This is a genomic window from Sphingomonas endophytica (assembly GCF_001476895.1).
Taxonomy (GTDB): domain Bacteria; phylum Pseudomonadota; class Alphaproteobacteria; order Sphingomonadales; family Sphingomonadaceae; genus Sphingomonas; species Sphingomonas endophytica_A.
Map to the genome: position 1 here is coordinate 1 of NZ_LDTB01000001.1, position 55,166 is coordinate 55,166.

Annotated in this window: 53 protein-coding genes and 4 tRNA genes (1 of these 57 running past the window's edge); 25 read left to right on the forward strand and 32 right to left on the reverse strand. The window is 66.4% G+C overall.

The features are described 5' to 3' along the window. The 4 genes from NS334_RS00005 to NS334_RS00020 all read right to left on the reverse strand — a co-directional run. A partial coding sequence (locus NS334_RS00005; RefSeq protein WP_193752957.1) for an acyl-CoA thioesterase occupies positions 1-489 on the reverse strand: 489 nt, incomplete at its 3' end. Further along, positions 486-1,613, reverse strand: a complete 1,128-nt coding sequence (locus tag NS334_RS00010) for an acyl-CoA dehydrogenase family protein (RefSeq protein ID WP_058753933.1) — start codon at positions 1,611-1,613, stop codon at positions 486-488. The genes NS334_RS00005 and NS334_RS00010, both read right to left, overlap by 4 nt. 151 nt (positions 1,614-1,764) lie before the next feature. Continuing rightward, on the reverse strand, positions 1,765-2,946 hold the full coding sequence (locus tag NS334_RS00015) for an acyl-CoA dehydrogenase family protein (RefSeq protein ID WP_058753934.1): 1,182 nt from the start codon (positions 2,944-2,946) through the stop codon (positions 1,765-1,767). After that, positions 2,943-4,991 carry a 3-hydroxyacyl-CoA dehydrogenase NAD-binding domain-containing protein gene (locus NS334_RS00020; protein ID WP_058754092.1) on the reverse strand — a complete coding sequence of 683 codons (2,049 nt, stop codon included), beginning with the start codon at positions 4,989-4,991 and terminating at the stop codon, positions 2,943-2,945. Before NS334_RS00020 ends, NS334_RS00015 begins: the two co-directional genes overlap by 4 nt. Before the next feature lie 241 nt (positions 4,992-5,232). On the opposite strand from NS334_RS00020, the gene NS334_RS00025 reads away from it, so the two are divergent. The 4 genes from NS334_RS00025 (at position 5,233) to NS334_RS00040 (ending at position 7,502) form a co-directional block, all read left to right on the forward strand. Further along, positions 5,233-5,967, forward strand: coding sequence for a Crp/Fnr family transcriptional regulator (locus NS334_RS00025; protein ID WP_058753935.1), 735 nt, complete (start codon positions 5,233-5,235; stop codon positions 5,965-5,967). Positions 5,968-6,016: 49 nt separating this feature from the next. Further along, the gene (locus tag NS334_RS00030) at positions 6,017-7,207 is read left to right on the forward strand and encodes an AI-2E family transporter (protein WP_083500139.1); all 1,191 of its coding nucleotides are present in this window, start codon (positions 6,017-6,019) and stop codon (positions 7,205-7,207) included. A 46-nt stretch (positions 7,208-7,253) separates the two neighbouring features. Continuing rightward, positions 7,254-7,330: transfer RNA gene (locus tag NS334_RS00035), tRNA-Asp, on the forward strand. 95 nt (positions 7,331-7,425) lie between these two features. Then, positions 7,426-7,502: transfer RNA gene (locus NS334_RS00040), tRNA-Asp, on the forward strand. A gap of 17 nt (positions 7,503-7,519) precedes the next feature. Here NS334_RS00040 and NS334_RS00045 read toward each other — a convergent pair. The 4 genes from NS334_RS00045 to NS334_RS00060 form a co-directional block, all read right to left on the reverse strand. After that, complete coding sequence (locus NS334_RS00045; protein ID WP_058753936.1) at positions 7,520-7,726, reverse strand: DUF2842 domain-containing protein; 207 nt, start codon at positions 7,724-7,726, stop codon at positions 7,520-7,522. Next, on the reverse strand, positions 7,723-8,265 hold the full coding sequence (locus NS334_RS00050; RefSeq protein ID WP_058753937.1) for a 5-formyltetrahydrofolate cyclo-ligase: 543 nt from the start codon (positions 8,263-8,265) through the stop codon (positions 7,723-7,725). The genes NS334_RS00045 and NS334_RS00050 overlap by 4 nt, the downstream gene beginning before the upstream one ends. A gap of 186 nt (positions 8,266-8,451) precedes the next feature. Continuing rightward, positions 8,452-8,757, reverse strand: a complete 306-nt coding sequence (locus tag NS334_RS00055) for a cell division protein ZapA (RefSeq protein ID WP_058753938.1) — start codon at positions 8,755-8,757, stop codon at positions 8,452-8,454. Further along, on the reverse strand, positions 8,757-8,945 hold the full coding sequence (locus tag NS334_RS00060; RefSeq protein ID WP_058753939.1) for a hypothetical protein: 189 nt from the start codon (positions 8,943-8,945) through the stop codon (positions 8,757-8,759). Before NS334_RS00060 ends, NS334_RS00055 begins: the two co-directional genes overlap by 1 nt. 145 nt (positions 8,946-9,090) lie before the next feature. On the opposite strand from NS334_RS00060, the gene gap reads away from it, so the two are divergent. The 3 genes from gap (at position 9,091) to NS334_RS00075 (ending at position 11,823) form a co-directional block, all read left to right on the forward strand. After that, positions 9,091-10,092: a type I glyceraldehyde-3-phosphate dehydrogenase gene (gene gap, locus NS334_RS00065; RefSeq protein ID WP_058754094.1), complete on the forward strand. Its 1,002-nt coding sequence runs from the start codon at positions 9,091-9,093 to the stop codon at positions 10,090-10,092. 85 nt (positions 10,093-10,177) lie between these two features. Beyond that, positions 10,178-10,636 (forward strand): MOSC domain-containing protein, encoded by a 459-nt coding sequence (locus NS334_RS00070; RefSeq protein ID WP_058753940.1) that lies wholly within the window; start codon positions 10,178-10,180, stop codon positions 10,634-10,636. After that, on the forward strand, positions 10,633-11,823 hold the full coding sequence (locus tag NS334_RS00075) for a phosphoglycerate kinase (RefSeq protein WP_058753941.1): 1,191 nt from the start codon (positions 10,633-10,635) through the stop codon (positions 11,821-11,823). The genes NS334_RS00070 and NS334_RS00075 overlap by 4 nt, the downstream gene beginning before the upstream one ends. 128 nt (positions 11,824-11,951) lie before the next feature. On the opposite strand, the gene NS334_RS00080 is transcribed toward NS334_RS00075, so the two are convergent. Then, entirely contained in the window at positions 11,952-12,614 is a 663-nt protein-coding gene (locus tag NS334_RS00080) for an RBBP9/YdeN family alpha/beta hydrolase (RefSeq protein ID WP_058753942.1), read from the reverse strand. A 208-nt stretch (positions 12,615-12,822) separates the two neighbouring features. Between NS334_RS00080 and NS334_RS00085 the strand changes: the two genes are divergently transcribed. The 5 genes from NS334_RS00085 (at position 12,823) to NS334_RS00105 (ending at position 15,838) form a co-directional block, all read left to right on the forward strand. Next, positions 12,823-13,566 carry a TlyA family RNA methyltransferase gene (locus tag NS334_RS00085; RefSeq protein WP_241491755.1) on the forward strand — a complete coding sequence of 248 codons (744 nt, stop codon included), beginning with the start codon at positions 12,823-12,825 and terminating at the stop codon, positions 13,564-13,566. 67 nt (positions 13,567-13,633) lie between these two features. Continuing rightward, the gene (locus tag NS334_RS00090) at positions 13,634-14,188 is read left to right on the forward strand and encodes a TspO/MBR family protein (RefSeq protein WP_241491756.1); all 555 of its coding nucleotides are present in this window, start codon (positions 13,634-13,636) and stop codon (positions 14,186-14,188) included. A gap of 29 nt (positions 14,189-14,217) precedes the next feature. Further along, a complete protein-coding gene (locus tag NS334_RS00095) occupies positions 14,218-14,478 on the forward strand; it encodes an accessory factor UbiK family protein (RefSeq protein ID WP_058753944.1) in 261 nt (86 codons plus the stop codon). A 58-nt stretch (positions 14,479-14,536) separates the two neighbouring features. After that, complete coding sequence (locus tag NS334_RS00100; RefSeq protein WP_058754096.1) at positions 14,537-15,049, forward strand: YbjN domain-containing protein; 513 nt, start codon at positions 14,537-14,539, stop codon at positions 15,047-15,049. A gap of 3 nt (positions 15,050-15,052) precedes the next feature. Beyond that, positions 15,053-15,838 carry a pyrroline-5-carboxylate reductase family protein gene (locus tag NS334_RS00105; RefSeq protein WP_058753945.1) on the forward strand — a complete coding sequence of 262 codons (786 nt, stop codon included), beginning with the start codon at positions 15,053-15,055 and terminating at the stop codon, positions 15,836-15,838. Positions 15,839-15,842: 4 nt separating this feature from the next. On the opposite strand, the gene NS334_RS00110 is transcribed toward NS334_RS00105, so the two are convergent. Beyond that, complete coding sequence (locus NS334_RS00110) at positions 15,843-16,349, reverse strand: MarR family transcriptional regulator (protein WP_058753946.1); 507 nt, start codon at positions 16,347-16,349, stop codon at positions 15,843-15,845. Positions 16,350-16,424: 75 nt separating this feature from the next. Between NS334_RS00110 and NS334_RS00115 the strand changes: the two genes are divergently transcribed. The 4 genes from NS334_RS00115 (at position 16,425) to NS334_RS00130 (ending at position 19,221) form a co-directional block, all read left to right on the forward strand. Then, positions 16,425-17,504: a branched-chain amino acid aminotransferase gene (locus tag NS334_RS00115; protein WP_241491757.1), complete on the forward strand. Its 1,080-nt coding sequence runs from the start codon at positions 16,425-16,427 to the stop codon at positions 17,502-17,504. 36 nt (positions 17,505-17,540) lie between these two features. Then, positions 17,541-17,615: transfer RNA gene (locus tag NS334_RS00120), tRNA-Gln, on the forward strand. Positions 17,616-17,756: 141 nt separating this feature from the next. Next, positions 17,757-18,581: a BglII/BstYI family type II restriction endonuclease gene (locus tag NS334_RS17505; RefSeq protein WP_083500140.1), complete on the forward strand. Its 825-nt coding sequence runs from the start codon at positions 17,757-17,759 to the stop codon at positions 18,579-18,581. Beyond that, a complete protein-coding gene (locus tag NS334_RS00130; protein ID WP_058753949.1) occupies positions 18,571-19,221 on the forward strand; it encodes an MT-A70 family methyltransferase in 651 nt (216 codons plus the stop codon). Before NS334_RS17505 ends, NS334_RS00130 begins: the two co-directional genes overlap by 11 nt. 537 nt (positions 19,222-19,758) lie before the next feature. Here NS334_RS00130 and NS334_RS00135 read toward each other — a convergent pair. The 6 genes from NS334_RS00135 to NS334_RS00150 form a co-directional block, all read right to left on the reverse strand. Then, complete coding sequence (locus NS334_RS00135) at positions 19,759-20,334, reverse strand: recombinase family protein (protein ID WP_058753950.1); 576 nt, start codon at positions 20,332-20,334, stop codon at positions 19,759-19,761. Positions 20,335-20,871: 537 nt separating this feature from the next. Continuing rightward, the gene (locus NS334_RS00140) at positions 20,872-21,360 is read right to left on the reverse strand and encodes a virion core protein, T7 gp14 family (RefSeq protein WP_058753951.1); all 489 of its coding nucleotides are present in this window, start codon (positions 21,358-21,360) and stop codon (positions 20,872-20,874) included. Next, positions 21,361-21,513, reverse strand: coding sequence for a hypothetical protein (locus tag NS334_RS18470; protein ID WP_193752958.1), 153 nt, complete (start codon positions 21,511-21,513; stop codon positions 21,361-21,363). A gap of 716 nt (positions 21,514-22,229) precedes the next feature. Then, positions 22,230-22,418: a hypothetical protein gene (locus NS334_RS18060; protein ID WP_153002520.1), complete on the reverse strand. Its 189-nt coding sequence runs from the start codon at positions 22,416-22,418 to the stop codon at positions 22,230-22,232. Positions 22,419-22,774: 356 nt separating this feature from the next. Next, positions 22,775-23,473: a hypothetical protein gene (locus NS334_RS00145; RefSeq protein WP_058753952.1), complete on the reverse strand. Its 699-nt coding sequence runs from the start codon at positions 23,471-23,473 to the stop codon at positions 22,775-22,777. A 527-nt stretch (positions 23,474-24,000) separates the two neighbouring features. Next, entirely contained in the window at positions 24,001-25,428 is a 1,428-nt protein-coding gene (locus tag NS334_RS00150; protein ID WP_058753953.1) for a tyrosine-type recombinase/integrase, read from the reverse strand. Positions 25,429-25,843: 415 nt separating this feature from the next. Between NS334_RS00150 and NS334_RS00155 the strand changes: the two genes are divergently transcribed. Beyond that, the gene (locus NS334_RS00155) at positions 25,844-26,038 is read left to right on the forward strand and encodes a hypothetical protein (RefSeq protein ID WP_058753954.1); all 195 of its coding nucleotides are present in this window, start codon (positions 25,844-25,846) and stop codon (positions 26,036-26,038) included. 442 nt (positions 26,039-26,480) lie between these two features. Here NS334_RS00155 and NS334_RS00160 read toward each other — a convergent pair whose 3' ends face one another. From NS334_RS00160 to NS334_RS00180, 5 genes are all read right to left on the reverse strand, one after another. Further along, a complete protein-coding gene (locus NS334_RS00160; protein WP_058753955.1) occupies positions 26,481-27,875 on the reverse strand; it encodes a coniferyl aldehyde dehydrogenase in 1,395 nt (464 codons plus the stop codon). Between the two features lie 16 nt (positions 27,876-27,891). Next, positions 27,892-28,569 (reverse strand): TetR/AcrR family transcriptional regulator, encoded by a 678-nt coding sequence (locus tag NS334_RS00165; RefSeq protein ID WP_058753956.1) that lies wholly within the window; start codon positions 28,567-28,569, stop codon positions 27,892-27,894. Between the two features lie 81 nt (positions 28,570-28,650). Beyond that, entirely contained in the window at positions 28,651-31,701 is a 3,051-nt protein-coding gene (locus NS334_RS00170; protein WP_058753957.1) for a bifunctional cytochrome P450/NADPH--P450 reductase, read from the reverse strand. A gap of 39 nt (positions 31,702-31,740) precedes the next feature. Further along, positions 31,741-32,388, reverse strand: a complete 648-nt coding sequence (locus NS334_RS00175) for a class II aldolase/adducin family protein (protein WP_058753958.1) — start codon at positions 32,386-32,388, stop codon at positions 31,741-31,743. Next, entirely contained in the window at positions 32,385-33,194 is an 810-nt protein-coding gene (locus NS334_RS00180; RefSeq protein WP_083500143.1) for a triose-phosphate isomerase, read from the reverse strand. Before NS334_RS00180 ends, NS334_RS00175 begins: the two co-directional genes overlap by 4 nt. An 81-nt stretch (positions 33,195-33,275) precedes the next feature. Between NS334_RS00180 and NS334_RS00185 the strand changes: the two genes are divergently transcribed. The 3 genes from NS334_RS00185 to NS334_RS00195 all read left to right on the forward strand — a co-directional run bounded on the left by NS334_RS00185 (position 33,276) and on the right by NS334_RS00195 (position 37,052). Continuing rightward, a complete protein-coding gene (locus NS334_RS00185) occupies positions 33,276-34,541 on the forward strand; it encodes an aminotransferase class III-fold pyridoxal phosphate-dependent enzyme (RefSeq protein WP_058753960.1) in 1,266 nt (421 codons plus the stop codon). Between the two features lie 5 nt (positions 34,542-34,546). Then, positions 34,547-35,488, forward strand: a complete 942-nt coding sequence (locus tag NS334_RS00190; protein ID WP_058754097.1) for a carbohydrate kinase family protein — start codon at positions 34,547-34,549, stop codon at positions 35,486-35,488. An 85-nt stretch (positions 35,489-35,573) separates the two neighbouring features. Beyond that, complete coding sequence (locus tag NS334_RS00195; protein ID WP_206542620.1) at positions 35,574-37,052, forward strand: N,N-dimethylformamidase beta subunit family domain-containing protein; 1,479 nt, start codon at positions 35,574-35,576, stop codon at positions 37,050-37,052. A gap of 70 nt (positions 37,053-37,122) precedes the next feature. On the opposite strand, the gene NS334_RS00200 is transcribed toward NS334_RS00195, so the two are convergent. From NS334_RS00200 to NS334_RS00210, 3 genes are read right to left on the reverse strand one after another with little or no spacing between them, the layout of a single operon-like run. Further along, positions 37,123-38,250: an MFS transporter gene (locus tag NS334_RS00200; RefSeq protein ID WP_058753962.1), complete on the reverse strand. Its 1,128-nt coding sequence runs from the start codon at positions 38,248-38,250 to the stop codon at positions 37,123-37,125. Beyond that, complete coding sequence (locus NS334_RS00205) at positions 38,247-39,686, reverse strand: MFS transporter (RefSeq protein ID WP_058753963.1); 1,440 nt, start codon at positions 39,684-39,686, stop codon at positions 38,247-38,249. Before NS334_RS00205 ends, NS334_RS00200 begins: the two co-directional genes overlap by 4 nt. A gap of 54 nt (positions 39,687-39,740) precedes the next feature. Then, entirely contained in the window at positions 39,741-42,029 is a 2,289-nt protein-coding gene (locus NS334_RS00210) for a TonB-dependent receptor (protein WP_083500144.1), read from the reverse strand. 157 nt (positions 42,030-42,186) lie between these two features. Between NS334_RS00210 and NS334_RS00215 the strand changes: the two genes are divergently transcribed. Beyond that, entirely contained in the window at positions 42,187-43,182 is a 996-nt protein-coding gene (locus NS334_RS00215; RefSeq protein WP_058753965.1) for an alpha/beta hydrolase fold domain-containing protein, read from the forward strand. A gap of 114 nt (positions 43,183-43,296) precedes the next feature. Here the strand turns inward: NS334_RS00215 and NS334_RS00220 are convergent, their stop codons facing one another. From NS334_RS00220 to NS334_RS00230, 3 genes are read right to left on the reverse strand one after another with little or no spacing between them, the layout of a single operon-like run. Next, positions 43,297-44,751 (reverse strand): TolC family protein, encoded by a 1,455-nt coding sequence (locus tag NS334_RS00220; protein WP_206542621.1) that lies wholly within the window; start codon positions 44,749-44,751, stop codon positions 43,297-43,299. After that, positions 44,748-45,824, reverse strand: coding sequence for an efflux RND transporter periplasmic adaptor subunit (locus tag NS334_RS00225; protein WP_058754099.1), 1,077 nt, complete (start codon positions 45,822-45,824; stop codon positions 44,748-44,750). Before NS334_RS00225 ends, NS334_RS00220 begins: the two co-directional genes overlap by 4 nt. Further along, complete coding sequence (locus NS334_RS00230) at positions 45,808-47,493, reverse strand: ABC transporter transmembrane domain-containing protein (RefSeq protein ID WP_058754100.1); 1,686 nt, start codon at positions 47,491-47,493, stop codon at positions 45,808-45,810. Before NS334_RS00230 ends, NS334_RS00225 begins: the two co-directional genes overlap by 17 nt. Positions 47,494-47,675: 182 nt before the next feature. On the opposite strand from NS334_RS00230, the gene NS334_RS00235 reads away from it, so the two are divergent. Next, positions 47,676-48,581: a LysR family transcriptional regulator gene (locus NS334_RS00235; protein WP_058753966.1), complete on the forward strand. Its 906-nt coding sequence runs from the start codon at positions 47,676-47,678 to the stop codon at positions 48,579-48,581. Between the two features lie 367 nt (positions 48,582-48,948). Here the strand turns inward: NS334_RS00235 and NS334_RS00240 are convergent. From NS334_RS00240 to cysS, 4 genes are all read right to left on the reverse strand, one after another. Beyond that, positions 48,949-49,023 (reverse strand) — tRNA-Glu (locus NS334_RS00240). Between the two features lie 110 nt (positions 49,024-49,133). Then, positions 49,134-50,504: a class II 3-deoxy-7-phosphoheptulonate synthase gene (locus tag NS334_RS00245; protein WP_058753967.1), complete on the reverse strand. Its 1,371-nt coding sequence runs from the start codon at positions 50,502-50,504 to the stop codon at positions 49,134-49,136. A gap of 69 nt (positions 50,505-50,573) precedes the next feature. Next, complete coding sequence (locus NS334_RS00250; protein WP_058753968.1) at positions 50,574-51,353, reverse strand: SDR family oxidoreductase; 780 nt, start codon at positions 51,351-51,353, stop codon at positions 50,574-50,576. A gap of 15 nt (positions 51,354-51,368) precedes the next feature. Further along, positions 51,369-52,799: a cysteine--tRNA ligase gene (cysS, locus tag NS334_RS00255; protein WP_058753969.1), complete on the reverse strand. Its 1,431-nt coding sequence runs from the start codon at positions 52,797-52,799 to the stop codon at positions 51,369-51,371. Between the two features lie 121 nt (positions 52,800-52,920). Between cysS and NS334_RS00260 the strand changes: the two genes are divergently transcribed. The 3 genes from NS334_RS00260 to NS334_RS00270 all read left to right on the forward strand — a co-directional run bounded on the left by NS334_RS00260 (position 52,921) and on the right by NS334_RS00270 (position 54,711). Continuing rightward, positions 52,921-53,748, forward strand: a complete 828-nt coding sequence (locus NS334_RS00260; RefSeq protein ID WP_058753970.1) for a carbon-nitrogen hydrolase family protein — start codon at positions 52,921-52,923, stop codon at positions 53,746-53,748. A gap of 101 nt (positions 53,749-53,849) precedes the next feature. Beyond that, positions 53,850-54,056 carry a 30S ribosomal protein S21 gene (gene rpsU, locus NS334_RS00265; protein ID WP_007404630.1) on the forward strand — a complete coding sequence of 69 codons (207 nt, stop codon included), beginning with the start codon at positions 53,850-53,852 and terminating at the stop codon, positions 54,054-54,056. Positions 54,057-54,165: 109 nt separating this feature from the next. Then, the gene (locus tag NS334_RS00270; RefSeq protein WP_058753971.1) at positions 54,166-54,711 is read left to right on the forward strand and encodes an FKBP-type peptidyl-prolyl cis-trans isomerase; all 546 of its coding nucleotides are present in this window, start codon (positions 54,166-54,168) and stop codon (positions 54,709-54,711) included. 385 nt (positions 54,712-55,096) lie between these two features. Here NS334_RS00270 and NS334_RS00275 read toward each other — a convergent pair whose 3' ends face one another. Further along, on the reverse strand, positions 55,097-55,166 hold the final stretch of the coding sequence (locus NS334_RS00275) for a hypothetical protein (protein WP_058753972.1). Its footprint extends 176 nt past the window's final position; the window shows 70 of its 246 coding nt (coding positions 177-246); its start codon lies off the right edge, out of view; the stop codon is at positions 55,097-55,099.

Below are 55,166 nucleotides of genomic sequence, written 5' to 3' on the forward strand. Positions count from 1 at the left end.
GCGCGGTCGCAGCAATTGTTGTCGAAGCCGCTCGGGAATGCGATCCGCGACCGCGCGACGTAATGCTATCTCGCTCGACAGCGCGTCGGGCGGTGGTACGTCAGGCATGACGTCCTGATGGACGAACCCTTCCTCGAGCAACTGGAACGACGCCGCCATGTTCAGGATCGGCTGCCCGCGCTGCATCGCGATCACCCGCCGCGTCGCGAAGCTGCGCCCTTCGAAATCGCGCACCACGCGATAGATGATCGGATGCTCCTCCGATCCCGCGCGCATGAAATAGGCGTGGAGCGAATGCGCGACCTTACCCTCGGCCGCTGCCGAGCGTTGTGCCGCCTGCAACGCCTGTGCGATCACCTGCCCGCCGAACACACGCCCCACACCGTCGGTCGAGCGCCGGCCACGATACAGATCGGTGTCGATCTCCTCGACGTCGAGCAGGTCGACCAGATCGGCGACCAAGGCCGCTGGCGTCGGAGCGTCGCTCAATATCCCGCCTCGCGCGCGAGCCGATCGGCGTGGAAATGCGTGTCGCCGAACATCTCGGCCAAGACCCGTGCGCGCTTCATGAAGAAGCCGATATCATATTCGTCGGTCATCCCGATCCCGCCATGCATCTGCACACCTTCCTGCACCGCCAGCGTCGTCGCAAGCCCGGTCATCGCTTTTGCCACCGAAACCGCCGCGTCCGCGTCCGCATCGCCGGCGTCGAGCAACTGCTGCGCCTTCAGGACCGCTGCACGCGCGACCTCCATTTCGGCATAGAGATGCGCGGCACGATGCTGAAGCGCCTGGAAGCTGCCGATCGTCACCCCGAACTGCTTACGCTGTTGCAGATAGCCGATCGTCATGTCCATGGCTCCACCGCCGACGCCGAGCAACTCCGCCGCCGCGCCGGTGCGGACGGCGCGCAGCATCCGGTCGAGCGGCGCACGCCCGCCATCGACATCGCCGATCACGGCGTCGGCATCGACGGTGACGCCATCGAGGCTCAGTCGTGCCGCGATGCTGGAATCGGCGAGCCGCTCCGGCCCGACCGTCAGTCCGGGGGCGTCGGCGGGCACCGCGAACAGGGTGATGCCGTCCGCATCATCGGCGCCCCCGGCGGTCCGGGCTGCGACGATCAGCAGATCGGCGACGTGGCCGTGGGTCACGAACTGCTTCGTACCGCTCAGACGAAAGCCGTTGCCGGCGCGTTCCGCCCGCATCCCGACCGTCGCACGATGCTTTGGCCCTTCGTCGATCGCCAGCGCGGCAACGCTGTCCCCTGCCAGAATGCCGGGATACCAGCGCTCCGCCTGCGCGCTTCCTTCCAAAGCCGCGACCGCGCCGACCGCCGTGGTCAGGAACGGGGAGGCGGACAGGTTACGCCCGATCTCCTCCAGCACCACGCCGGCTTCGACATGACCGAGGCCCAGGCCGCCGGCCGGTTCGCCGATCAGGATGCCGGTAAAGCCCATCTCCGCGAACTGCTTCCACAATCCGCGATCGAAGCCGGCCGGATCCTTGGCATCGCGAAGTCGTCGCAGGTGCGCGACGGGTGCATGTTCGTTGACGAACGCGCGCGCGGAATCACGCAACATGGTCTGTTCATCGTTCAGGAAAAGCGGCATCGTGGTTTCTCCGTCGCGCCGCGAAGGCTGGGGGGCATGTCCGCAGCGTTTGTCGCGGCATCGGGTACAGCCCGGTCGGTCGCCCTCGCGGTGTCATCGCTTCATCAGGCAGCGGTCGGCCCCTGCCGTCGCAGGGGCGATTGTGGCGCCGTCATCCCGGCAATTCCAAGATCCGCTTCGCGACGATGTTGAGCTGGATCTCGCTGGTACCGCCCTCGATCGAATTGGCCTTGGTGCGTAACCAGGTGCGCGCGGGGCGGCCGCCGCCCGATCGCTCGCTCTCCCATTCCAGCGCGTCCGATCCGCCCGCCGCCATCATCAATTCGTGGCGCGTCTTGTTCAACTCGGTGCCGTAATATTTCATCATGCTCGGCTGCGCGGGATGCGTTCGCCCGGCTTTCAATTCGTCGATGAACCGCTCGCTCTGCGCCGCGAAGGCACGCGAGCGCACCTCGAACAACGCGATCTGCGCGCGCAGCAGCGGGTCGGCCAGCCGGCCATCGGCATCCACGCCAACCGCCGCCAGCGCGCCGTCGATCAACGGATTGCCGCCGGTGTTGGCCAGCCCCATGCCGGAGATCATCTCGCGCTCGTGCCCGAGCAGATACTTGGCGACGTCCCATCCCTTGTTCAGCGTACCGACAAGGTTCTCCTTCGGCACCTTCACATTGTCGAAGAACGTCTCGCAGAAGGGCGAATAGCCGCTGATCAGCAGGATCGGCTTCGTCGAGACACCGGGTGAGGTCATGTCAAACAGCACGAAGCTGATTCCGCCCTGCTTGCTGCTCCGGTCGGTGCGCACGAGGCAGAAGATCCAGTCGGCCTGATCGGCGTAGCTGGTCCACACCTTCTGCCCATTGACCACGAAATGGTCGCCGGCATCCTCTGCGCTGGTCGCCAGGCTGGCGAGATCGGAACCGGCGTTCGGCTCAGAATAGCCCTGGCACCAGCGGATCTCGCCGCGTGCGATCTTTGGCAGATGCTCGCGCTTCTGGTCCTCGTTGCCGTATTTCAGCAGCGCTGGCCCGAGCATCGAGATGCCGAAGCTGTTCAGCGGGTTGCGGGCCCGAAGGCGTGTCATTTCCTCGCGCAGCACCTTCGTCTCGGCCGGGCTGAGTCCACCGCCGCCATATTCGGCCGGCCAGTCGGGTACGGTCCAGCCGCGAGTGCCCATGCGGTCCAGCCACGTCTTCTGCGGCTCGGTCAGCGCGCTTTGATTGCGTCCGCCCCACACGATATCCTTGTCGGAGCGGATCGGCTCGCGCATCTCCGGCGGACAGTTTTTCTCCAGCCAGGCGCGCGTCTCCAGGCGAAAGGCGTCGAGGTCGCTCACTTCAACGCCTCCCCGTTGCCGGCGGCGGCCTTCAGGCTGCGCGCGACGGGGAAGCCGTACCGCTCCAGTCCGGCGACCACCTTGTCCAGCCCCTCGGTCTGCGCCCAGAACATCGGTCCGCCGCGATAGACCGGCCAGCCATAGCCGTAGATCCACACCACATCGATGTCGGACGCGCGTTGCGCCATTCCTTCCTCCAGGATCAGCGCGCCTTCATTGACCATCGTGTAGAGCGTCCGTGCGACGATCTCCCCGTCGCTGATCGCGCGCGGCTTTGTGCCGGCGCTGGTGCGGAAACCGTCGATGATCTCGGCGACGCGGGGTGAGGGGGTCGGGCGGCGCTTGTCGTCATAATCGTAGAAGCCTGCGCCCTTCTTCTGGCCCCAGCGCCCCTCGGCGGCGAGTGCGTCGCGGATATTTTCGATGCGGGTCGGGTCGCGATGCCAGCCGATGTCGACCCCGGCGAGGTCGGCCATCTGGAACGGTCCCATCGGCATCCCGAACGCGACATGGACGCGATCGATCTGTTCGGGCGTGGCGCCTTCCAGCAGCAGCTTGTTCGCCTCCACCTGGCGCGGCATCAGCATTCGGTTGCCGATGAAGCCATGGCAGACGCCCGCGACCACCGCGACCTTCCTGATCCTCTTGGCGAGCGCCATGACCGTCGCCAGTACGTCCGGCGCCGTCTTTGCTCCGCGCACGACCTCCAGCAACTTCATCACGTTGGCGGGGGAGAAGAAATGCATCCCCAGCACGTCCTGCGGGCGCTGCGTGCAGGCGGCGATCTCGTCCACGTTCAGGTAGCTGGTGTTGCTGGCCAGGATCGCACCGGGCTTCACGATGGCGTCGAGCTTGCCGAACAGCTCTTTCTTGACGCTCATGTCCTCGTACACGGCCTCTATGACGAGGTCGCAATCGGCGAGCGCATCGAGCGACAGCGACGGGGTCAGCAGTGCCATTGCCTTGTCAGGTGCGTCGGCGGGAATGCGGCCCTTGGCGGCGCTCGCCTCGTAATTGCGGCGCATGACGCCGGTGCCGCGCTCCAGCGCTTCCTGCTGCATCTCGACGATCGTGACGGGGACGCCCGCCGAAAGGAAGTTCATCGCGATCCCGCCGCCCATCGTGCCCGCGCCGATCACGCCGACCTTGGCGATCGGCCGAAGCGGTGTCGCGGGATCGACGCCGTCGATCTTCGCGGCCTGCCGCTCGGCGAAGAAGATGTGGCGCTGCGCGGCGGACTGGGTGCCTGTCATCAGCTTCATGAACTCGTCACGCTCGAACGCGAGACCGTCGGCGAACGACCGCTCGGCGGCGGCGGCGACGCAGGCGATGCATGCCTCCGGCGCGTCGAAGCCGCTCAGCTTGCGGCGATGTTCGGCACGGAACACCGCGATCGCTGCCGCGTCGGCTTCGACATGCCGGTCACGCACGCGCGGGATCGGACGCTTGCCAGCGATCTCACGCGCGAACGCGATCGCGTCTGCTTCCAGCGTATTCTCGCCCGCCAGTCGATCGATCAGGCCGGCGTCCTTCGCCTTCTGTGCGGAGACCGGGTTGCCGAGCACGATCATCTCGAGCGCGATCCCGGTGCCGACCAGCCGCGGCAGACGCTGCGTTCCGCCCGCGCCAGGGAGCAGGCCCAGCTTCACCTCCGGCGTACCCAGTTTCGCAGAGGGAACCGCGATCCGATAGTGGCAGCCCAGCGCCATTTCGCATCCGCCCCCCAGCGCGCTGCCGTGGATCGCGGCGACGACCGGCGTGGGGCTGGCCTCGATCATGTTGACCAGATCGGGGAGCGGCACGCCGCGCAACGGCTTGCCGAACTCGCTGATGTCGGCACCCGCGAAGAAGGTGCGGCCATCGCACCGCACGACCATCGCGGCGATGCTTGAGTCCGCCACCCCTTCCTTGATCGCGGCTTCCAGGCCGTCACGCACCGCCGCTCCCAGCGCGTTCACCGGCGGCGAATCCGCAACGATGACCAGCACGTCGCCGTGCCGCGCGGTCCGGACCGGACCCGATTGTTGGATGCTCTGCGACGTCATGATCGAGGTGTCTCCCATGGCCTGCAACGGTTTTGCGCGGCATACCGTAACTTCTAATCTCCGTCGATGTATCGTGGTTTGCCGGAGCAGTGCAACTGTCCTGTTGCAAACCGCGCCGACCAAGCGGCTATCCACCGCGGCGTGGCCGCGCCCGCAGCGCAAGTCCTGGACTTGTTACGGGAGCGTTCCGCGACCTCGACCGTTGAACCGCCAGACGGTCATATCGGGGACGTGACGATCGATGCGGGTGACGAAGGATTTTCTGCGTGGTCGCGGGCGTGAGGCGATGACCGACGCCGAGAAGGACGTGCTGGAAAGTGCGGTGGAGCGGATCGAGGAGCTCCCCGCGCGGACGATCGTCGTTCGCCGCGGCGAGCCGGTGACGTTCAGCACGTTGCTGCTGGATGGAACGATGTGCCGATACATGGATGCGCGAGACGGCTTCCGACAGCTTGTCGCGTTGCAGGTGACGGGCGATTTCGTCGATCTGCACGGCTATCCGCTGCGGCGGCTGGACCACGATGTCGGTACGCTGACCGATACACGCGTCGCGATCATCCCGCACCAGCGTATCGACCGGATCTTGATTGAGTTTCCGCACCTGACGCGGCTGCTATGGCGGTCGACATTACTGGACGCCGCATTGCACCGTGAGTGGATCTTCCGCATCGGCCGTCTCGATGCGGCCGGACGACTCGCGCACTTCCTGCTGGAAACCTACCACCGGCTGCGCGTGGTGGGGCGGGCGGATGGCGGGTCATTCGACTTCGCGCTGACGCAGCAGGATCTGGGCGAGGCGCTGGGGCTGACCAGCGTGCACGTCAACCGCATGTTGCGGCGCCTGCGCGAGGGCGGGCTCGCGGAGTTCTCGCGCGGGACCGTGCGGATACTGGACCACGATCGGCTGGCGCGAATTGGCGAGTTCGATCCCGATTACCTCTATCTGGAGGAAGGGCCCTGGTACGGACGTGACTGATATGCGAAGTCGCTTGGCCGCGCCGGAAAAAAGGCCTTAGGTGGCGGATATGGCCGATCTTCCTCCCGCCGCCGGTTCCGCGATCCCGGCAACCGCCATACCAGCGAACGATCCACCGCTGCGCCGTGATCGGCTGCTCGCCGGGCTGACGCTGACCGCTGGCCTGGGGCTGATGCTGGGGTTGCCGTTCGCGCTGCAGTCGGGTGCGGAATTCTTCATGCCGACGGCGATCGCGCTGGTCGTGTCGCTGGCACTGATACCGCTGCTGGAATGGCTGGAGCGGCGGCGGCTGCCGTCGGCGATCGCGGCGCTGTTCTGCGTTGTTTTGTTCCTGATCGTGGCGAATGTGGCGCTGGCGGCGATCGTGGTGCCGGCCACTGAGTTCTTTCGACTGCTGCCGCGCCGGATCCACAGGATTCAGGCGAATCTCGCGCCGATCCTCGATCTCTACTCAAGCCTTGAGCGCTACGCCAACCGCACGCTGCGCCAGATCGCGACCACGCCGGTTCGTCCGTCGCCGACCGCCGCGGTCGCGCCGCCAAGCTCGATCGTGGAACTGGCCGCCACTTCCGCGCCGGCTGTGATCGTCCAGACCTTCTATGCGATCCTGGTCGCCTTCTTCTTCCTTTCCGGCTGGACACGGATGCGCGAGAAGATGATTACCGGCCGCGCGAGCTTCGGCGGGGCCATGACGACCGCCCGCGTGCTGCAGGAGATGGTCGACGCGGTGTCTTCCTACCTGTTCACGATCACCGCGATCAACATCGCGCTGGGCGCGATCGTGGCTGGTGCGTTGCACCTGCTGGGCATGCCGTTCCCGCTGATGTGGGGCGGGATCGTCGCCTTGTTGAACTATGTGCCCTATTTCGGGCCGGTCGTGGCGGCGCTGTTGCTGGCGATCGGCGGATTGATGACCTTCTCCGACGTTTGGACCGCGTTGTCGGCACCCGCGATCATGTATGGTGCGCATCTGATAGAGGCGAATGTTATCACCCCGCTGATCGTCGGGCATCGGCTGACCATCAACCCGGTGATGATCCTCATCTCGATCAGCTTCTGGGGGTGGGTCTGGGGGACGGCGGGCGCGTTGTTGGCGGTCCCGATCCTCATCATCGTCCAGACGATCCTCTCGGCGGCGGGGCGTCCCGATATTGCGGGCTTCCTGTTCGAGGACGGCATGTTGATGCGTGGAACGGGGGAGCGGCAGTTCCCTGCTGAAAAAGTACCGGATAGCCGTTGACAGGGTGGGACGCGCCGCCTAGTTGGCGCGCCTCACGCTTCTACAAGCGGGTGTAGCTCAGTTGGTTAGAGCGCCGGCCTGTCACGCCGGAGGTCGCGGGTTCGAGCCCCGTCACTCGCGCCATCCCTTGGGATGGCATCGTCAGCAGCGGGTTCCGGCAGGAAACGTGCACGGATCCGGACCCATCGTCCGGATGGTCGCGGGACTGCCGATGGAATGCGGGTGTAGCTCAGTTGGTTAGAGCGCCGGCCTGTCACGCCGGAGGTCGCGGGTTCGAGCCCCGTCACTCGCGCCATTCCTTTCAGATCGCGATTATCGCCAGCGGCCGGTTTCCATCCAGCGCAGCAGCGGCTTGAGCGGCGCGATCCAGATGATCCCGGTCAACAGATAGAAGCCGAGTTGTATCAGCGCATGCCAGCGCCCGACGAAGCCCGATAACGAGGCGACGCCCACGCACCAGATGAGAATCAGCAACAGGATCGCGAGCATGCCCGCCGGCTTGCGCCATGAAGGTGTCATGCGGTGATCCAATCGCAGTCGGTGGCGATCGCGTCCAGCGGCGCGTCCCACGGGTCGGTCGGGATCGTGTCGAGCATCTGGGCGCTCCACGCCACGCCGATGCGGCGGGCGGCGGGGAAGGCGGCGAAGGCGCGGTCATAATGGCCGGCGCCCTGCCCGAGTCGGTTCAGTCGGCGATCGAACGCCACCAGCGGCGTCAGCACGATGTCGGGCGCAACCTCGACGACGGCATCGCCGGGTTGCCGTAAGCCGAACGGACCAGCCACCAGCGTTGCGTCCTGCTCCCAGTGCAGGAAGCGCAAGGGTGTCGCGCGATCGACGACATGCGGGAGGGCCAGCGTGCATCCTGCATCGCGTGCGGCCTGTTCAAGGGGCCCGGGATCGGCCTCGGCACCGATCGGCACGTAGCTGGCGACGACGAGGCCGGACGACAGCAGGGCGACGAAGCGCGCATCGACGCGGATCGGCGGATGCGGTGCGGCGACAAAGGCCGCGCGTGCGGCACGTGCGATCGCGCGAAGGGCGGTCTTGTCGGTCATGTCAGGTGAAAGGGGCGGGTGGCGGGACCGCCGTGGCCGTTTGCCGGAATATCCACTGACGCTCGGTACGTCAGGTGGGGATCATGTGCGTCGGGCCAGGACCCGGGCAGGGACAACCCCCATGGATGATGAATAGCCTCAGGGATGTTTCGAGGCTCGTACCGGGCAGAACCCGCCGCCACTGATCTAGGCGCTCGGCAGCGTTTGCTCAAGGGCCGCGGCGATCGATTCGAGTCGTTCGGACAGCGCATCGAGCGCGACGCCTTCGGGTGTTTCGGGAGGCGGCGCCTCACGAGCGTCAATCAGCGCGTCGGCGACCATCAACGCCGCCAGCAACATGGCGCGTTGCGTTCCCCCGCCGCCGGCCGCGCGGCGGGCGGTGTCCCAACGTTCGTCGATCAGTGCGGCGGCCTGCATCAGCCGCGGCTCGCCGCCGTCGCGACAGGCGAGATCGTAGGTCATGTCGCCGATGGTGAGCGTGACGAGCGCCATCAGCGGTCCCCCTCGCCGGCCGGTTCGTTGGCGATGATCGCGTCCAGCGCGGCGACGGCCTGTGCCATGGTCGCTTTCAGCGTGGCACAGCGGCGCTCCAGCAGCGCATCGGCGGCGTGGCGCGCGGCGATCGCCTGTTCGACGCGGGTTATGGCGGCGTCCAGCCGGGCGATCGCGGGATTGTCCATGGCCAAGCCGATAGGATCGCACGCGCGCCACGACAAGGGGATTGCGGGAGCCGGACGCGGCAGAAGGATGCAGCGGGGCGGTTGACGGTTCGTCCCGTACCGCTCAAATGCCGCCGCATCTGTGCTGAACGGCGAGGGATTGACGATGACGAAGGTGGCGATCAACGGCTTCGGGCGCATCGGCAGACTGGTGGCGCGCGCGCTGCTGGAACGCGGAAGCGAGCTGGAACTCGTGGCGATCAACGATCTGGCTGACACCAAGTCGAACGCCTGGCTGTTCAGCCGCGACAGCGTGCATGGCAAGTATGCGGGCACGGTCGAGGCGGACGGACAGGATATGGTGATCGACGGCAAGCGCATCCGCGTCACCGCCGAGCGCGATCCGGCCAACCTGCCGCACAAGGAACTCGGCGTCGACATCGTGCTTGAGTGCACCGGCTTCTTCACCGACCGCGCCAGCGCGCAGAAGCACATCGATGCCGGTGCGAAGAAGGTGCTGATCTCCGCGCCGGCCAAGGGCGTCGACATCACCGTCGTATATGGGGTAAACAACGACAAGCTGGAAGCCGCTCACACGATCGTGTCGAACGCTTCGTGCACCACCAATTGCCTGGCGCCGGTCGCCAAGGTACTGAACGATGCGATCGGGATCGAGCGTGGGCTGATGACCACGATCCACGCCTACACCAACGATCAGAAGATCCTCGATCAGATCCATCCGGACCTGCGCCGTGCACGCGCCGCCGCGATGAACATCATCCCGACGACGACCGGCGCGGCGCGCGCGGTGGGCGAGGTGCTGCCGGAGTTGAAGGGCAAGCTGGACGGATCGGCCGTGCGCGTGCCGGTGCCGGATGGCAGCCTGGTCGACCTGACCTTCACGCCGGGCCGCGACACGACCAAGGAAGAGGTCAACGCGCTGCTGAAGGCGGCGGCGGAAGGACCGATGAAGGGCGTGCTGCATTTCTCGGACGAGCCGCTGGTGTCGATCGACATCGTCCACACGCCCTATTCGTCGACGGTCGACAGCTTGGAAACCGCAGTCATCGACGGCAAGCTCGTGCGTGTCGTCAGCTGGTACGACAATGAATGGGGCTTCTCGAACCGGATGGTCGACACCGCCTCGGCGATGGCGAAGCTGGGGTGAGGCCACTCCTGTCATGCCGGCGAATGCTTGAATCTCCCGGCTACGGAGAGACCCCGGCATTCGCCGGGGCGACGGGTTCGGCGCGATGACCGGCGTGTTGCTGGGCATCGCGCGCCATCCGCGGTCGCGCGCGCCAGTGGAACTGGTCGAGCGTGTCGAGGTGACGCTCGACGGCGGCATCCATGGCGATTTTCGTGGGGCGATGCGCGGCAAGCCGTACAAGCGCCAGATAACGTTGATCGAGCGCGGTGACTGGGACGCGGCGATGGCCGAAGTCGGGCATCGCATCGCGTGGCAGGAGCGCCGCGCGAACCTGTTGGTCGATGGTATCGACCTTCCGCAAGTGCCCGGGACCTTGGTAAAAATCGGCGGCTCGCTGATGCTGGAGATTACCCGTGAGTGCGATCCGTGCGAGCGCATGGAGGCGCTGGCCGAGGGGTTGCGCGCCGCGATGACTCCGGACTGGCGCGGCGGTGCGTGCGCCATGGTGATACAAGGCGGCTGGATTGCCGTCGGTGATGAGATCAGGATCGAGGAATCATGAGCAAGTCCTTTCGAACGCTCGACGATATCGGTGATGTCACCGGCAAGCGCGTGCTGGTGCGCGAGGATCTGAACGTGCCGCTACACGATGGTCAGGTCAGCGATGACACAAGGCTGCGCGCCACGGTCGCGACGGTCGGCGAACTGGCCGACAAGGGCGCGATCGTTCTGGTGCTCGCGCATTTCGGTCGGCCGAAGGGCGTACCCTCGCCGGAGCTATCGCTATCGCAGATCGTGAAGCCATATCAAGCGGTGCTGGGTCGTCCCGTCCGCTACGTCGATTGGGAAGGCGCGGCCGACGCTGTAGGGACGTTGCAGCCGGGCTATATCGCGCTACTGGAGAACACGCGCTTCTTCGGTGGCGAGGAGAAGAACGATCCGTCGGTGGTTCAGCGGTTCGCGGCGCTGGGCGACCTGTACGTCAATGATGCCTTCTCCGCCGCGCACCGGGCGCATGCCTCGACCGAGGGGCTGGCGCATGTGCTGCCCGCGTTTGCCGGTCGCGCGATGGAGGCGGAGCTGGACGCGCTGGAAAAGGCGCTCGGCTCTCCCGAGCATCCGGTCGCGGCGGTGGTCGGCGGCGCGAAGGTGTCGACGAAGCTCGACGTGCTCAAGCATCTCGTCACGCGCGTCGATCACCTCATTATCGGCGGCGGGATGGCGAACACGTTTCTCGCAGCGCGTGGTGTCGATGTCGGCAAGAGCCTGTGCGAGCACGACCTGACCGGCACCGCCGAAGAGATCTTCGACGCCGCCGACAAGGCGGGCTGCACCGTTCATCTGCCGTACGATGTCGTGGTGGCCAAGGAGTTTAAGGCGAACCCGCCGACGCGCACCGTCAACGTGCACGAAGTCGCGGCCGACGAGATGATCCTCGACATCGGCCCGGCGGCTACCGAGTCGCTCGGCGATGTGCTGAAGAATTGCCGTACGCTGGTGTGGAACGGTCCGCTGGGCGCGTTCGAAACGCCGCCGTTCGACACGGCCACGGTCGCGCTGGCGCGCACCGCGGCTGCGCTGACCAAGGAAGGCAGCCTCGTATCGGTCGCAGGGGGGGGCGACACGGTCGCTGCGCTGAATCAGGCGGGTGTCGGTGAGTCCTTCACGTTTGTGTCAACCGCCGGCGGTGCGTTCCTGGAGTGGATGGAAGGACGCGAATTGCCCGGCGTCGCAGCGCTACAACGCTGATCGGCCGGCCGTAGGACGCATATCGACGTTCAGCGTTGCGGCGGCCATTTCCGATCGACCAGGTCGCCGACGTCGTCGTCCACGGATCAACTCCTGGGCGACGACATCGGCCGGCTCCTCGATCCACGCTAGGCGTGCGCGCGATGGTCGCCGGGCTTTGCCCGCGCGAGGATGGCGCGTGCATCGCCGGGCGTGCGAACCTCGCCATGCGGCCCACCGGCCGCCGCGATGACCCGCTCCAGCATCTCCAGGCCCTCGGGCCAATGACCCAGCCCACTGGCGGCGTTGATATGGCCGTGCGCGCCATAATCGACGAAGTGGCTGCCCCAATCGACGGCAAGGCTATGCGCCCGATCGACGGTGATCCAAGGATCGTCGGTCGACGCGACGAGGATCGATGGGAAGGGCAAGGCAAGCTTCGGCGCCGGCGCGAAGGGCGCCAGCTCACTCGCGACATTCACGCGATCGACATCCGCCGGCGCAACCAGCAACGCGCCCGCGACCGGCCATCCATAAGGCTGCGGACTCATCGACGCCCACCACGCGATGGCGAGGCAGCCGAGGCTGTGGCCTACCAGAATAACCGGCGCGCGCGCAGCGGCGACCGCCTGATCGATCTTGGTCACCCAGGCGTTGCGGTGTGGGCGATCCCACATGCCGAGCTCGATCCGCGCCGTGTCGGGGCGGCTGCGTTCCCACAGGCTCTGCCAGTGCGCCGGGCCGGATCCGCCCAGGCCCGGGACGGTCAGCACGCTCGGCTGAATAGACAGGTCGTAATTGGCATGTCCCATGACGTACCCTCCTGTTCCCGGCGTGGCGCCGGGGCGAGGCCGCGGCCCGGTCTAGGGGTCGGGCGCGCCGCGGCCTCGACCATTCCAATAATCCCTATTAACCCGATGGGCAATCGTGCGCTGCAGCAATAGGTTCGAGAGGTGGCAGGGGTGCGACGAGGCGTTGAGCGGCTTGCCCTGTCGATCACGGCGCGCGATAGCGCGCGACATGTCCGCTTCCTCAAAGCAACGGGTCGACCAGATGCTCGTCGATCGCGGTCTCGCTGAGTCGCGTACCCGCGCGCAGGCGCTGGTGATGGCCGGGCTGGTGTTCGCGGGCGAGCGCAAGGTCGAGAAGGCTGGCCAGCCGCTTCCTGCCGATACGCGGCTGGAGGTGCGCGGGCGCGATCATCCCTGGGTGTCGCGGGGCGGGATCAAGCTGGCGCATGGACTCGATCACTTCGGCTGGGACGTGACGGATGCGGTGGCGATCGATGTCGGTTCATCGACGGGCGGCTTCACTGATGTGCTGCTCGCACGCGGTGCGGCACGGGTCTATGCCGTGGACAGCGGCACCAACCAGCTGGCGTGGAAATTGCGACAGGATGACCGCGTCGTGGTCCATGAGCAGACCAGCGCGCGTATCCTGACCGCGGCGCACATTCCCGAGCCGATCGATCTGGTCGTGTGCGACGCGAGCTTCATCGGGCTGGCCAAGGTGCTGGACGTGCCGCTCGGCTTCGTCCGGCCCGCCGGGCGGGCGCTGGCCCTCATCAAGCCGCAATTCGAAGCCGGGCGATCCGAGGTGGGGAAGGGCGGGGTGGTGCGCGATCCGGCGATCCGCGATCGTGTCTGTCGCGAGATAACGGACTGGTTCGAGCGTGAGGGCTGGCGCGTCGAAGGTGTGGTCGAGAGTCCGATCACCGGGCCCGAAGGGAATGTCGAATTCCTGATCGCCGCGCATCGATCATGAAACCGTCGCGCGCATCCGCGCTTTGCGTCATGTAGCAATCAGTCTTTCAGGGTAAGGGGGGATCAGCTTGGGCGAACTGGCATCGAAGGAGCAGTTGCGGATGTCGTTCATCCGCTGGGCCGCGGTCGCGGTACCAGGGGTCCTGTTGCTCGGCTTCTTGTCGGGGCGAACGGTGCCGTCCGGTGAGGAGAACGGCTGGTATGCCGCTCTCATCAAGCCCGACTTCACGCCGCCGGGCTGGGCGTTCCCGGTCGTCTGGTCGACGCTGTACATCATGCTGGGACTGGCATTCGCGCTGGTGCTGAGCGCGCGCGGCGCGCGATTGCGTGGGCTGGGCATTGCGCTGTTCGTTGCGCAGCTGGCCGGCAATCTCGCCTGGACGCCGCTGTTCTTCGGGGCGCACCGCGTCGGCGCGGCGTTCCTGCTGATCGTGGCGATTCTTGGACTGTCCGTTCTGACCACGATCGTCTTCGGCCAGATCCGGCGTGTCGCGGCATGGTTGATGGTGCCGTACATGGCATGGCTGTGTCTGGCCGGCGCGCTCAATTGGGAGATCGGCCGGCTGAACCCGGATGCGGAACGACTTGTGCAACAGCCTGCCGCGTCCCAGATGGTTCGCTGAAACGCTTAATCTCATAGGAAGACACGCTTATGCAATCCGAGAATCATCTGTTCGGTGACGTCGCCAAGCTGTTCAACGGTGCCGCCGGCACGCTGGCCGGCATGGGTCGGGAAGCGGAGGCCAATGCGCGTGCGCGTGCGCGTGAATGGATCGGCGGGCTCGACTTCATCGCGCGCGACGAATTCGACGCGGTAAAGGCGATGGCCATTGCCGCGCGCGATGAGAACGATGCGTTGCGCGCGCGGATCGAGAAGCTGGAAGCGGCGTTGGCGGAACGCGCGCCCGCGTGATCCTGGCGTGCCGCGCGTCGTCCGTGGGGATGACGCGCGCGTCGCACCGTGCGATAAGATGACGATGCTTGACGAAGTCGATCAATTTGCCGAGCCGGAAGCGCCGCTCGACATGCTCGAATCCTATTTCCTGGCGCATGGCTGGCCGTGCGAGCGGAACGAGGATGAGATTACCGCGACGGTCAAGGGAAGCTGGACCGAGTACGAGCTGCGTGCCCTGTGGCGTGAGGAAGATGGCGTCGTCCAGTTGCTTGCCTTCCCGGACGTCAAGGTCCCGGAAGGGCGCCGTGCGCCGATCTACGAGACACTCGGGCTGGTGAACGAGCAGCTCTGGCTCGGTCATTTCGAGATGTGGTCGTCGAGCGGCATTCTCCTTTACCGTTGCGCGACGGCGGTGGAGGCGCGGGACGGCGAAGCGACGATGTCGCTGACCACCGCCGAACTGCTAATCGAATCGGCGATCGACGAGTGCGAGCGATTCTATCCGGTGTTCCAGTTCGTGCTGTGGGGCGGCAAGTCCCCGGCCGAAGCGATCGCCGCCGCGATGGTCGAAACCGCCGGCGAGGCCTGACCGATGCGCGTCTGGATGATCGGTTGCGGCAACATGGCCTCGGCGATGTTGCGGCGGTGGCTTGACGACGATGTCCTGTCGGCTGCTGACGTGGATGTCGTCAACCGCGCTGATCGCGCTTTGCCGGGTGACGTGCGGCAGGCGCGTACGCTTCCGGATGGTCCGGCACCGGATGTGGTGGTGCTCGGCGTCAAGCCGCAGCAGCTGGATGAGGTTGCGGCCGTCCACCGTCACCGCGTGGCGACCGCACCGTTGCTGGTGTCAATGCTCGCCGGGGCGGATCCTTCGCGATTGTCTGCGGCGTTTCCCGGCCCGGTCGCGATCCAGACGATGCCGAACCTGCCGGTCGAAATCGGGCGTGGCTTCGTGGCGATCCATGCACCCGCCGCGCCGGCGACGGCGCGCGAAACGGTCGACCGGTTGATGGCGCCGCTTGGACTGGTCGAATGGTTCGAGGATCCGGCGCTGTTCGCCGCCGCGGGGGCGCTGTCGGGGTGCGGCCCCGCCTATCTGTTCCGGTTCGTCGATGCGCTCGCCGCCGGTGGCCGTGCGATCGGGTTGAGTCCGGAGCAGGCGACCGCGATCGCGCTGGCGACCGTGGATGGAGCGGCGGCGATGGTTGCCGCCAGCGACCGCTCGCCGCGCGCGCTGGCCGATGCGGTCGCCAGTCCGGGCGGGATGACACGTGCGGGGCTGAACGTGCTTGATGACGATAACGCCCTCGAAGCGCTGCTCGAACGAACGCTGCGCGCGGTGGCGCGGCGCGGTGCCGAAATGGCTGCCGGCTGACCCGTCAGCCGCGCAACCCCTCGACCCGCGCGATCTCGTCATCGGGGATCAGGCCCTCCAGCACCGCCCAGAAGCCGGTTACCGCCCCCTGACCAGCGCGCGAGTAGGCGGCCGACAATTTCTCGCGAAGCGCTTCGTACAGACTTGTTTCCAGTTCCACGCCCGCCGGCGTGAGCCGCAGCAGCCGCTGCCGACGATCGCGGTCGCCCGCGCGGGTTTCGACCAGCCCGCGGTCCATCAACTCGTTGAGTACGCGGCCCAGCGATTGCTTGGTAATGGCCAGCAATGCGAGCAGGTCGCTGACCGGCATGTCCGGCTTGCGCGCTATGAAATACAGGGCGCGATGGTGGGCGCGGCCCAGCCCCTGCTTGGACAAGCCGCGATCGATCGAACGCGTGATATGCGCGTTGCCGAAATACAGGAGCTCCAGCCCACGGCGAATCTCGGTTTCGCGGAGGAATAGCGGCGAGGCGGAGTGGGTTGGGGCAGCCATGTTGACCGGCTTTGCCATCCGCCCTAGGCCACCGCAACCCCGGTGCGTCGACGTGATGTCACGTGCCGCCGCGATACCTTGGAGGCATTTTCCGTGAACTTCGCGTTCGAACCGCATCCGTCCCCCGTTCCCGCCAATGAGCGGGCCGCCCGGCTGGTCGACCCCGGGTTCGGGCGCGTGTTCACCGATCACATGGCGGTGATGCACTATTCTGAAGGGCGCGGCTGGCACGACGGACGCATTTCGCAGCGCGTGCCGCTGACCATGGATCCGGCCTCTTCGGTGCTGCATTACGCCCAGGAAATCTTCGAGGGGCTGAAGGCGTATCGGCTGGAGGACGGTGGCCTCGCGCTGTTTCGACCGGAGGCCAATGCACGCCGCTTCAACGCCTCGGCGCAGCGGATGGCGATGCCCGAACTGCCCGAGGAGCTGTTTCTCGAATCGGTCGAGCAACTGGTGCTGCAGGAGCGCGAGTGGATGCCGACCGTCGAGGGCGGCTCGCTGTACCTGCGCCCGTTCATGATCGCGTCGGAGGCGTTTCTGGGCGTGAAGCCGTCGGCGGAGTATCTCTACATGGTGCTGGCGTCCTCGGTGGGCGCCTATTGGAAGGGCGGTGCTCGCGCGGTGTCCTTGTGGGTCAGCCATGATTACACCCGCGCCGCGCCCGGCGGCACCGGCGCCGCAAAGTGCGGCGGCAACTACGCCACCAGCCTTGTCGCGCAGCAGGAGGCGATCCGGCGCGGATACGATCAGGTCGTCTTCCTTGACGCCGCCGAGCGGCGCTGGATCGAAGAACTGGGCGGGATGAACATCTTCTTCGTGTTCGAGGATGGTTCGCTGCGAACGCCGCCGCTAACCGGCACGATCCTGCCTGGGATCACCCGTGACTCGATCCTCCAGATCGCGCGGGACCAGGGCCTGATCGTTCAGGAGGAGCCGTATTCGATTGACGAGTGGCGCGCCGATGCCGCCAGCGGTCGTCTCATCGAGAGCTTTGCGTGCGGCACCGCCGCCGTCGTAACGCCGATCGGCCGCGTGGCGGGCCCCGATTATGAGTTCACGATTGGGAGCGGTGGCACCGGCCAACTGACCGCGCACTTCCTTGAGCGGCTGACCGCCATCCAGCGTGGGCGCTCGAAAGATTCTCACGGCTGGTTGCGTCGTATCGGTTGAGCTTTCCCGCGCGCCGGTCTAAGGCGCGCGGCTCGTTGGGGCGTCGCCAAGCGGTAAGGCACCGGTTTTTGGTACCGGCATTCGCAGGTTCGAATCCTGCCGCCCCAGCCAGTTCCGAAAAACGCTGCAAATTCAGACACTTGCTGCCGGTTTGCGTGACGGTGTGGGGCAGCTCTGTGGGGCAGATTTGTGAGGTCGACAGCAATCTGTCCCCCGCTATCATCGCTCCGCGCATTGGCAGGATAGCACTCGATGGCTGACGACGATTCGACCCTAGGCGGAGCGGATAAAAGCCAGTTGGAAAACCAGCCTGCAACCGACGCGCCTGATGCAGGTTTGGAGGATGCGTCATCGGATGACGTAGCGCTGCATCCTGAAGCCGCCGATAGCCAAGAACTCGTCAACCGAATCATCCCTGAGGATGTTCGTAAGCGGTACGAAGTCTACAGCTACCGTAACGCCGCCCTTGTGCTCAAAGAGGCAAACCCCTCTGAGTTCGAAGAGCTGATGGAGGCTCTTCGCAAGTTCCGTCTGACCACGTCTCTCATTCGTGAGGCAGGCGGCAACGAAAGTGCAATGCCGAAACTATTTTCGGGTCATCTTCGTCCATTAGGTTGGCACGAAACAACGATACAGGCTGATCTGTTGGTCAAGCTATTGTGGAAGGAGCCCGAGGTTACCCCTCGCGGCCGAAAGTTCAACGCGCCGAAAGATCGTCAGCTCACTCGAGCTCGATTTCTGGATGGTCACAAAGTCGACTATGTCAAAAACCGTGTCGCCTTCGACCTGGAGTGGAACAGCAAGGATCAGACGTTCGACCGAGACCTCTACGCCTTCAGCGCCTTCAGCCAGTGCGGGGTCATTGATGTTGGTGTGCTGGTCACTCGCGGGGCCTCCCTGACACCCGTCTTTCGTGCGCTTGGACCAGACGTACAAAAGAAGTACGGCGCTTCCACGACCTGGATGGGCAAGCTACTGTACCGCCTGAACGCTGGACGGAATGGGCCATGCCCGGTGCTGGCGTTTGGTATTCGACCAGAGTGTATCGAAGATTGGACACCGCGTAATGCGATCTGAGCCTGCCAAGGCCTTCACGGACGACCTCAAGGGCAAACAATTCGGTACGATTTTGGCCGACCCGCCATGGCGGTTCCAAAACCGAACGGGAAAGATGGCGCCAGAACATGGTCGTCTCAGCCGGTACGGTACCATGGACCTGTCAGAGATTATGTCGTTGCCGGTGCAGAGCGTCGCCGCTGAACCCTCTCACCTGTACCTATGGGTGCCCAACGCTCTGCTGCCCGAAGGCCTTCAAGTGATGAAAGCCTGGGGCTTCGACTACAAATCGAACTTCGTCTGGCACAAGGTTCGCAAGGACGGCGGATCAGACGGCAGGGGAGTGGGCTTTTACTTCCGAAACGTGACCGAGCTGGTTCTATTTGGGGTTCGCGGTAAAAACGCGCGAACTCTTCAACCGGGGCGAACGCAAGTGAACCTGCTCGGAACGCGCAAGCGCGAGCATAGCCGTAAGCCAGACGAGTTTTATGACATCGTCGAGGCCTGTAGTTGGGGGCCGAGGCTTGAAATCTTCGCGCGAGGCACTCGAAAAGGGTGGACGACGTGGGGTGATCAAGCGGACAACTACGAGATCGGCTGGGATACGTATTCGCACAACAGCCGCTCGGGAATCGATGGCCTGTTGGATGCGGCCGAATAGGCGTGGTGCTCCGCTTTGGGCGTCGTGATTGCGAAACTGGTGCGCTGAAGTCACGGAACGGAATAAAAACAAATAGTGGCCGTTTAGGGGTTGTCTTGCGGCTCCAGGCGTGAATGATGGTCATGGCGCTGCTGCAGTCTCGCTGTTGAGGCTGGCACGTCATAGAAGGAGACCATCATGTCAAAACTCCCTCCCGGGAGCACCGCCCCGCGATCCGGCCAATACGAGCAGGTCGGACCGCGCGGAGGCTCCACCGGCGTCGAGCGCACGGTTGTGAAGGGTGAGCCTTTGCCTCCGACCCCTCGGCCGGGCATGGGGTATCGTCTGGTTGATCCAACGAAGACGAACGGTCGGTAATCCTCCGGGTGTGACACAGGAGCGCCGATAGCTCTTTGGACCCTGTCAGTACGCAGGCCTCGAGCCCATGCGCTGATATTCCACAAACGAGGCGCGGCCTAACGATCCGCACGGAACGACGGGCGGCTCCGCATCAGTGGGGTCGCCCGTTTCCGCGTCAGGCCGAAAAAAGCAGGGCGTTCATCCCCGCTTCTCGACGCGCTGAATCGCTGCGCGACTGACGCCATATTCTTTCGCCAGCACCCCGAGGGACACCCCGGAAGCTCGCCGGGCCCTTACCGTCTCCTGCTGATCCCTCGAAAGCGCTGAGGGCCGCCCGAGGGTTTTCCCCTCAGCTTTGGCGCGCGACAGGCCTGCTTGCGTCCGCTCGATCAACAGGTCTCGCTCGAACTCCGCAACGGCAGACAGGACGGTCATCGTCATCTTCCCGGCGGGACTTGTCAGGTCCGCCCCGCCAAGCGCGAGGCAGTGGACGCGGACGCCTTCTGCTGCCAGCCGTTCCACGGTGGCGCGGACGTCCATCGCGTTTCGTCCCAGGCGGTCGAGCTTGGTAACGATCAGGACGTCTCCCGCTTCCAGGCGGTCGACGAGGCGGACGAAGCCCACGCGCTCCATGGCGGCCACAGAGCCGGACACGGTCTCCTCCACGACGCGCCTCGGAGCGACGGCAAAGCCGGCGGCGGCAATCTCACGGACTTGATTGTCGGTGGTCTGGTCAGCGGTGGAGACGCGGCAGTAGGCGAAGGTGCGAGCCATGGAGTGGACTCCTGTAACGAAACTGTGGCTCGTTATTAGCGGTGGATCGGAAAGGCTGTCAACCTACTTTCCGATACAGGCGTCAGGTCTGCATCGAAACCGCTCGATTTCGATACAGCCCCGCACGATCAGGCGGCCTTCTGTGTGCCAGCTGGCTCCGGCATCAGCAGGCGCTCCACTCGCCCGATAGCCGCTGCTGCCCTCCCCAGCGCCTCGACCTCGAAAGCACGATGCGCCATCGGGTCGATGTTAGCCCGTGCAGCGAGACGCCCAAACTCTTTATCGTTCATCAGTACCCCCGTTTGTGGAACCACGGAAGTAGCGCGACGACGCACGTAAGTCATTGAAAATGAATTGCCATTAAGCCGAAGGTCGGGCTAACGGAAGTATCACGCTTACCCCCTACCGGGGGGGCGGCGGCATTTGCGCCCTGCGGTATCCCGCTTCGGATTTTTGCAGTGAAACTAACGAACCTTTGTGTGCGGCTGCGTAGGCAGTGTCTTCAATCAACCATCGACGTCGTCCATCGTCTTGAATCTAATCCGATTTACGAGCTTGCGCTTTAATTTTTGCGTCCTTGATCCCCGACCACGCCGAAGCGGCGCTTGAGGCGATCTGGAGCCCGGCCCCGAGGGGCGTCGGCTTACTGATGCGGGACAGCATGGAGTTGGCCTCGGCCTCGGTGGACCGATGCTTGCTCTCCATGTTCGCGATGGTGCGGGAGCCCTGAAGCTCGCCCTGCATGGCGCTGTCGAGCAGCAGGCCCTCAATCGAGCCGGAGTTGAGCCCCAAGCCCGCCTCGCCAGCGGCGGTGCGGATTTGTGCCTGCTCACGGCGCGAGACGCGCATCTGGTCGAACAGCTCGCCCGTGGCTTCCTGCCGGGTCTCCTCGCGGACGACCGCGCGCTGTTCGTTGATGGCCTTGGTCTGGGCGTTGGCGCTCTGGATTTGGCCGACGACAGATGCCGTCGTTCCGGCGACCGCCGTAGCGCCGACGATGATCGCAGCGGTGACGGGGTCACACATTCAAGCCGCCAGCGCTCGGGGGGAATTGGTGATGCGTGCGGACAGCTCCGCAGGGTTGTCGCAACGATTGCGGAACACGAGGCGGGCAAAGCGGTCGCGCTGCCATTGTTCGGGCAGCAGGCGCGCGTAATGGGCGAAAAGGAAGCGGGGCATTGAAGAGCTTTCGTTAGAGGTACAGGCGGGCATAGGTGCCCGCCATGAGGCGCTTGATGGCGCGGCTCTGCCGCCGCTTCCGCTGGATGCAGGGGCGACAGGCGTAGCGCCGTCCGTCGGGTTTCCCACGGTCCACCTCAAACCGCTGCACGGGCAGCGCGGTGGAGCATTGGAAACACCATTTACACCCCGGCGGAACCGGGGCGGGGATGATGCGGCGTGGCATGTTCAGGATGTAGGCGAGAGAGCCTCAAAGCGGCCCGTGGGAAGCCGGAGGACGGCAGAGAGGTGGTCTGGTCTACTCCGCCGCTCCGGCATCCACTTCAGGCGTGTTTTGTAGCCCTTACGCTGCACGGCTCCGGGGAACCGGACGAACCGCGTAGAGCGGACAATTCACCCCACCGCACTGGGCGACCTGCTCGCGCCACGTCCCCGGCTGATAGGGATCATGTACGCACTCCCGACACTTGGCATCGATCCGGGAGCGGAGGGACGCTCGGGCAGTCATGCCGCCAGCTGGAACTTCAAGCGCGCGCGGCGTCGTCGGTCGCGGAGATGGCGGGCAGCATTGTCGCAGGTGCGGCATGTGATCCGCTTTCCATCGTGGCGGTTCCGGTCAGCCGCGAAGGAAGCGGCGGGGAGGACGACGGCACACTGGAAGCAGTATCGTGAGCCTTCCGGCACCGGCACGGGCGGCTGCTTGCGAAGCCGTCCCATCAAAGCCACGTCTTCGGCTTCATGGGTGCGGAGAAGCCATCGACGTAGGAGATTTGGACCAAGCCGCCGCCGAGGTCAGTGGCGACAGCTCCGCCGTTCGCCGAGCCTCGAAAGCGCGACCTATCGTTGATCGCGAGGTCGTTCAGTTTTGGGTCGTAGGTTTCGATGTGAGTGGGAAGGTCGGCCATTCGGTTTTCCTTGGTGTGTGTTTAGGCTTCGTCGCGGTTGAGACCCCACGGCTCCCGGCGGCGGCGCTGCAAAGCGGCGGGACGAGGCTCCGGGGGCGGGGACAGTTTGGGCGCTTGCATGTCCGTGGACACCGCGACCGGCTCCACCTTCGCCACTCTGGTTTGCAGGCGTTCGGATGGGAGCCGCTTGATGGGTTCACCCATGTCGACGCGGACCAGTCCCCCCGGCAACGCCGTCTCGGTTTCCCGATGGCGTTCAGCGAAACGGTTGGAGCCGGAGTCGTAGGGGTTCGGCCCGGTATCGCCGGGGCGGGTCGGTCGGCTGACCCATCCCCGCAAGCGGGAGTAATGGGCCATCAACGCATTTCGTGCTGACGGTTCTGGACGATCTTATCGACCCGCGCCGCGATACGCTGACTGCGCTGCTTCTCCGCCGCAAGTCGGCGCACTTCATGGTCCTCCGCTAGGCGTTCGTTCTGATCGCGAATGCGATCCTGCGTCACCTTCGCGGCTTCAGCGCGAAGCTGGTCACCTTCGCGGCCTTCAAGGAGGCGGATGCGACGGCGAACGTCTTCCAAGGCGGCTTCGCGGGCCCTGCGCGCTTCGTTCTGGTAGCGAGGGATGGGAACACCTTGAGGATTGCCCTCTTCGTCATGCTCCTTGCTGTATCCGGCAACATCCGCCAACTCATCGGACAGACGGTCTGCTTCCCGCTGCATATGATAGATTTCGCGCATGATGCCAAAACTGACGCGCTCGTACTCGTTCGCCTCTTTGTGGATACCCGCCAGTACCTTGACGCGGTAAGAATTCTTCTCCAGCTCCTCACGGATGAACTGGCGCTCGAAGATGGCGTGATCTGCCTTCACGGTGGCCATCTTCTCTGCAACGCGCTGTCGCATTTCAGGAGGTAGGCCCGTGAGGACTGGCTCCCCGAGCTGCACATTGCCCACTGCCGTAGCGGAGCTGGGAACGTCTCGGTGATCGAACGACGCGAGTTCCGCTTCGGTCGGGATCGGGGCCGGGGTAAAGTCGGGGATGGTAGTGTCAGTCATTGATAGGCTTTCGAGGGAAGCGCCAAGGCGGCGCGGGATACTGGCAGACACCAGCGGTGGGCCATCGGGCCTTGCGGGGCACGACGGGGCTTCTGATCCAAGGGATCAAAACTGAATGGGAGTGGTGCGCCCTGCCGTGCCCCGCTGGTCAGCAGGGCGCACCACAAGGGACCTCAACCCGCGACAACGGCGGGGAGGTCACCTGTCTGGGAATGGAGTTGTGAGAAGGTCGCATAGCTGAAGGTACACCTTCAGTATGATCCTTCCTCCGAGGGTGGGCTTTAATTGCGGGGCTGGGTCAAGCCCAATGGAAGGTCGCGTATCCGGCGACCGCTGCTGGTGAGCTTGACCGACCCCTTTTCCGCGGTGGTCGCGAGCGAGGCTAAATGCCTCTCCTGACCCGCAGCACTCCACGCTACCGACGTGGGGCTATTGGTCTTAAGGCCGGGGCATCAGAGGCGGGATCTTCCTAGGTTACCCTTATATATGTTCCACCCTCCGAGAGTGAGCTTTAATTGCGGATGCGGTCAGGTGAGCAGGCCCGGATAGGCCAACATCGCGACAATCTGGGCACGACGCTGAAGAGATACGCCGCGCCCATACACTCCGAAAGTGATGCCCTTCTTTTCGTGACCGACGACCTGGGCGACCTCCGTTTCCGGTACGCTCGCCGCCTCCCACTGCGCCACCGCGTTCTTCCTGAAGGAATGGAATGCCGCCTGCCGGTCGGTGAACCCCAGTGACTGCTTGAACCGGGTGAACTCCTTCCCCGCGTCAGCGCCCGCCTTCTTTCCGGGTCCCTCGGGATTGAAGCCGGGCCACAGGCGATCTTCCGCCCCCCCTCGCGTCCGCGAGAGCAGCCAAGATAGGCTCGGGTGAACGGGCACCTGCCGGTTGCCCGCAGGCGTCTTCGCGTCCCTCACGTCAAACACGTCGATGTTGTCGACCTTCTTCAGGTTCGCCCATGTTAGGCTCGCAATTTCGTCCAGGCGCATCCCACTGAACAGGGCGACCAGCATCACCTCCCGCAAGTCGGATCGCTTCGGGCCGGGGTTTAGCAGGCGCTCAAGTTCCTCGGGCTCCCAGGGACGGTATCCCTTAACATTGACCCCGGCGCGCAGACGGGTGCGATGACCGCTGAAGGGGTTCCGGCCCTCGGCGTAGCCGCGTTCGCTTGCCCATTCCCATAGCGCCTGAAGGGTCGCGGCGTGGCGGTTACGCGTTGCGTCCGACAGGCCTTTGTCCCGGCCGCCAAAGGCGTCCTGAAGGTCGTCCCACGTCATGGCCCGTGCTGCGGAGGAACGTGCCCACGCGCTGTCGAGGTGGCGCAAGGCGTCCATGAACCGCGCCGCGTCCGGGCGGCCAATCCCGCGAATGGGCTTGTCCCGCCAATAACCCGCGAACAGCGCGAAGGTGGCGCGCTTCTGCTGCTCGGTGTTGCTTTCCTTCAGGCCCGTCTGAGTCTTCCACAGCTTCATGTAGTCGCTCGCAAGCTGGCTGAACGACGGTTCGAACTCATGCCGCACGTCAGGCTTGCGGCCAAGGAGGGTCGTTCGTGCGTCATGGAGAGCTGCCAATCTCGCACCCGCTTCAGGGGACGGCTCCTCCTCATGGGGCGTGGCCTCGGCAATCTTCTCAATCTCGTAATCGATACCCGCATCGACGGGCTCTTGTCCGAGGGTGTGAACCTGAAAGCGGCCCGCCGCCGCCGCTTGAAGGGTGTCCTCGTACACGCGCCGCAGGGTCGAACGAGCGTCCTGCGCCAGCCCCTCACGCTCTGCCCACTGTACCCTTAAGGCGTTCTCCCATTGGTCAGCCTCGATCTGAGCGAGCTTGCGGCTGGTGGCCTTCAGCGTGCGATACAGAAACTCGCGGTCGTCATGGTGCGGGCGGTGAACCAGGGGAATGCGAACCTTCGCCTCGAAGCGATTGTGACGTGGGCGGATGGCGGCCATGAGCGGTCCTGAAGGAGCGTGTGGGGCAGGTTTGTGGGGCAGTTCTGTGGGGCGCAAGCCCGCAGAAAACAAGCATTTCCTGCAAATTTAGGTGCTTGAATCCCCCTCTGCTCCGCCTCCTGCCGCCCCAGCCAATCCGGAGAATTGCTGGGCAAACAATGCCTTGCCCTTCAGAATCGAGCGATTGCCGGGCAGGTCCGTTGGATTATCAGCTACCCTTTCGAATCGTACGAGTCAGCTATATCCCCGTGTGGCAGTGTGCTGGCGTACCGGCCCGCCCAGGTGGGCAGAGCAGCGCGCTGTTTACCACCTCGCCACGCTGCCGAACACGCCGACCTCGGTCGCGCCGATGGCCTAGTCCGTAGGTCGACGTCGCCGATCTAGTCGAGATACTGTTCGCTCGCTTCGCGCTCTGTTGCCGCTGGCCGTCCGGACCGACGCGGTCGGGCCGGAGCCGATGAGCACGGCGGTGCTGGTGACGATCCTGCGCAACTGGCTATGCGTTTCGGGCGCGATCCGCGTCACGATGCCGCGCTGGGTGATGGCGGGGGCCGTTCGCCTCGGCATCTCGCCGGTGGCGCGCGAGGGCATGGCGGTGCTAGCGGTTTAAAACACGGCGCCGGCCGAGCCGCTGATCGCCATGACCGGCTTTCGACCGGCAACGATTGCCGTGGCCCGACGCCCGGCGAATGGGACCGATCTGCGGACACCACGGCTCGCGACTGCCGCTCTGATCCTGCGCACCGCGCTCGCGCAGGTCTTGTTCGCCGGTCCAGCGATGCCATGTTCGTCACCCCGGCGGCGACGAACATGGCATGGCGGTCGTAACGCTCCTTCTGCGGATACGCGGCGAGGCGCAAGCGGTCATACCCGCATGCGACCGCGCTCGTCAGGTCTTCGCGTGACGGGTGCAATCCCAGTCCACTTCCCGGCCAGCCAACTGGTCAGCGCCTATATGGCAACGACGCCGGTTACACGATTTCGTCGGCGCAATCCGCGAACCACGGATACTGCGTTGCGGCGGCTCGTAAGCGGAGTGCTGGCCTTCGGCGTCAGGCTTTCGCGAGCCAGTGGGCAATCCGGCGGCTGGTATCCGACCATGGTGGGCCCAGTCGCTCGAACACATTGAATGCGCCAACGCGGTAGACGGCCCGGTGATGGCTTAGGCGGCGGAAGCCTTCGCGGCCATGATAGGCGCCCATGCCGCTCGGTCCGATCCCGCCGAACGGCAGCGAATCCTGCGCGATGTGCAGCAGCGTCCCGTTGATCGTGACACCGCCTGAGGTACAGCTGTCCAACACCGCCCCTTCGGTCGCGCGATCGGTGCTGAAACAATAGAGCGCCAGCGGACGATCACGTTCGTTGACCACCGCCATGGCGTCGGCAAGGGTACGATAGCCGAGGATCGGCAGAACCGGTCCGAAGATTTCGTCGCGCATCAGCGTGCAATCCCGCGGTGGATCGATCACGAGGACGGGCGCCAGGCGGCGCGGGTCGTCGCCGGGCGCCTTATGGTCGAGTATGGTCGCGCCGGCCCCGCGCGCCTCTTCCACCGCCGCGACCAGCCGGGCGCGATGTCGGTCGGTCACGATCGCGCTATAGTCTGCATTGCCCGCGATCGTGGGATACCCGCGCTCGACCACCGCCATGACGTCGTCGGCGAAGGCGCGCACCCGGTCGTGCGGCACAAGGACGTAATCGGGCGCGATGCAGGTCTGTCCGGCGTTGATGAACTTGCCGAATGCCACCGAGCGCGCCGCCTTGGCCAGTGGATAGTCGGGAGCGACGATCGCCGGCGACTTGCCGCCCAGTTCCAGCGTCACCGGCGTCAGATTCTCGGCGGCGGCGCGCATGACCTGCCGGCCGACGTGGGTGGAGCCGGTAAAGACGAGATGATCGAACGGCAAAGCCGCGACCGCCTCTGCCACGTCGACCCCGCCGGTCACGACCGCCACCTCGTCCGGTGGGAAGCGCTCGACCACGACACGGGCAAGCAGGTCGGAGAAGGTCGGCGTCAGTTCCGATGGCTTGAGCAACGCCCGATTGCCTGCCGCCAGCGCGTCGGTCAGTGGCGAGAGAGCCAGCAGCAGCGGGTAGTTCCACGGCGAAATGATGCCGACCACGCCGAGCGGTTCGTACCGGACCCAGGCGCGGGCAGGCTGGAAATTCAGTTCGACCGGTCGGCGTTCGTCGCGCATCCAGCGCGCGACCGATCGGCGGGCATGGCGGATGCCGCGCACGGCGGGCACGATTTCCAGCAGTTGCGTCTCGTCGCGCGAACGGCCGCGAAAATCGGTGTCGATCGCGGCCGCGAATTCATCGGCATGGTCCAGGATCATCTGCCCCAGCGTCGCCAGCGATGCCTGTCGCCGTGCAGCGTCGGGTGCGGGCGTCGACCGCGCGGCGCGATGCAGGATGTCGAACAGGGTGCGGGCGGTCTGCGGCACGGGTGATCCTTCGGTATCAGGCGGGGGCCGGTTCGGACGAGGCCGTTCTGGCGGCGGCGTGACGGCGTTGCAGGTCATCGGCGTAGAGCAGCGTGGCGCGGCATACGCCCTCGATGATCCCCTGCGAGTCAGGGCCGGGATCCTCCAGCACCGCTTCCATTGCGGCGTAATGCATCTCGATCGTCAGCTTTGCGCAGGTCTGGAGCGCGTCGATCGGGATGGCCGGATAGAAGCGCGCATAGGCGATGGCGTGATGCGCCGCGACGGCGTTGCGCGATGCGATTCGCACCGCGTCGAGCATCGGTACCGCGCGCAGCGCACGCGTGATCGCGATGCTGCCGGGGAAGCTGCGGGTGATTTCGATGACGCGGTTCTGGATCTCCAGCGATCTGGCGACCCGTTCCTCGAAGGCCAGGTCGACCAGCCCGCCATCCTCCAGCCCGTCGAGCGCCGCTGCATCCTGCGCGCGCATCAGGCGATCACCCATTTCCTTCAGGATCGCGTACTTGTTCGGAAAATAGCGGTAAAGCGCGGGCGGGGAGAGGCCAGCCTCCTTGCATACCAGGTTGGTGGTTAACTGCTCGAAGCCGACCTGTTCCAGCAGCCGCCCGGCCGTCTCCACGATCAGTTCGAACGTGTCGTGGGAGCGCGGCTGCGACGGCCGCTTCTTGGGCGCGAGTTCGGGTTTCTTCATGCCCGAACCCTAGCAGGCGGCGGCGGCGCGACCCAAGCCCCTGCTTGGGCGCGGCAGCGCGGCGCGATCGATCGCCATCGCTCAGGCGAACGCATCGACGGCATAGCGGCCGGTATGGATCAACCGGCGCTCGCACCAGCGACGCGCGACGCGCTCCGACGTGTCGAGCGCCGCGGCGGCGACCGCGACCAGCGCTTTCTCGACCGCCGGGACCAGCCGCGCGGCGTCGCCGCAGACATAGACATGCGCGCCGTTCCCGATGAGCGCGGCGACCTGTGCGCCGTCGCGGCGTACTAGGTCCTGAACATAGCTGACGCCATCCGCCGGCTGGCGGGAAAAGGCGACACGCAGGTCGAGCAGGCCATCTTCGACCCAACGGGTCATTTCGTCGCGATACAGCCAGTCCTCGTCCGCCGAGCGGCACCCGAAGAACAGCATGGTCGCACCGACCCTCTCGCCGCGCGTTGCATATGCAGCCCGCTCCGCGATGAACCCACGAAAGGGGGCGATGCCGCTGCCCGCGCCGATCATGACAATCGGCACGGCCGGATCGGTGGGAAGGTGGAAGGCGCCGAGCGCCGGCTGGATCCTGGCCGGTACGGTGTCACCGGGCGCAAGGCCGGCGAGGAAGCTCGACGCGACGCCCAGGTGGCGATGCGCACCGCCGGTCGCGGGTTCGTCGACCACCGCCACCGTCAACGTGCAGTGGCCGGGCTCGGCCAGCGGCGAAGAGGAGATGGAGTATCGCCGTGCCGTCAGTCGGGGCTGCGCGGCGACGAAGGCATCGGGCGCGATACGGGCCGACGGAAACCGCTCCATCAGCGCGATCATGCTGGTGCGCGGCGCGACGATCGCCTGCGCATAGTCCGCCGGATTCCGCAGCGCGGACAGGCCGTCCCGCTCTGCCGGTAGGGTGGCGGCCGCGATCAGCAGATCGATCTGTTCGGGCGTGGCGGGGCGCTCCAGTTCGACCTCGTGAGTCAGCGTCGCGCGCAGCGCCGGCGTCACGACGCCGAGCACCGCCAACGCGCGATCGACGGTCGCCGCCGGTTGCTGCGGCAGGATCGCGAGATGATCGCCGGGGCGATAGCTCACGTCGTCGGGCAGGCGCAGGACGATGTGGCGCTTGGCGCGCCCCGGCGGCAGGCCGGGTGCGGTCAGCAGCGTGTTGGCGACGCAGGGCAGGCGCAGCATGTCCGGCGCGTTGGACGATGTGGCGATCGAACCATGCGCCACGATTGCGCCGGTCGATCGCTCCGTGGCCAGCGCGTCGACAAGACCGGCGCACCACCCCTCGAACGCGGCCCTCATGTCGCCGACGGCATTGACCTCGCCGCGATCGAGCAGCCGCGTCGCGCCCGCCGCCACCAGCGCGCGGTCGATGCGCTTCGGGATCGCCTGATAGGTGCGTGCCCATTGCGTGTTGCCGCAGCCCAGCACCGCAATACGGGCCCCGTCGAGCGTGCCCGCCTGCTGTGCGTCCAGCCACGCCACAAACGCCCGGGCGTTGTCGGCGGGCTGCCCCTCATAGGAGGCGGTAACGATGACGACCGGACGGTCGGTGGGCAGGCGCCCGGCCCAGGCGTCGAGCGTATCGAGCGTCGCGGCCCAGCCGATGCCTGCGATCCGCCGGGCGATGCTGTGCGCAAAGGCCTCGCTGGTGCCGGAATTTCCGCCATGGAGCAGCAGCAGCGCGTTGGTCGCCTCGCCCGGCGGGGTGTCCGCACCGACCGGCTCGGGGGAGGCGGTGCCGGGCCGGACGATCGGTGTGCCGCGCGCACGGGCACGGATGGTCAGCCCTTCGGGCTTCATCGTCAGCGTCTCGGCGACCTTCAGCCGGTAGCCGGGATCGGTGCGTTCAATATCGAACCGCTGGAGCAGCATGGCGAGAACCAGCTGCGCTTCCTGCATGGCGAAGCCGCGCCCGATACAGGCGCGCGCGCCGTTGCCGAAGGGTTTCCAGCTGTTGGGCGGCAGCCGTTCGGCCGCGCCGTCCGCGAAGCGATCGGGCCGGAACCCCTCGGCATCGTCGCCCCAGACCTTCGGATCGCGGTGCAGCGCCGGCAGCAGCACCAGAATGTCGTCGCCGGGCTCAACGCGATACGTGCCCTGAATCGTGGTCGGTTCGTGCGGAGTGACCGAGAATCCGGGGGCAGTCGGCCATAATCGCAGCGTCTCCATCAGCACCCGCTCGATCAGGTCCAGGCGGGGCAGATCGTCCAGCGTCGGTTCGCTATCCCCCAGCACCGCATCGACATGCGCCCGCGCGCGCACCAGTTCGGCCGGGTTGTCCAGCAGAAGATGCACCGCGAACGACAGCAGGCCGCTGGTCGTCTCGTGCCCCGCGATCAGGAAGGTGACGAGCTGGTAGCGGATATTCTCATCGCTGAGCCGCTCGCCATCGCGACCCGCGAGCATTACGTCGAGCAGGTCGCCGCGCGCGCCGATCCCCTTGCGGCGACGATCGGCGACCAGTTCGTCGGCCATGTCGTGCATCACTGCGATGTCGCTCCGAAACTTGCGACGGGTGCGTCGCATCGCGCGGGTGACGAAGGCGGGCCGGCGCTGCCGCGCCGATGCCTCCACCAGCGATCCGACCATCGCATCCACGAACGGATGCATATGGTCGCGGTAGAAGCTGTTGAAGCGGTAGTCGAACGCGCACAGCGCCAGCGTGTCGAGCGTCAGCCGGGTCATGGAGTCGGCGACGTCGATCTGCTCCTCGGGGCCGAAGCGCTCCCACCGGTCGAACATCTGTCGCGCGATATCGAGCATCTTGTCGAACATGCCACGAATACCGAACGGGCCGAACGCCGGCATGAGGACACGGTGCGCCAGCGCCCAATTGGGTTCGTAGTTATGCGCGGTGAACAGCCCGTCGCCGGTTGCCGGGCGGACGAAGGCGAGCGCGTCGTGGATGAACTTGCCGAAGCGGCGTTCGTCGCACAGTTCGTTCACGATCGCCTGCGACGAGGCGACGATCGTGTCCTTGCCCAGCACCGGCAGGCGAAAGATCTCGCCATGTTCGCGCGCCAGACGCGTCACGCTCTGTACGGGGGCGTTGCCGTCCAGTTCGAACAGGCTGCCGACCAGCGGCCTGGTCGGCGAAACGGGCAGGGGAATGTCGGTCATCGCAGCGCGCTCGTGATCAGTGGCGTAGGGGGCAGGCGGTCAGGCGCGCGTGCCATAATGTTCGGCGCGCGCCTTGTCGGCGAACGCCTGCCATTCGGCCGGGGACAGGAGATAGGGATCCCCCAATTGCCGAGCGAGCAGATACTGGCGACACATGATCTCCAGCCGCTGCGCCAGCATCACCGCCTCGGCCAGGTCGCGCCCGCGCGACAACATGCCGTGGCTGCCGAGCAGACAGGCACTGCGCCGCGTCAGCGCCCGCGAGGCCGTTTCGGCCAGTTCCGCCGAGCCATAGGTGTAGTACGGGACGCACGGCACGTCGCTGCCGCCGAACAGACCGACCAGATAGTGAAAGCCGGGCAAGGGCCCGATGCACGACATCGCGACGACATGGTCGGAATGGGTGTGGACCACGGCGTTGGCGTCGGCGTGATCGCGATAGACCGCCCAGTGCATCTGCCATTCGCTCGACGGGCGATGACGGCCCTCGTGCGAACCGTCGGGGCGCACCAGCACCACCTGTTCCGGCGTGATCGTCTCGTCCGCCCCGGTGCAGGATATCAACATGCCGTCACCGTACCGGACGCTCACATTGCCGGAGGCCAGCTCGTTGAGTCTCAGATCGGTAACGCGCCGATATTGCTCGACAAGGGTTCGACGCAGATCGGCTTCGTCGGGGCAGGTCATGCGGGCAACTCCGTGAGGGGCAGGGGCGCGGCAGATACGGTCGCGGCATCGACCAGCGCGGCGAAGGTCGCGGCGGGCAGGCTTGCGCGGCCGATCAGCACCCCGTCGACCTGCGGGGCGGCAAGGATGGCCGCGGCGCCACCGGCATCGACCGCGCCGCCGTACAGGATCGGCACGTCGTCCGCCGCATCGCCCCACAGCGTCGCCAACGCGGTGCGGAGCGCATCGTGCATCGCGGAAATCGTCGCGATCGGTGCCGCGTCGGCGCCGCCGATCGCCCACGGCGGCTCATAGGCGATCGACAGCCTGCGGAACGCCGTGTCCGCCGGCAGGCAGGCCAGCAGGTCGGCAACATCGCCGACGCACAGCAGGACGTCCAGCCCCGCTGACAGGGCAGTCCTGATCTGTGCGGCGAGGTCCGCCGGGGTCGGGTGCGTGCGCGCGCGACTTTCGACATGGCCGATGATCGTGAATGTCGCGCCGGCCTCCGCGGCGAGCCCCGCCGAAATGGCGCCGGTGAAGGGGCCGTCAGGCGCACCGTGTACGTCCTGCGCACCGATCGCGATCGCGGCCAGTCGCGCCCGCGCCGCCGCTATCAGCGTGGCGGGCGGACAGATCGCCAGCGCGACCGGGAGCGTGACCGCCCTGCGATCCATGTCGACCAGCGCGTCGATCGCTGCCGTGGATCCCCGCATCTTCCAGTTCGCGACGATTCGCGGGACGGCGCGACGCGGCACGGGCGTATCAGCAACGGACATGGCAAATTTCCCCGAGCATGGCCGACGTAAGCTAGCCGTAGCTACCATAAACTGCCCGCAGTTCAATAGGAAGTTGACGAGCCGTCAAACGTCATTCACGATAGCTTAAACTATCATACGGAGAGCTTTATGACCCAGCCCCTGCCGCTTCTCGAACGCGCCGCCGCCGTCATACCGAACGGCATGTACGGCCATCAGAACGTCGTGCTGCTGCCCGAGGGCATGCCGCAGTTCTTCGACCGGGCAGAGGGAGCGACGCTATGGGACGACCAGGGTCGATCCTATCTCGACTATATGTGCGGCTATGGCCCGAACCTGTTCGGATATGGCCACAAGGAGATCGACGACGCCTATGTCGCCCGGATGCGGGCGGGCGATACGATGACGGGCCCGGCACCGGTCATGGTGGAGCTTGCCGAGGCGATGACCGCGCAGGTATCGCACGCCGACTGGGCGATGTTCTGCAAGAACGGCACCGATGCCACGACGATGGCGATGATGATCGCGCGGCGTCACACCGGGCGCAAGACGATCGTGCTGGCCGCCGGCGCCTATCACGGGGCTGCCCCCTGGTGTACGCCGTTGAAGGGCGGCACGACGCCGGAGGATCGCGCCAACCAGATCCATTACATCTACAACGACGCCGAAAGCCTGGAGGAGGCGGTGCGCAAGGCGGGGAGCGACCTCGCCGCGATCTTTGCGTCGCCGATCAAGCACGACACGTTCGTCGATCAGGAATTGCCCGATCCGGAATATGCCCGCCGCGCGCGCGAGCTTTGCGACGAACATGGCGCATTGCTGATCGTCGATGATGTCCGCGCCGGCTTCCGCATCGCGCGCGATTGCAGCTGGGCGAGCGTCGGCGTGCAGCCTGACCTGTCGTCGTGGGGCAAGGCGATCGCCAACGGCCATCCGATCTCCGCGCTGCTGGGCGCCGACAAGGCGCGGATGGCGGCGGCGACGATCTATGTCACCGGCTCCTACTGGTTTTCGGCCGCGCCGATGGCGGCGGCGATCACGACGCTGCGGCTGATCCGCGAAACCGATTATCTGGAGCGCACCATCGCACTAGGCGATCGATTGCGTGCCGGGCTGGACGCGGTGGCGACGCGCCACGGCTTCGGCCTGCGCCAGACCGGGCCGTCGCAGCTGCCGCTCATCATGTTCCACGAGGATGAGGGGTTCGGCACCGGCTATGCCTTCTGCAGCGGGCTGTTGCAGCGCGGCGTCTACTTCCATCCGTGGCACAACATGTTCATTTCCAACGCGATGACCGAAGCGGATATCGACCTCACGCTTCAGGCGGCCGACGATACGCTGCGAGATGTGCGCGCCGGGCCGAAGCCGGGGCCGGTCGAGAAGCTCCAAATCCTGGCGCAGCTGGCGGCGGAGTGAGCGCGATGACCGACCTCTTGTGCATCGGGCTGACCACGCTCGACATCCTCGGCCGCCCGATCGAGCATATTCCCGATGCGGAGGGCACGACGCTGATCGAGGAGATCGAGGTGGTGCCGGCGGGCACGGCGGGCGGCGCGGCGATGGTCGCCGCGCGGCTTGGCGTGTCCGTCGCTCTCGCCTCGGCGATCGGCGACGATCGCAAGGGTCGGATCATCCGGGCCGAACTGGCAGCGGCCGGCGTCGATGACCGGCTGCTCAAGACGCTGCCGGGTGTGCCGTCCTCGGCGACGATCCTGCCGATCGACCGGGCCGGGAGGCGCCCCAACTTCCATGCGCTGGGCGCGTCGATGATGATGACCATCGACGAGGAGCTGCACGCGGCGGCGGCCGCGGCCCGCGTCGTGCACTGGGGCGGGATCGGCGCGCCGGGCCTCGACGGCGGACCGGGCGCGGCGCTGCTGGCCGCCGCGCGGGCGGCGGGCGCGATCACGACCTGCGACCTGATCGTCACGTCGCCCGCCGTGGTCGACGAACTGAAGCGGGTACTGCCCCATGTGACCTGGTTCCTGCCGAGCGCTGCGGAGGCGCTGACCCTGACCGGTGCGTCGACGGTGGAAGCGGCGGCCGAGGTGTTCCTCGGCTGGGGCGCGCGGCATTGCCTGGTGAAGGATGGCGCGAACGGCGTGGTCATGGTCCTGGAACCCGGCAGCGCGCGGCGGTTCCCCGCCTTCGATGTGGTACCGGTCGACACGACGAGCTGCGGCGACGGCTTCTGCGCCGGATTCGTGGCCGGTCTAATGCGCGGACTGACGGTGAAGGCGGCGGTCCGCCTCGGTGCCGCGACGGGGGCGTTGGTCGCCGGCGGGTTGGGGACGCTGGGCAAGGTGCAGAGCTATGCGGCGACGCTGGCGGCAAGCGAGACGATGGCGGAAAGGGCGGCCTGATCCGCGCGATCCATGGGGTAGGGAGAGACTTGCGATGATCGCCTGTTATACTGATCGCTACACGGCGCGACCGGGAGAGACGGTCATGCTGCACGCTTCCGCATCCCATGGTCCGTGCACGTTGCGGATCGACCGGGTTGGGCGCGAGCGCCACACCGTCTGGACGCTGGCCGATATCGCCGTCGGCGACCATCCGACCCCGCCGGATGCCGACCGCGCCGGATGCCGCTGGCCGGTGGCGACGGGGATCGAGATCGGTGCCGACTGGGCGAGCGGCTATTACGATGTTCAGCTGACCGACGCCCGGGGGGAGGTCGCGCATCATTTCGTCTGCGTGAAGCCCGCCGTCGATGCGCCGCGCGCGCGACTGGCGATCGTGCTGACCACCAACACTTATCTTGCCTATAACTGGTGGGGCGGGGCGAACGCCTATTCCAACGTTACCGCGCTGATGACCGGGCAGGCATCGTTCGACGACGCGATGGGTCAGGCGATCGGCGTCCTGTCGACGCAGCGCCCGTTCGTGCCGCTGATCGTCTCGGCACCCGACGACATCCCGCGGCTGGTCAACATGCGCAAGCGCGCCTTTCAGGAACAGCCCTGGGCCGCCGACCCCGAGTGGATGCGCGACCATGCTTTCTCACCCTATGACGGGTCGGCCGGCTTCCTGAACAAATGGGAGCATCGCTTCGTCGAATGGGCGGAGACGGCGGGGTACACGCTCGATTACTTCACCGATTACGATCTGGAGGTGGAGGAGGTGCTGTCCGGCTATGCCGGGGTGCTTTTCGTCGGCCATAGCGAATATTGGGGCATCGGCGAGCGCGCGCAGGTCGAACGCTATGTCGATGCCGGTGGGCGGATCGCGATCCTGTCGGGCAATACCTGCTTCTGGCGGGTCCGCTTCGAAGATGACGGCGCGACGATGATCAACCACAAATGGCGCGGGCTGGAAGCCGAGCCGGAGGGATCGGCGGCGCCGATCACCCATCTGTGGTCGCTGCCGGAGATCGGTGAGCCGGAGGCCGCGCTGACCGGCCTGTCCTTCCTGTTCGGCGGCTATCATCGGCTGGGTTTGTGCGCGGCGCGGGGGCAGGGCGGGTACACCATCTACAACGACCGCCATTGGGCGCTGGAGGGCACCGACCTTTTTTATGGCGACGTGATCGGCGATGCGTTGCCGCTCATCGGCTATGAAAGCGACGGCTGCCGGTTCGACTTCGGGGACGACGGATTGCCGCGGGCGATCCCGCAACTGGGGGTGCCTGCCAATCTCGAGATCATCGGCGTCGCGCCGTGCGCGTTCGGCGAGGAAGCGGATCGTGGCTATGCGCCGGTCATTCCACCGGAGCGTCTGGCCGTGTGCGCGCGCGTCACTTACGGCGACGATTCCGAGGCGAGCCAGCTCCGGATGCTGCGCGGTCATGCGGTGATCGCATCGTTCCGGCGCGGCACGGGCGAGGTGTTCAACACCGGCACGACCGAATGGGCGCACGGGCTGGCGGCGGGTGACCCGTTCATCGACCGGATTACCCGCAACGTACTGGACCGCTTCTCGGCCTGAGTCGAGAAGCGCCACCCGGTGAGGGCGGGTGCTTCCGGTGGCTCAATATGCGGCGCTTTTTTCGCCTGCGTTAGGATGATCCGATACGTCCCTGCCGACGCCCGGCCAGGGTCAGCGTGACCAGCGCGAGGGCGAGGCTGGCCAGCGCGATCCCGCCGATCGCGCCGGGGCCGGCGGCGGCGACCCCGATACCGGCCACCAGCGGCCCCAGCGCGGACCCGATCAGCTGCGCCGCGCCGACCAGGGCCACGCCCCGACGGCCCGGATCGATCGCTGCCAGCCTGCCGATCAACGCGGGGATCAGAAGCATCCATACCAGCCCGAAGGCGATCGCGCCGATGACGAACAGCGTGCCATTGCCGACGAACAGGATCGCGCCGGTCGCCAGCGCCGAAAGCGCCGCGAGGCGTCCGATCGCGCGGGGCGTGCGAACCCAGGCGATCATGGCCCCGGCGACCTGCCCGAGCAGCGCCAGCGGGACGGTCATCGCCAGCAGGCCGGCCGGCATGTGGTGCGCTCTGCCGATCGGCTCCAGATAGACCCAGATCGCCACCAGATAGGCCATGAACAGCAAAACGCTGAACAAGCCGATCCGCACGGCTATCGGGATCGGCGCGCGCCCGGCGGACGGATCGGCTGCGGCCAGCCCGGCGACCGGCAGGCGCGTAGGCAGGAAGGGCACCGCGATCAGCCCCGACAGCACGAGCGCGCCGAGCGCCGCGTGCGCGCCGATGCTGCCTGCCATCGGGATGATCCAGCACGCCAGCACCAGGGCGAATGCCGCCTGCGCCAGCGTCTGCGACCCCAGGTAGAGCGCCGACCAGCGCCCGGGCGCCGTGGTCCGCGCGATGAACGTCAGGGTGGCGGCGATCATCACCCCCTCTCCCAGACCGGCCAGGAGGCGCAGGATGGCAAAGACCGTTTCGCCGGCGAAGCCGCTGGCGAGATCGCACCCGGCGGTGAACAGGATCGCGGCGGTCATCGGCCTTCGCCAGCAGTGTCGCTCGAACAGCCGTGCCGCCCCGCCGGCGGCCACGCCCATCGCAAGCAGTTCCAGCATCGCGACGATGCCGATGATCGCCTCGCCGGCCTGTCCGTCGACGACGGCGGCACCAAGCAGCTGCGGCTGGATACCGGGCGGCAGGACGCCCAGCACCCCTGTCGCCAGCAGCGGAAAGGAAGCGACGGGGCGCGTCACCGCGCGACAGGACGCCCGCCGCCGCGTACCAGCGACAGCCCGGCCAGCCCGATGACGAGCAGTACCGCGATCGGCACCATCCCCGCCTGTTGCGTCGCCCAGGTCGCCGTCGCCCAGCCGACCAGCAGCGGGCCGAGCCAGCCGGTCGTCGCCGCGGCGAAGGCGGCGAGGCCGAAGCAACTGCCGACCCGCTCGGCGGGGGCCAGCGCGACGAGCAGGGTTCGCGACGATGACCAAGCGGCGATCTGGAACACCAGCCCGGTCATGGCGATGCCGAGAAAGGCAAGATCCGGCAGCGTGGCGAACGGCATGTTCGGCAGCGGCACCGGCGCGGCCGTGTTGTCCCATCGCCACAGGTACAGGATCTGCCGCGGGTTGGTGCCGATCATGCCGATCAGCGCGATCAGCGTCCCTGCGATCTCGATCTGCAAGGCACGGCGTGGCCCGACGCGCTGGTCGAGGTAGCTGGCCAACGCACCGGCTCCGACGCCGCCGATCGTGGCAAGCAGGCCATAAGCCAGCATCTGTGTCGCGCCCCAGCCCATGATCCCCGATGCGAATACGCCGCCCATGATGAGCAGGACCATGCCGGCGTCCTGCGAGACGGTGCGCACGACGATATAGGTCAGCACGTCCCGTTCCCCCCGCAGCCCGGCGAAGCCGGCGAAGGGATTGCGCTGTCCTGGCGCTGGCGTCGCGTCGCGCGGCGGCCGGGGCGCGTCGCGCGTGAACAGGAACAGCGGGATCGCACCCAGCGCGAAGACGATCGCGACGATCGGGCCGACGATCCGCGACGTTTCGAATGTGGCATGGTCGAGGCCCAGCAACGGCTGCGCCGGCACGATGCCGGGGGCCGCGACGGTGCCCGGCAGCGCGAACGCCCACAGGACGGCGGCGATCAACGCGAACCCCACGACGTTGCCCAGCGACAGCGCCAGCCCCGACGCGCGCGACCGGGCGGCTGGCGCCGCCGCCGTCGGCAACATCGAGGAAAACAGAATGTCGATCATGGTGAACAACAGGCCGGCGATCGCCAGCATCGCCATGATCGTGCGGACCGACAGCGGTCCATCCGGCGCGGCGAACCACAGCGCGGCGACCAGCGGCACGAACACCGCCACGCATAATCCCAGCAACGGCTTGCGCGGCCCGATCCGGTCGATCGACGCGCCCAGCAACGGCGCGGCGATCGCCACGCCCAGTCCGGTGACCTTCCCGATCGTCGCGGTCGCTTCCTGCCCGGCGACGGGATCATGGATCAGCACCGTCGCGAAATAGGGCATGAAGACGTAGTTGCCGATCAGTCCCAGATAAGGGTCGCGAAAGCCCTGAAAGGCCGCCCAGCTGACGGCACTCCGATCCAGCCGGGTGGGCGCAGCAGGGTTGATGGCAGCGGCCTCGCCTGGCGGCGCCGCCATGGCCGTCATGGGATCCATGTTCCCTCCGTCGGAGAAGGCACCGCCGTCATCCACGCCGGTGCGCCTATGATGTCAGAAGCGCGTGCGGATATAGCCGCCGATCGTGCGCGGATCGTTCGGCGCGAACGAATAGACGCCGAACGTCTCGAGCGGGGTGACGTTGGTGGCATAGCGTTTGTCGAACAGGTTCTGCGCCCAGATGCCGAAGCTCAGCCGCCCTTCGCCGGTCGTCAGGCCGACACGGCCGCCCGCGAGCCAGAAACCCTTCTGGCGCAACGCCGGATTGTTGTCGGTCGTGAAGAAGGTGGACGATCGATAGGATCCGTTGAGGGTTGCCTCCATCCCCAGATGTGCCGAGAAATCATGGTTGTAGACGATGCCGCCCGAATAGGTGAACGCGGGTGCGTTGGTCAGGCGATTGCCGCTGAGATCGACCCCGGCCGACTGGAAGTCCAGATATTCGCTGTGGAGCAGCGAGATCGTGTTGACGATCTGAAGCCCCTTCAGCGGCGCGATGGTCAGCTCGGCCTCTCCACCATACATCCGGGCGTTGGCGGCATTGGTCAGCACCTGAATCGTCAGGTTGCCGCGCGGCTGGATCGAGAAGACCTGCAGATCCCGATAGTCATAGAAGAAGCCCGACAGGTTGAACCGCACCTTGCGGTCGAGCAGCGTCAGCTTGGTCCCCGCCTCATAGGCGTTGACGGTTTCGTTCCTGTACGGCTGGAGCTGCGCCGGATCGGTCGCGAAGCCGCCGAAGAAGCCGCCGCTGCGGAACCCGCGATTGTAGGTCGCATAGACCATCGCGGCGGGAGCGAGCTTGTATTCCACGCCCGCGCGCCACGACCAGTCGCCGAACGATCGCGACTGGTTGCTGCCGAACACCGGCACGACGTTTTCGAGAAGCAGCCGATAGTCGAACCGCTTGTCGTCGCGCGAATAGCGCAGGCCGCCGGTCAGCGTCAGCTTGTCGGTCAGCGCATAGTCGAGCTGTCCGAATGCGGCGTAGCTGTCCAGCTTCTGGCTGACCGGATAGGAATAGAGCGCCACGTTGTCGGCGACGCTCAGCCCCGTCGGATTGGCCGGCGTGGTGAACAACGGGCGGAGGACGCGCAGAACGTCGAACGACTGCGCCGCCGAGCTTTGGACGTTCAGGTAATAGCCGCCGATGACCCATTTGAGCGGGCCGCCGCCGTCGGATTGCAGCCGCAATTCCTGGCTGACGCTGCGGTCGCGGGCGAAATAGGTCGCGGTCAGCAGCTGGTCCGGGCCGGCCGTGACGTCGGTCGCCGCCTGGCTGGTGCGACCGAAATCATAGCCGGTCACCGATACCAGCGCCACTTTGCCCAAGGTCCAGGTAGCGGTCATGTCGGCGCGGAAATCGCGCGAGCTGACCGGCGTGGCGGCGTAGTAGCGACCACGATCGGGGTTCGGATCGGTATCGACGTAGCCGAGGATGTCGGTGCAGGCGGGCGTGTTGTAATAGGCGGCGGTACACAGTCCGTTGGCGCCAGCGGCGGCGGGGTTGCGCGGGATCAGACCGACGGGCGTGTACGCCAGGGTCGAGTCGGCTTCGGACCATGCGACATGGGCCAGCACCTCCAGATCCGGTGCCGGGGTGAACAGGAACGACAGACGACCGTCGGCCTTGCGCAGCCCGCGCAGGCGCTGGCCATTGAGTTCGTTGATCGCATAGCCGTCGCGGTACAGGTAGCTGCCCGAGGCGCGCACCGCCAGCAGGCCGGGAATTACCGCTCCGCTGACCGCGCCGGTCGCGTTGACCTGGTTGAAGGTGCCGACGTCCAGCTGGAAGTAACCATCGGGTTCCCAGGTCGGCCGCGCACTGATGACATTGATCGCGCCGCCGGTGGTGTTGCGCCCGTACAGCGTCCCCTGTGGGCCGCGCAGCACCTCGACCCGGGCAAGGTCGGTATAGGCGCCGATCTGTCCCGCCTGCGAATTGATGTACACGCCATCGGCATAGACGGTGACCGGGCTGGAACTGGTCACGTTGAAGTCGGACGAGCCGACGCCGCGAATGAAGATCTGCGGGACGCTGGTCGGGTCGGATACGCGCACCACCAGGGAGGGGGTCGTCGTCGAAAGGTCGCTGACGTTGCGTACGCCCAGTGCCGTCAGCTTTTCTCCGCTGACCGCCGTAACGGCGATCGGCACGTTCTGAAGATTCTCCTCGCGCCGTTGCGCCGTGACCACCACCTCCTCCACCCCCCCGGGTTCGTTGGTGCTCCGGGGGGAAGCGGCAGTCGGCTCGTCCGGTGCGACGGCGGTCTGCGCCATCGCCGCGCCACTCAACATCGATGCGGACAGCGACGCTGCCGACCAAAGCCACAGGGTCCTCATTGCGTTTCCCCTTCCCGATCTTCTGGTTCGAGAAATGGAAGCTAGCAAAAACTATCCAACGCGCAAGCGACTTTCATGCGGCTGTAACATTGCCTCTTGGTGTGCGCTCGACCACTGATTATGAAATGCATAGTAAACGCTATGCGAAAGGTCGGTCATGCAGGCTTTGGGCAAGAAGGCGGTGCTGGCCGGCGTCGCCGCGACGGCCGCGTTTCTGATGGCGCGCCGCACGTCCTCCGTGAGTCTTGGCGCCTGGCTGGTGACGAACGTGGCGCTGCCCATCGTGTATCGCGACGGTCCGACCGATCGGCAAAGCCTGCTGGCCGCGATCGGGAAGGATCGGGCGCACGGGCCGGCGCTTCCCCCGCGGCGGATGCGCGACGCGCTGAACTTCACCGATAGCGTCGGGCCGGCGGGACGTCGCTTCACGTTGGACGCGGGGCAAGGAAGCTCGCGCGGGCCGCATATCCTCTATTTTCACGGCGGTGCGTACGTCATGCAACTGGTCGCGCCGCAATGGACGCTGATCGGCGGCCTGGTGGAGCGGATCGGCGGTACCGTCACGGTGCCCTTGTATCCGCTGGCACCCGAGCATGATGGGCAGGCCGGACTGGCGATGGCGGACGCCGCCTTCGATGAACTTGCGGAACGTGTCGGCGCGCCGTCGATCGTCGTCGCCGGGGATTCCGCAGGGGGCGGTCTGGCGCTGGCGCTGACGCACCGTCGCCGCGCCGCCGGAAAGTCGTTGCCGGCCGGATTGGTCCTGTTCTGCCCCTGGCTCGATGCGACCGCCAGCGGGACCGACCAGCCCGATATCGAGCGTCGTGACCCGACGCTGACCATCGCGATGCTGCGTGCCGCCGGGCGGATGTGGGCCGGCGCGGAAGACCCTGCGTCGCCACCGTTCAGTCCGCTCTTCGGGGATCATTCGGGATTGCCCCCGACGCTGGTCTTCGCGGGGACGCGTGACCTGCTGTCCTCGGATGCGCGCCGCTTCGTCGCGATGGCGCCGGCCGTGAACCTCGAACTTTATACGGATATGTTTCACGTCTGGATGGCGGCGCCGATCGCGGAGGGACGACGCGCGCTCGACCGTGCCGCCGCGTTCGTGGCTGCGGCCGTGTCATCACCGGTTCGCGAAGCGACGGCCTGACGCAAGCGCCGACCAGCGAGCCATATGATATGCCGCGCCGATCAGCGGGGCGAAGGCGGGGATCATCAGGCGCGCGTCACCGTCCGTTCTGACGCTACGCGCTGATGGCGATCACTATGGCGTCAGGCCCAGTGCCACGCGATCGGCGGTGGCGGCGGCGAGCTCGGCGCGTGCCGCCGCGATCCGCGCTTTGGCGTCGATGACGCGGACCCGGGCGTCGTTCGCCGTTTCCTCCCGCTGGTTGACCAGGAAGAAGTCGCTCGATCCCAGCTCGAACCGCCGCCGCTCGGCAGCGGCGAGCCGCTCGGCAAGCTGCCGCTCCTGCTCGGCGATCGAGGCCAGCCGGTCGGCCGCGCCCACCCCGATCGTGATGCCCTCCACCTCGACGGCGATCTGGTCGCGCAGGAAGCGTCCCCGTGCCTCCAGCGCGTCCATCTCGGCCCGCGCCTCCACGATCCGCCCCTTTGCCGCGCGATTCTGGAGCGGCATGGAGAAGCGAAAACCGACCGCCGCCTCCAATGGCGTGCGGTTCGGTCCGCCTAGGCCCACGGGGCCGATGTCCTTGCCCAGTTCGCCGCGCAGGTCGAGCCGGGGACGCAGGTCGTTCTTCGCCAGCGCCAGACGCGCGGAACCCTGATCGATCCGCGCCAGCAGCACCTGAAGGTCGGGCCGCTGCTGCTCGAAATTCGCGCGCGCCACGGCGGCGACGCCGGCCAGCGCGTCGGCATTGGCGGGCAGGCGGTCCGCGCCGACCAGCACCGGATCACCGGAGGCGTCGCGGAAATAGAGCGACAGCGCGTTGGCCGCGACGTCGAAGTCCCCTTCGGCGCGGACGACCAGCGCGCGGCGACGGACGAGGTTCTGGTCGTTCTCGGCCAGGAGGATGTCCGGCCGGGCGCCGAGCTGCACTTGCCGCGCCAGACCGCCGCGCCGGCTTTCCGACAGCGCCAGAAGATCGCGATAGGCCCTCAGCCGCAGTCCGGCGGCGACCCAGTTCTGATAGGCGTCGATGGCCCGCCGCTGCACGCCGATCGCCACCGCCTCCCGCTCGAACTTCGCGATGTCGATATCGGTGGAGGCCAGGGTGCGACGTGTGCGGCGTTCGTCCACCAGCCGGTCGCGCAGAAGCGAGTAGAGCGCGCCGACCTTCACCTCGCCCAGGCGGTTGGTGTAATTCTCATCCTCATAGACCGGAAACGCGCCACGACTGACCCGATACCCGCCATAGACATAGCCGCCGTTGTCCCCCAGCGGACGCGTGGCGCGGCCGGAGGCGACGGTGCCGTCGTAATAGCCAAGCGCGCGCGAGCGGCTGTCGGCCTCGAACACCGTATCGAATGCGCCGTTGGCGGTCAGAGCGCGTCCCTCCGCCGACCGGACCTTGGCCAGCGCCTCGACGATCTGCGGCGCGGCGCGCGCGGAGGCCCGCAGCACCTCGTCGAGCAATAGCGGCCCGGAGCGAGGCGAGGGGGCCGGCGCCGGGTTCGGTGCGATGCGTTGCGCGACGGCCGGGAGGGCCAGTGTCGGGAGCACCATCAGCGCCGGCAGCAAGAGCAGCGACCGGATCACTTCGGCTTCCCCGCCTTCGCCGCGATCTTCTTGTCGTCGTCCTTCGCGCTGCCTTCCTTGTCGGTGGCGGTCTGACCGAATTCAAGCGGGAAGTCGTTGAGCTGTCGCCACAATTCGTAGCCGACGGTGACGGTCTCGCCCTGTACCCAGCCCTGAACCTTGCCGCCCAGCCGCACGAACCGCCGATCGGGCCAAGCGGGCTTGCCGGGCATCGGCTCGACCAGGATGCGGAACAGCCCCTGCGCACTGGCATTCGGGTCGATCGTGCGGACACGCCCGTCGAAGAAGCCATAGGCCACGGACGGCCAGCCGCTGAACTGGATCGCGGGCCAGCCCTCGAACTCCAGCCGGACGGGCCGTCCCGGGCGCAACAACGGCACGTCCCGACCGTCGATCAGCAGCTCGACCGCGCGGTCGACCTGTTCCGGCGCGACCACCGCAAGTGCGGTGCCGGCGGATACATAGGCACCGCCCGCCGCCGCATTGAGGTTCTGGATCCGACCGTCGCGCGGCGCACGTACGAGCTGCGCCGATTGCCGGTTGAGCTGGACATCGATGCGATTCAGCTTCGCGCGGGATTCCGCCAGCTTCGCTCCGGAATCCGCGACCTTGATCTGCGCCTGCTCATAATCGCGCCGCGATGCCAGTCCTTCGGCGAACAATTGGCGCGAGCGATTGACGTCGATCTGCGCGACCGCCTGCGATTGGCGGACGGAGGCGATTTCGGCCTCCACCTGCGCGCGCTCGGCGGCGAGGCGCGACAGCAGATTGGGATCGAGGTCGATGATCCGCGCGATCGGATCGCCGCGTTTCACATGCTGGCCGTCATGCACATACCAGCGCTCGACCCGCCCGGGCACCAGCGCCGTCACATCCTGCGCGCGATCCTCGGGATTGAGAGAAACGACCTGTCCACGACCCTGCGCGGTCTGCAGCCACGGCACGAAGAACAGGACGAACACGGCCGCAGCGATGCCGACCGTCAGCAGCCACGCGATCGCGACCGTGACGCGCGGCGGCCGCAGCGACGCGAGGGTGCGGAAGTGAGCGAGATGATCAGACAGATGCGGCATCGCCATCCTCCCGGCTGATCGCGGCCTGAAGATCGGCCAGTCGCTCGAAGCGTCGCTGCTCGGTCAGGCCGAGATGGAGATAGCCGTCGAGCGTCAAGTCCTCGGGACGGCCGGTGCAGAGCAATACCGTGGTGCCATGCGCCTTCAGGACGCGCAGCGCCGCGAGCAGCCGTTCCGGCGGCAACAGATCGTACAATTGCCCCAGCAGCAGCAGCCTGGGCCGGACGAGCAGCGCGTTGGTGAGCTTCAGGGCCATGGTCTCGCCGACACTGAGCGGATAGCCGCTCGACCCCAATTGGGTGTCGAGCCCCTGCGGCAGGCTGGCGAGACGACGCTCCAGTCCGACCGTCGTCAACGCCTCCATCGCACCCTCGGCGAGTTCGGCGGACGCCAGCCGCAGGTACTCGCGGATCGTGACCTCGACGATCGTGGGACGGTCCAGGACCATGACGTCAGAGCGGAGATGGTACATGTCGAACGAACCGAGATCGGCATTGCCGATCCGGATCAGTCCACGGTCGGGGGACGCATGCCGCTTCAGCAACATCGCCAGGCGACGCTCCGCGCCCGGTTCGGCGACGGTGACGAGCTGTTCCCCGGCGGCGACGTTCAGGGTGTAGCGAGCATCGTCGAGCACGACATTGGTCAGCTTCACCGATCCGTCGCGCGGCCCGTTCTCACCGCGAACCGTCGGCTCCTGCGGAATGGCGAACAGCAGCGAGAGCTCTTCCGAGCTCGCGGCGAGATCGTAGAACGTGTCCAGATACAGGCCGAATTGCGAGATGCCATAGAACACCCCGGACAGGATCAGCTCCGCCGCGACGAGCTGCCCCAGCGACAATTGCCCCTTCAGGATCAACATGCCGCCCAGCAGCAGAAGCCCGGCGCTGGCAAAGGCGTAGATCAGCAGGAAGGCGATGGTCTGCGCGAACTGATACCGAAAATAGCGACGGTGCGTGTCGACATATGTCGCGGTCATCGCTTCCGACCGGGTCATGGCGAAGTCGAGGTGACGCAATGATTTATAGAAGCCGTTCGAGCCGCCGACGCTTTCCAGCCAGCGCGCCGCATCATGCTTGGCGTGGCTGAGCGCGACCGCCCCGCTGATCGCGCCGCGCCGCCAGAATATCCACACCAGCATCAGCGCCGCGACCAGCACGGCGTTGAACGCCAGGAAGACCGGGTGGTAGAAGCTGGTGATCGTCAGCCCGATCGCCGCCTGCAACACGATGGTAAAGCCGCCGATCACCAGGCTGGGCACCGATTTCTGGACCACGACCAGATCGAAGTAACGGTTGAACAGGTCGCCGCGATTGGCGTCGGCGAAGAACGGATCCTGCGCATGGACCGCGCGCACCGTGACCTCGGCCATGACGCGTGCGAACAGGCGGCGCTCGAACGCCGCCATGATCCATACCCTCAGCGCGCTCAGCCCCGCCACCAGCAGCAGCAGCAGCAGCAGCACGCCGGACAACGCCCATAACGGCGCCGGCATCGCGGTGTTCGCGACGCTGTTGATGAGCAACTGTACGGAGATGGGAGTGGCCAGCGCCAGCAGGCTGATCGCGATGGTATAGACGATCCCTAGCCTTACATACGCCGCGTCGGGGCCGATGATTTGCGTCAGCCACCCTACCGCGTCCCGCAATCCCAATCGCTTAGCGGCCAAGGTCATCTCCCTGCTTGAACGTCGCGCACCCCATAGCCGCGATAGTTTTGCTAGATCTTTGCTGAGACCTTCAAAAACCGTGCTCGTGTAGCGGCGTCGTTGTTACGCAGTAATGACGGCCAGCGATAGCGACCAGTCGGATTTGCGGTGTCGTAGCTATAGGAACGGGCTATAGGGATGGTGTGCCCACGCTGCGTCAGCTCGAATATCTGGTCGTCATCGCGGACACCGGCTCTTTCGCATTGGCGGCGCGCGTCGCCAACGTGTCGCAGCCGACGCTGAGCCAGCAGATCCGCGCGCTGGAGGAGCGGCTTGGTGCGAAGCTGCTGGAACGAAGCGCGTCGGGGGCGATCCTGACGCCGGTCGGGCGCAGCATCGTCGCGACCGCTCGCCGAATGTTGAGCGATGCCAGCGACATCGTCGCGCTGGCGGCGGGCTCGTCGCATAGCCTCACGGGCACCGTGAAGCTGGGGACCACCCCGACGCTGGGCCCGTATCTTCTGTCCGCGATCATCGTCGAACTGCATCGCATCGCGCCGGAACTTCGCCTGCACGTCCGGGAGGGTATTCCCGACGAACAGGTTCTCGAACTTTCTCGCGGCAACATCGACGTGATGCTGGGGCCGATGCCGATGGCGGGAGACGACCTGACGATCGAGCCATTGTTCCGCGAGCCGCTGTATCTGGTCGCGGCACTCGATCATCCGATCGGCGCGGCGGAGGACATGATGCGCGGCGACCTGACCGGCAGCCCGCTGCTGTCGCTCGATCCGCGGCATCATCTGGCGCGACAGGCGGCCGAGGTCGCGGAGCGATACGGCATGACGATCGCACCCGATTATTACGGCACCAGCCTGGACAGTCTGCATCAGATGGCGGCGAGTGGGCTGGGGCTGGCGTTGCTCCCGAGCCTTTACCTGCGTTCCGAGGTGGGCGGGGCTGCCGGCCTGAAGATCCTGTCGGTGCAAGGCTGGCGCGCCCACCGCTCGATCGCCATCGCTTGGCGCCGGCAATCGCCGATGAGCAAGGCCTTTCGGCTGATCGCCGATCATGTGCAGGCGCACGCCCGCCGCCTGCTCGCACCATAACCCGCGCGCTGGTTCATCGGTGCCTGCCGTCAGGAACCCGCGGATCGACGTCGCGCGCGCGCGAGTACGCGCTCGCGGGTGAGGCAGACATTCGCGACCGCCACGAGCGTGAACAACGCGCCAATGGCATATCCGGCAATGACGATCACTGACCATGCTCCGCTCGATCGATGAGCATGCCGTTTACCGCGTCAGGGTTAACAACCCCGCAACCGCCGCTGCGCAGGTGTTAGAGATGATAGACGGAGGGTAGCGACAATGAGATGTCAGCGTCACTGGCAAAGCAGCCAGACGACTACGCCCATCGGCAGCGGATATGAAAGCGGGCGATCCGACCCGCCACGCTGTCCGCCCTTCAGGCGACCGCTGGTGACCCCTACGAGAATCGAACTCGTGTTTTCGCCGTGAGAGGGCGACGTCCTAACCGCTAGACGAAGGGGCCGTGCTGCAGTGGAGGCGCGCTATTAGGCGGCGGGTGGGAGTGCGTCAAGTGGCTTTCGTCACCGCTCGCCAAATCTCGGCGCGCCGCTGCCAGAGGCGCGCCGGTCATCGTCAGGCGGCGTCCTTGCGACGCTCCGCCATCTCCGTATTGAGCATCTCCGCCAGCAGGAAGGCGAGCTCCAGGCTCTGCCCGGCGTTCAGGCGCGGGTCGCAATGCGTGTGGTAGCGATCGGCCAGCGACTGTTCGGTCACATCGATCGCGCCGCCGGTGCATTCGGTGACGTTCTGGCCGGTCATCTCGGCGTGGATGCCGCCGGCATGCGTGCCTTCCGCACGGTGGACCGCGAAGAAGCCGCGCACCTCGGACAGGATGCGATCGAACGGACGCGTCTTGTAGCCGCTGGTCGCCTTCACGGTGTTGCCGTGCATCGGATCGCAGCTCCACACCACCGGATGTCCGGCACGTGTCACGGCGCGCACCAGCTTTGGCAAATGCGTCTCGATCTGGTCGTAGCCATAGCGCGTGATGAGCGTCATCCGCCCCGGCACTCGCTGCGGGTTGAGCGTGTCCAGCATCCGCAGCAGCGCGTCGGGATCGAGCGACGGCCCGCACTTGACACCGATGGGGTTGCCGATGCCGCGCAGGAACTCGACATGCGCCGAGCCCTCGAACCGGGTGCGGTCGCCGATCCACAGGAAGTGCGCGGACGTGTCATACCAGTCGCCGGTCAGCGAATCCTGCCGGGTCAGTGCCTCCTCGAACGGTAGCAGCAGTGCCTCGTGGCTGGTGTAGAACGTCGTCTGCGACAATTGCGGAACGGTGTCTGGGCTGATCCCGCACGCTTCCATGAAGTCGAGCGCCTCGCCGATCCGGTCGGCGGTTTCGGCGTATTTCGTGGCCCATGGGCTGCGGCCCATGAAGTCATGCGTCCAGCGATGTACCTGATGCAGGTTCGCGTAACCGCCTTGCGCGAACGCGCGGAGCAGGTTCAGCGTCGCGGCCGACTGCGCATAGGCGCGGATCATCCGCTCGGGATCGGGCACGCGCGACTCCGGTGTGAAGCCGATGTCGTTGACGTTGTCGCCGCGATAGCTGGGCAGCTCGACGCCATCGATCGTCTCGGTATTGGCCGAGCGCGGCTTGGCGAACTGGCCCGCCATCCGGCCGACCTTCACGACCGGAAGCTTCGACGCAAAGGTCAGCACCACCGCCATCTGCAGGATGACGCGGAATGTGTCGCGGATGTTGTTCGGGTGGAATTCGGCAAAGCTTTCCGCGCAATCGCCACCCTGGAGCAGAAATGCCTTGCCCTCCGCCACCTTCGCCAGATCCGCAGTCAGGTTGCGCGCCTCACCGGCGAACACCAGGGGCGGAAAGCTCGCCAGCCGCTTCGTTGCGTCGGTCAGCGCCGCCGCATCGGGATAGATCGGGAGCTGGCGCGCCTCGGCATTGGTCCAGCTGTGCGGGGCCCAGGTGGGCATGGCATTCTTCCTTCCAATTTTCGCGCGTCCCTTGAACCAATCGTGCGCGCCGAGCAATCAAGTTCCTCTTTACAGCACGCCCGGATAGGCGCCGCCGTCGATCAGCAGACTTTGGCCCGTGATGAACCCGGATGTGTCGGCGCAGAGGAACGCGCAGGCGTTGCCGAATTCGGCCGGGTCGCCGAAGCGCCGGGCGGGGATCGCGTCGCGCGCCCTGGCTTCGGCGTCATCGATCGAGATGCCGTTCGCCTCGGCGCGGTAGGCGTGGACGCCCGCCAGCCGCCGCGTCGCGAACAGGCCGGGTAGCAGGAAGTTGATCGTGACATTGGCATGCGCGACCTGCCGCGCGACACCGGCGAGGAAGCCGGTCAGCCCGACGCGCGCACCGCTCGACAGATCGAGCCCCGCGATCGGCGCCTTCACCGAACCCGACGTGATGCAGACGATCCGCCCGAACCGGCGCTCGACCATGCCGTCGATCACCTTTTGCACCAGCCGGATCGGCGTGACCATGTTGGCGTCGACACCGGCGTGGATCGCGTCCGCGTCGAGCAGGCGGAAGTCGCGCAGCGGGGGGCCGGCGTTGTTGTTGACGAGGATGTCTGGCGCGCCGCCGGCCGCATCGACCAACGCCTGTTGCACGGCCTCTTCGGCGATGTCGCCCGCCACGGTGTGCACGATGCCGCCATGGGTGCGCAGCGCGTCACCGGTCTGCGCCAGCGCATCGGCATCACGTCCGTTGAGCACCACCGTGCACTCCGCAGTCGCCAGCGCCTCCGCGCAGGCGCGACCCAGCCCGTGGCTCGACGCGCAGACGATCGCGGTACGTCCCTTCAACCCCAGGTTCATGTCGCCGTCTCCTCCTTACGCGGGCAGTTTCCAGTCCCAGCCGAGCGGATCGCCATCCATGACCTCCACCCCGGCCGCCGCCAGTTCGTCACGGATCGCGTCGGAGCGCGCGAAGTCCTTCGCCGCGCGCGCCGCGCGCCGCTCGGTCAACCGGTCGGCGATCCCTGCTTCGTCGATCGTCGCGGTCGCGGGGCGGACGCGCAACGCATCGCGGGTGAGGGTCGACAGGCCGAGCCCAAGTACGGCATCGAAATCGGCGAGCGCCACGAGCCGGTCGGCCGGCGAAACCTTCTTGTCGGCGAGCAGCGCGTCGAGCGCCGGCAGCGCGCGCGGCGTGGCGAGGTCGTCGCTGAGCGCGGCGTCGAGTTGCTCGCGATACGTGGCCGCGCTCGCCCCGGCAGCGGTCTCGCCGCGCGCACGCAGCGCCTCGACCGCATGGACCCAACGCTTCAGCCGCACCTGCGCGGCCGCCAGATTCTCCCAGGAGAATTCCAGCTCGCTGCGATAATGCGCCTGAAGGCACATCACGCGATAGGCAAGCGGGTGGAAGCCGCGCTCCATCAGCCGCGACAACGTCAGGAACTCGCCCGAGGATTTGCTCATCTTCCCCGTACGATCGACGAGAAAGTTGTTGTGCATCCAGAAGGTCGCACCAGTGTCAGCGCATTCGCAATGCGCCTGGTTCTGCGCGATCTCATTGGGGTGGTGGATCTCGCGATGGTCGATCCCGCCCGTGTGGATGTCGAACGACGGGCCGAGATACTTGGCCGCCATGACCGAGCATTCCAGGTGCCAGCCCGGCGCACCGCGGCCCCATGGCGAATCCCATTCCATCTGCCGGGTCTCGCCCGCCGGCGTCGCACGCCAAATCGCGAAATCCTGCGGATGGCGCTTGCCCGCGACGGTTTCGATCCGCCCGTGTGCCGCGTCGTCCGCCGCACCGGCCAGTCGCCCGTAATCGGGGACGGTGGTGGTGTCGAAGTACAGGCCGTCGGCAAGCTGATAGCAATGCCGTTCCGCGATCTTCTCGCCCCAGGCGATCATCTCCGCGACATGATCAGTGGCCAGCGGCATGTAGGTCGGCGCACGGATGTTCAGGTCGGCCAGATTTTGCTTGAAGGCGTCCGTATAGTGCCTTGCAATCGCCCAGATATCCTGCCCCGAAGCGCGCGCCGCCGCCTCCATCTTGTCGTCGCCGGCATCGGCGTCGGACGTCAGATGGCCGACATCGGTAATATTAATGACATGGGTGAGATTCCACCCCTTCCACGCGATGGTGCGCGCCAGCGTATCAGTGAAGACATAGGCGCGCAGATTGCCGACATGCGCGTAATTGTAGACGGTGGGACCGCAGGAATAGATGCGGACGTTGTCAGGATCGAGCGGATGGAAAGGAGCCGTCTCGCGCGTCAGGCTATTGTACAGGATCAGGGGGGCACCGGTCATCCGCGCCTCTTAAACGCGTCCGGGGTGCAGGCCAACGGGGGATTGGTGTCACCTTGATGCAACACTTGCGCGCGTCGGTCGGTTGCTGTTCCGCGGGGTCGAGCGAGACAGGGAGTGATGCGTGACAAGGATTGCCGTGGTGCAGACCACGACCGGGATCGACCCCGCCATCAATGCCGCGACGCTGGTCGCCGCGATCGATGAGGCGGGCAAGCAGGGGGCGTCGATGGTGTTCACGCCGGAAATGTCCGGTCTGCTCGACCGCAATCGCGCCCGCGCGGCCGACGTGATCGTCAAGGAAGCGCATGACCATGTCCTCTTCGCGGTGCGCGAGGCGGCGGCGCGGGCAGGGGTGTGGGTGCATCTCGGTTCGCTGGCGCTCCGCCGGACGGACGGGCGGCTCGCCAATCGCGGTTTCGTGATCGATGCGGTCGGGAACATCCGGGCGCGCTACGACAAGATGCATCTCTTCGATGTCGATCTGCCGACCGGCGAAAGCTGGCGCGAATCGTCGGCCTATGCGGCGGGCGATCGGCCGGTGGTGGTCGGAAGTCCGCTCGGTCCGCTGGGCCTGTCGATCTGCTACGACATGCGCTTCCCGGACCTGTATCGCGCGATGACCGACGCGGGCGCGCAGATCGTCTCCGTGCCGGCCAGCTTTACCCGACCGACCGGTGCGGCGCATTGGCACGTATTGCTACGCGCCCGGGCGATCGAGGCGGGCGTGTTCGTCGTCGCCGCCGCGCAGACCGGCGTGCACGAGGACGGTCGCGCCACCTATGGTCATTCGCTGGTCGTCGATCCGTGGGGAGAGGTGCTGCTCGACCTGGGGGAGGCGGCAGGGATCGGCTATGCGGAGATCGATCCGGCGCGCGTTCGGGAGGTTCGGATGCGCGTCCCGGCGCTCCAGCACCGCCGCGTCATCCCTGCGCCGATCGTGATCGGATGAGCGTGCTTGCGGGGAAGAGAGGTTACTGCTAGAGGCGGTGCGTTCGGCGCGAGCCTCGCTCGCCGCCGCATTACCCGTTTGACCCGGAGTTTTAGGTTCCAATGCAGATCATCGTCCGCGACAACAATGTTGACCAGGCACTGCGCGCGCTCAAGAAGAAGCTGCAGCGCGAAGGCGTGTACCGCGAGATGAAGCTGCGTCGCCACTATGAAAAGCCGTCCGAGAAGCGCGCCCGCGAGCGTGCGGCGGCGGTGCGTCGCGCACGGAAGCTGGAGCGCAAGCGCGCGGAGCGTGACGGCGCGCGGTAAGCCGCGCTAACGACCGTGGCGGGCCGGCACGGCGCGTCACGGCGATACGCCTTCATCACCGCGCCGATCGCAGCCCATCCGGGCCCGCAACAGCAGGGTTGCCTACGCCATGTCGACCGTTACCGCCGTTCCGATTGCGCCCGTCAAGCGCGCCTATGTGCTCTGGCTGGTAGTTGGCCTGGTCTTCGCGCTGGTCTTCGCCGTGGCGTTGGCCCGGGCCGGTGATACCGGGATCGTCACCACCCCCTCCGGACTGCGCTACCAGGTGCTGAAGGCCGGCGACGTGAAGGGCGCCCGTCCCACGGATGCCGACGTCACGCTCGTCAATTACGAGGGGCGGCTGGTCGACGGCACCGTCTTCGACAAGTCGCAGCAACCGACACCGCTGCCGGTGACGGGAGTCGTGCCGGGCTTCTCCGAAGGGCTGAAGCTGATGCACAAGGGTGCGAAGTACCGCTTCTGGATCAAGCCCGAGCTCGGTTATGGCGCGCGCGCCACCGGGCCGATCCCGGCGAACTCGACCCTGGTGTTCGATGTCGAGTTGCAGGATTTCATCCCGGAGGCGACGCTTCGTCAGTTGCAGATGCAGCAGAGCATGATGCGCGGAATGCCAGGCGGCGATGCGATGCCGGGCGGGATGCCTGGCGGTCGCTGATCGCAGACCTGCATATCATGGTTCGAGAAGGGCGGCCCGCGGGTCGCCCTTTTTTCTGCTCGTGGTGTGGCCGATCTTGTCCCTTACGGGCGGGAAAGGGCTGATCGGCGGCTTGTCGTCGCTTCGCTCTCAGGAGGCTCGCGCTTCGGCGCACCGCGTCATGCTGACGTCCTGCGCCCCGACCGGCATCAACATGGTGATGCGCAAGCGGCGGGGTGATCCGGCGTCTGTGGCTGTGGTTCTGCGTCATGCGTGACGTGGTCGTGGGTACGTCGTGCGCACAAGGGAAGGGGCTCACACGCGTGCCGAGACCGCACTTCTCGGACAGCAGACAAAAAAATAGCGGCCCGAAGGCCGCTATTTCTCTCCCGAAGGAGCGTGCAGCTTAGTTGCTGTCCGCGCTGTCGTTCTCGTCAGCGACGACGACGATGCCAGCGACAACCGCAGCAGCGGCC

What these genes read in the sequence shown, in the direction of transcription:
- NS334_RS00270 (WP_058753971.1), top strand. Translation starts at nt 54,166, where the DNA reads ATGTCGACCGTTACCGCCGTTCCGATTGCGCCCGTCAAGCGCGCCTAT.
- NS334_RS00135 (WP_058753950.1), bottom strand. Translation starts at nt 20,334, where the DNA reads ATGGCTCGCACCTTCGCCTACTGCCGCGTCTCCACCGCTGACCAGACC.
- NS334_RS00145 (WP_058753952.1), bottom strand. Translation starts at nt 23,473, where the DNA reads ATGACTGACACTACCATCCCCGACTTTACCCCGGCCCCGATCCCGACC.
- NS334_RS00245 (WP_058753967.1), bottom strand. Translation starts at nt 50,504, where the DNA reads ATGCCCACCTGGGCCCCGCACAGCTGGACCAATGCCGAGGCGCGCCAG.
- rpsU (WP_007404630.1), top strand. Translation starts at nt 53,850, where the DNA reads ATGCAGATCATCGTCCGCGACAACAATGTTGACCAGGCACTGCGCGCG.
- NS334_RS00060 (WP_058753939.1), bottom strand. Translation starts at nt 8,945, where the DNA reads ATGGACAATCCCGCGATCGCCCGGCTGGACGCCGCCATAACCCGCGTC.
- NS334_RS00130 (WP_058753949.1), top strand. Translation starts at nt 18,571, where the DNA reads ATGCGATCTGAGCCTGCCAAGGCCTTCACGGACGACCTCAAGGGCAAA.
- NS334_RS00020 (WP_058754092.1), bottom strand. Translation starts at nt 4,991, where the DNA reads ATGACGTCGCAGAGCATCCAACAATCGGGTCCGGTCCGGACCGCGCGG.
- NS334_RS00050 (WP_058753937.1), bottom strand. Translation starts at nt 8,265, where the DNA reads ATGACCGACAAGACCGCCCTTCGCGCGATCGCACGTGCCGCACGCGCG.
- NS334_RS00110 (WP_058753946.1), bottom strand. Translation starts at nt 16,349, where the DNA reads ATGGCAAAGCCGGTCAACATGGCTGCCCCAACCCACTCCGCCTCGCCG.
- NS334_RS00180 (WP_083500143.1), bottom strand. Translation starts at nt 33,194, where the DNA reads ATGGTAGCTACGGCTAGCTTACGTCGGCCATGCTCGGGGAAATTTGCC.
- NS334_RS00185 (WP_058753960.1), top strand. Translation starts at nt 33,276, where the DNA reads ATGACCCAGCCCCTGCCGCTTCTCGAACGCGCCGCCGCCGTCATACCG.
- NS334_RS00085 (WP_241491755.1), top strand. Translation starts at nt 12,823, where the DNA reads ATGTCCGCTTCCTCAAAGCAACGGGTCGACCAGATGCTCGTCGATCGC.
- NS334_RS00210 (WP_083500144.1), bottom strand. Translation starts at nt 42,029, where the DNA reads ATGAGGACCCTGTGGCTTTGGTCGGCAGCGTCGCTGTCCGCATCGATG.
- NS334_RS00140 (WP_058753951.1), bottom strand. Translation starts at nt 21,360, where the DNA reads ATGTGTGACCCCGTCACCGCTGCGATCATCGTCGGCGCTACGGCGGTC.
- NS334_RS00075 (WP_058753941.1), top strand. Translation starts at nt 10,633, where the DNA reads ATGAGCAAGTCCTTTCGAACGCTCGACGATATCGGTGATGTCACCGGC.
- NS334_RS00175 (WP_058753958.1), bottom strand. Translation starts at nt 32,388, where the DNA reads ATGACCTGCCCCGACGAAGCCGATCTGCGTCGAACCCTTGTCGAGCAA.
- NS334_RS18060 (WP_153002520.1), bottom strand. Translation starts at nt 22,418, where the DNA reads ATGGCCGACCTTCCCACTCACATCGAAACCTACGACCCAAAACTGAAC.
- NS334_RS17505 (WP_083500140.1), top strand. Translation starts at nt 17,757, where the DNA reads ATGGCTGACGACGATTCGACCCTAGGCGGAGCGGATAAAAGCCAGTTG.
- NS334_RS00095 (WP_058753944.1), top strand. Translation starts at nt 14,218, where the DNA reads ATGCAATCCGAGAATCATCTGTTCGGTGACGTCGCCAAGCTGTTCAAC.
- NS334_RS00165 (WP_058753956.1), bottom strand. Translation starts at nt 28,569, where the DNA reads ATGAAGAAACCCGAACTCGCGCCCAAGAAGCGGCCGTCGCAGCCGCGC.
- NS334_RS00215 (WP_058753965.1), top strand. Translation starts at nt 42,187, where the DNA reads ATGCAGGCTTTGGGCAAGAAGGCGGTGCTGGCCGGCGTCGCCGCGACG.
- NS334_RS00250 (WP_058753968.1), bottom strand. Translation starts at nt 51,353, where the DNA reads ATGAACCTGGGGTTGAAGGGACGTACCGCGATCGTCTGCGCGTCGAGC.
- NS334_RS00195 (WP_206542620.1), top strand. Translation starts at nt 35,574, where the DNA reads ATGCTGCACGCTTCCGCATCCCATGGTCCGTGCACGTTGCGGATCGAC.
- NS334_RS00070 (WP_058753940.1), top strand. Translation starts at nt 10,178, where the DNA reads ATGACCGGCGTGTTGCTGGGCATCGCGCGCCATCCGCGGTCGCGCGCG.
- NS334_RS00150 (WP_058753953.1), bottom strand. Translation starts at nt 25,428, where the DNA reads ATGGCCGCCATCCGCCCACGTCACAATCGCTTCGAGGCGAAGGTTCGC.
- NS334_RS00045 (WP_058753936.1), bottom strand. Translation starts at nt 7,726, where the DNA reads ATGACACCTTCATGGCGCAAGCCGGCGGGCATGCTCGCGATCCTGTTG.
- NS334_RS00030 (WP_083500139.1), top strand. Translation starts at nt 6,017, where the DNA reads ATGGCCGATCTTCCTCCCGCCGCCGGTTCCGCGATCCCGGCAACCGCC.
- NS334_RS00105 (WP_058753945.1), top strand. Translation starts at nt 15,053, where the DNA reads ATGCGCGTCTGGATGATCGGTTGCGGCAACATGGCCTCGGCGATGTTG.
- NS334_RS00190 (WP_058754097.1), top strand. Translation starts at nt 34,547, where the DNA reads ATGACCGACCTCTTGTGCATCGGGCTGACCACGCTCGACATCCTCGGC.
- NS334_RS00205 (WP_058753963.1), bottom strand. Translation starts at nt 39,686, where the DNA reads ATGGATCCCATGACGGCCATGGCGGCGCCGCCAGGCGAGGCCGCTGCC.
- NS334_RS00025 (WP_058753935.1), top strand. Translation starts at nt 5,233, where the DNA reads ATGCGGGTGACGAAGGATTTTCTGCGTGGTCGCGGGCGTGAGGCGATG.
- NS334_RS00010 (WP_058753933.1), bottom strand. Translation starts at nt 1,613, where the DNA reads ATGCCGCTTTTCCTGAACGATGAACAGACCATGTTGCGTGATTCCGCG.
- NS334_RS00100 (WP_058754096.1), top strand. Translation starts at nt 14,537, where the DNA reads ATGACGATGCTTGACGAAGTCGATCAATTTGCCGAGCCGGAAGCGCCG.
- NS334_RS00055 (WP_058753938.1), bottom strand. Translation starts at nt 8,757, where the DNA reads ATGGCGCTCGTCACGCTCACCATCGGCGACATGACCTACGATCTCGCC.
- cysS (WP_058753969.1), bottom strand. Translation starts at nt 52,799, where the DNA reads ATGACCGGTGCCCCCCTGATCCTGTACAATAGCCTGACGCGCGAGACG.
- NS334_RS00225 (WP_058754099.1), bottom strand. Translation starts at nt 45,824, where the DNA reads ATGCCGCATCTGTCTGATCATCTCGCTCACTTCCGCACCCTCGCGTCG.
- NS334_RS00170 (WP_058753957.1), bottom strand. Translation starts at nt 31,701, where the DNA reads ATGACCGACATTCCCCTGCCCGTTTCGCCGACCAGGCCGCTGGTCGGC.
- gap (WP_058754094.1), top strand. Translation starts at nt 9,091, where the DNA reads ATGACGAAGGTGGCGATCAACGGCTTCGGGCGCATCGGCAGACTGGTG.
- NS334_RS00080 (WP_058753942.1), bottom strand. Translation starts at nt 12,614, where the DNA reads ATGGGACATGCCAATTACGACCTGTCTATTCAGCCGAGCGTGCTGACC.
- NS334_RS18470 (WP_193752958.1), bottom strand. Translation starts at nt 21,513, where the DNA reads ATGCCCCGCTTCCTTTTCGCCCATTACGCGCGCCTGCTGCCCGAACAA.